Origin of the sequence: Methanofollis sp. UBA420 (assembly GCF_002498315.1) — an archaeon.
Classification (GTDB): domain Archaea; phylum Halobacteriota; class Methanomicrobia; order Methanomicrobiales; family Methanofollaceae; genus Methanofollis.
Genome location: NZ_DAGX01000005.1, coordinates 168,741 through 226,411, shown reverse-complemented (window position 1 = coordinate 226,411; position 57,671 = coordinate 168,741). Strand labels below are relative to the sequence as shown.

50 protein-coding genes and 1 pseudogene are annotated in these 57,671 nt (G+C 61.1%); 28 read left to right on the top strand and 23 right to left on the bottom strand.

The genetic code is table 11. The features are described from left to right. The first annotated feature begins 33 nt into the window (after positions 1 to 33). From BP869_RS07290 to BP869_RS07270, 5 genes are all read left to right on the top strand, one after another. Positions 34 to 1,182, top strand: coding sequence for an LL-diaminopimelate aminotransferase (locus tag BP869_RS07290; protein ID WP_342678285.1), 1,149 nt, complete (start codon positions 34 to 36; stop codon positions 1,180 to 1,182). Then, positions 1,179 to 2,471, top strand: coding sequence for a diaminopimelate decarboxylase (lysA, locus tag BP869_RS07285; RefSeq protein WP_342678283.1), 1,293 nt, complete (start codon positions 1,179 to 1,181; stop codon positions 2,469 to 2,471). The genes BP869_RS07290 and lysA overlap by 4 nt, the downstream gene beginning before the upstream one ends. A 10-nt stretch (positions 2,472 to 2,481) precedes the next feature. Next, positions 2,482 to 3,771 carry a hypothetical protein gene (locus tag BP869_RS07280; protein ID WP_342678281.1) on the top strand — a complete coding sequence of 430 codons (1,290 nt, stop codon included), beginning with the start codon at positions 2,482 to 2,484 and terminating at the stop codon, positions 3,769 to 3,771. A 158-nt stretch (positions 3,772 to 3,929) separates the two neighbouring features. Then, the gene (gene radA, locus BP869_RS07275; RefSeq protein WP_067049625.1) at positions 3,930 to 4,910 is read left to right on the top strand and encodes a DNA repair and recombination protein RadA; all 981 of its coding nucleotides are present in this window, start codon (positions 3,930 to 3,932) and stop codon (positions 4,908 to 4,910) included. 13 nt (positions 4,911 to 4,923) lie between these two features. Next, positions 4,924 to 5,616: a phosphoglycolate phosphatase gene (locus tag BP869_RS07270; protein WP_342678278.1), complete on the top strand. Its 693-nt coding sequence runs from the start codon at positions 4,924 to 4,926 to the stop codon at positions 5,614 to 5,616. Here BP869_RS07270 and BP869_RS07265 read toward each other — a convergent pair whose 3' ends face one another. The 3 genes from BP869_RS07265 to BP869_RS07255 all read right to left on the bottom strand — a co-directional run bounded on the left by BP869_RS07265 (position 5,617) and on the right by BP869_RS07255 (position 7,170). Then, complete coding sequence (locus tag BP869_RS07265; protein ID WP_067049632.1) at positions 5,617 to 5,868, bottom strand: PRC-barrel domain-containing protein; 252 nt, start codon at positions 5,866 to 5,868, stop codon at positions 5,617 to 5,619. Between the two features lie 81 nt (positions 5,869 to 5,949). Beyond that, positions 5,950 to 6,159 (bottom strand): histone family protein, encoded by a 210-nt coding sequence (locus tag BP869_RS07260; RefSeq protein WP_067049635.1) that lies wholly within the window; start codon positions 6,157 to 6,159, stop codon positions 5,950 to 5,952. A gap of 132 nt (positions 6,160 to 6,291) precedes the next feature. Then, positions 6,292 to 7,170 (bottom strand): CBS domain-containing protein, encoded by an 879-nt coding sequence (locus tag BP869_RS07255; RefSeq protein ID WP_342678273.1) that lies wholly within the window; start codon positions 7,168 to 7,170, stop codon positions 6,292 to 6,294. A gap of 40 nt (positions 7,171 to 7,210) precedes the next feature. Between BP869_RS07255 and BP869_RS07250 the strand changes: the two are divergent. Further along, a pseudogene (locus BP869_RS07250) lies at positions 7,211 to 8,053 on the top strand (NOG1 family protein); the annotation flags it as partial. Between the two features lie 84 nt (positions 8,054 to 8,137). Here BP869_RS07250 and BP869_RS07245 read toward each other — a convergent pair. Then, a complete protein-coding gene (locus BP869_RS07245) occupies positions 8,138 to 9,046 on the bottom strand; it encodes a presenilin family intramembrane aspartyl protease PSH (RefSeq protein WP_342678272.1) in 909 nt (302 codons plus the stop codon). Between the two features lie 56 nt (positions 9,047 to 9,102). On the opposite strand from BP869_RS07245, the gene BP869_RS07240 reads away from it, so the two are divergent. The 3 genes from BP869_RS07240 (at position 9,103) to BP869_RS07230 (ending at position 11,728) form a co-directional block, all read left to right on the top strand. Continuing rightward, on the top strand, positions 9,103 to 9,417 hold the full coding sequence (locus BP869_RS07240) for a hypothetical protein (protein WP_342678270.1): 315 nt from the start codon (positions 9,103 to 9,105) through the stop codon (positions 9,415 to 9,417). 21 nt (positions 9,418 to 9,438) lie between these two features. After that, on the top strand, positions 9,439 to 10,440 hold the full coding sequence (fen, locus tag BP869_RS07235; RefSeq protein WP_342678268.1) for a flap endonuclease-1: 1,002 nt from the start codon (positions 9,439 to 9,441) through the stop codon (positions 10,438 to 10,440). Between the two features lie 85 nt (positions 10,441 to 10,525). Beyond that, positions 10,526 to 11,728 (top strand): hypothetical protein, encoded by a 1,203-nt coding sequence (locus BP869_RS07230; protein ID WP_342678266.1) that lies wholly within the window; start codon positions 10,526 to 10,528, stop codon positions 11,726 to 11,728. A gap of 718 nt (positions 11,729 to 12,446) precedes the next feature. Here the strand turns inward: BP869_RS07230 and BP869_RS07225 are convergent. The 7 genes from BP869_RS07225 to BP869_RS07195 all read right to left on the bottom strand — a co-directional run bounded on the left by BP869_RS07225 (position 12,447) and on the right by BP869_RS07195 (position 18,847). After that, positions 12,447 to 13,040, bottom strand: a complete 594-nt coding sequence (locus BP869_RS07225; protein WP_342678264.1) for a CDP-alcohol phosphatidyltransferase family protein — start codon at positions 13,038 to 13,040, stop codon at positions 12,447 to 12,449. Then, positions 13,037 to 13,549 carry an adenylate kinase family protein gene (locus tag BP869_RS07220; RefSeq protein WP_342678262.1) on the bottom strand — a complete coding sequence of 171 codons (513 nt, stop codon included), beginning with the start codon at positions 13,547 to 13,549 and terminating at the stop codon, positions 13,037 to 13,039. Before BP869_RS07220 ends, BP869_RS07225 begins: the two co-directional genes overlap by 4 nt. Further along, positions 13,546 to 14,604 carry a histidinol-phosphate transaminase gene (gene hisC, locus BP869_RS07215; protein ID WP_342678260.1) on the bottom strand — a complete coding sequence of 353 codons (1,059 nt, stop codon included), beginning with the start codon at positions 14,602 to 14,604 and terminating at the stop codon, positions 13,546 to 13,548. Before hisC ends, BP869_RS07220 begins: the two co-directional genes overlap by 4 nt. Continuing rightward, positions 14,588 to 15,724: an acetylornithine/succinylornithine family transaminase gene (locus BP869_RS07210; RefSeq protein ID WP_342679112.1), complete on the bottom strand. Its 1,137-nt coding sequence runs from the start codon at positions 15,722 to 15,724 to the stop codon at positions 14,588 to 14,590. The genes hisC and BP869_RS07210 overlap by 17 nt, the downstream gene beginning before the upstream one ends. Before the next feature lie 15 nt (positions 15,725 to 15,739). Continuing rightward, a complete protein-coding gene (gene guaA / locus BP869_RS07205) occupies positions 15,740 to 16,657 on the bottom strand; it encodes a glutamine-hydrolyzing GMP synthase (protein ID WP_342678258.1) in 918 nt (305 codons plus the stop codon). A gap of 10 nt (positions 16,658 to 16,667) precedes the next feature. Further along, complete coding sequence (locus BP869_RS07200) at positions 16,668 to 18,251, bottom strand: CTP synthase (RefSeq protein WP_342678256.1); 1,584 nt, start codon at positions 18,249 to 18,251, stop codon at positions 16,668 to 16,670. Between the two features lie 155 nt (positions 18,252 to 18,406). Continuing rightward, a complete protein-coding gene (locus BP869_RS07195) occupies positions 18,407 to 18,847 on the bottom strand; it encodes a PaaI family thioesterase (protein WP_342678254.1) in 441 nt (146 codons plus the stop codon). 54 nt (positions 18,848 to 18,901) lie between these two features. On the opposite strand from BP869_RS07195, the gene BP869_RS07190 reads away from it, so the two are divergent. From BP869_RS07190 to BP869_RS07160, 7 genes are all read left to right on the top strand, one after another. Next, complete coding sequence (locus BP869_RS07190) at positions 18,902 to 19,129, top strand: hypothetical protein (protein WP_342678252.1); 228 nt, start codon at positions 18,902 to 18,904, stop codon at positions 19,127 to 19,129. A gap of 124 nt (positions 19,130 to 19,253) precedes the next feature. Continuing rightward, on the top strand, positions 19,254 to 19,769 hold the full coding sequence (locus BP869_RS07185; protein WP_342678250.1) for a DJ-1/PfpI family protein: 516 nt from the start codon (positions 19,254 to 19,256) through the stop codon (positions 19,767 to 19,769). Between the two features lie 205 nt (positions 19,770 to 19,974). Continuing rightward, on the top strand, positions 19,975 to 24,183 hold the full coding sequence (locus BP869_RS07180; protein WP_342678248.1) for a PAS domain S-box protein: 4,209 nt from the start codon (positions 19,975 to 19,977) through the stop codon (positions 24,181 to 24,183). A 20-nt stretch (positions 24,184 to 24,203) separates the two neighbouring features. Beyond that, on the top strand, positions 24,204 to 25,157 hold the full coding sequence (locus BP869_RS07175; RefSeq protein WP_342678246.1) for an ATP-binding protein: 954 nt from the start codon (positions 24,204 to 24,206) through the stop codon (positions 25,155 to 25,157). 75 nt (positions 25,158 to 25,232) lie between these two features. Next, positions 25,233 to 27,062, top strand: coding sequence for a hypothetical protein (locus tag BP869_RS07170; protein ID WP_342678244.1), 1,830 nt, complete (start codon positions 25,233 to 25,235; stop codon positions 27,060 to 27,062). 4 nt (positions 27,063 to 27,066) lie between these two features. Next, on the top strand, positions 27,067 to 28,344 hold the full coding sequence (gene brxD, locus BP869_RS07165; protein ID WP_342678242.1) for a BREX system ATP-binding protein BrxD: 1,278 nt from the start codon (positions 27,067 to 27,069) through the stop codon (positions 28,342 to 28,344). Beyond that, positions 28,344 to 29,294, top strand: coding sequence for an HD domain-containing protein (locus BP869_RS07160; protein WP_342678240.1), 951 nt, complete (start codon positions 28,344 to 28,346; stop codon positions 29,292 to 29,294). The genes brxD and BP869_RS07160 overlap by 1 nt, the downstream gene beginning before the upstream one ends. 169 nt (positions 29,295 to 29,463) lie before the next feature. Here the strand turns inward: BP869_RS07160 and BP869_RS07155 are convergent, their stop codons facing one another. Both BP869_RS07155 and hisD read right to left on the bottom strand, forming a co-directional pair. Then, the gene (locus BP869_RS07155) at positions 29,464 to 29,721 is read right to left on the bottom strand and encodes a hypothetical protein (RefSeq protein WP_342678238.1); all 258 of its coding nucleotides are present in this window, start codon (positions 29,719 to 29,721) and stop codon (positions 29,464 to 29,466) included. Positions 29,722 to 30,273: 552 nt separating this feature from the next. Further along, positions 30,274 to 31,530, bottom strand: coding sequence for a histidinol dehydrogenase (gene hisD, locus BP869_RS07150; protein ID WP_342678236.1), 1,257 nt, complete (start codon positions 31,528 to 31,530; stop codon positions 30,274 to 30,276). Positions 31,531 to 31,659: 129 nt separating this feature from the next. Here hisD and wtpA point away from each other — a divergent pair, with 129 nt between their 5' ends. From wtpA to BP869_RS07130, 4 genes are all read left to right on the top strand, one after another. Next, the gene (gene wtpA / locus BP869_RS07145; protein WP_342678234.1) at positions 31,660 to 32,733 is read left to right on the top strand and encodes a tungstate ABC transporter substrate-binding protein WtpA; all 1,074 of its coding nucleotides are present in this window, start codon (positions 31,660 to 31,662) and stop codon (positions 32,731 to 32,733) included. Between the two features lie 18 nt (positions 32,734 to 32,751). Beyond that, the gene (locus BP869_RS07140) at positions 32,752 to 33,564 is read left to right on the top strand and encodes an ABC transporter permease (RefSeq protein ID WP_342678232.1); all 813 of its coding nucleotides are present in this window, start codon (positions 32,752 to 32,754) and stop codon (positions 33,562 to 33,564) included. Continuing rightward, positions 33,551 to 34,618, top strand: coding sequence for an ABC transporter ATP-binding protein (locus BP869_RS07135; RefSeq protein WP_342678230.1), 1,068 nt, complete (start codon positions 33,551 to 33,553; stop codon positions 34,616 to 34,618). The genes BP869_RS07140 and BP869_RS07135 overlap by 14 nt, the downstream gene beginning before the upstream one ends. 87 nt (positions 34,619 to 34,705) lie before the next feature. Then, positions 34,706 to 35,116 (top strand): acylphosphatase, encoded by a 411-nt coding sequence (locus tag BP869_RS07130; protein WP_342678228.1) that lies wholly within the window; start codon positions 34,706 to 34,708, stop codon positions 35,114 to 35,116. 10 nt (positions 35,117 to 35,126) lie between these two features. On the opposite strand, the gene BP869_RS07125 is transcribed toward BP869_RS07130, so the two are convergent. After that, positions 35,127 to 35,333, bottom strand: coding sequence for a hypothetical protein (locus BP869_RS07125; RefSeq protein WP_342678226.1), 207 nt, complete (start codon positions 35,331 to 35,333; stop codon positions 35,127 to 35,129). A gap of 114 nt (positions 35,334 to 35,447) precedes the next feature. Continuing rightward, positions 35,448 to 35,633, bottom strand: coding sequence for a hypothetical protein (locus BP869_RS07120; protein ID WP_342678224.1), 186 nt, complete (start codon positions 35,631 to 35,633; stop codon positions 35,448 to 35,450). Positions 35,634 to 35,793: 160 nt separating this feature from the next. Between BP869_RS07120 and BP869_RS07115 the strand changes: the two genes are divergently transcribed. Further along, positions 35,794 to 36,366: a flavin reductase family protein gene (locus BP869_RS07115; RefSeq protein ID WP_342678222.1), complete on the top strand. Its 573-nt coding sequence runs from the start codon at positions 35,794 to 35,796 to the stop codon at positions 36,364 to 36,366. 8 nt (positions 36,367 to 36,374) lie between these two features. Then, positions 36,375 to 37,040, top strand: a complete 666-nt coding sequence (locus BP869_RS07110) for a class I SAM-dependent methyltransferase (protein ID WP_342678220.1) — start codon at positions 36,375 to 36,377, stop codon at positions 37,038 to 37,040. 321 nt (positions 37,041 to 37,361) lie between these two features. On the opposite strand, the gene BP869_RS07105 is transcribed toward BP869_RS07110, so the two are convergent. Then, a complete protein-coding gene (locus BP869_RS07105; protein ID WP_342678218.1) occupies positions 37,362 to 38,603 on the bottom strand; it encodes a Coenzyme F420 hydrogenase/dehydrogenase, beta subunit C-terminal domain in 1,242 nt (413 codons plus the stop codon). Positions 38,604 to 38,605: 2 nt separating this feature from the next. Next, positions 38,606 to 40,675, bottom strand: a complete 2,070-nt coding sequence (fdhF, locus tag BP869_RS07100; protein WP_342678216.1) for a formate dehydrogenase subunit alpha — start codon at positions 40,673 to 40,675, stop codon at positions 38,606 to 38,608. A 198-nt stretch (positions 40,676 to 40,873) separates the two neighbouring features. On the opposite strand from fdhF, the gene BP869_RS07095 reads away from it, so the two are divergent. Beyond that, positions 40,874 to 41,587: a hypothetical protein gene (locus tag BP869_RS07095; protein WP_342678214.1), complete on the top strand. Its 714-nt coding sequence runs from the start codon at positions 40,874 to 40,876 to the stop codon at positions 41,585 to 41,587. Here BP869_RS07095 and BP869_RS07090 read toward each other — a convergent pair. Next, on the bottom strand, positions 41,545 to 42,477 hold the full coding sequence (locus tag BP869_RS07090; protein WP_342678212.1) for a hydantoinase/oxoprolinase family protein: 933 nt from the start codon (positions 42,475 to 42,477) through the stop codon (positions 41,545 to 41,547). The genes BP869_RS07095 and BP869_RS07090 overlap by 43 nt on opposite strands. Then, positions 42,474 to 43,358: an ATP-grasp domain-containing protein gene (locus tag BP869_RS07085; protein ID WP_342678209.1), complete on the bottom strand. Its 885-nt coding sequence runs from the start codon at positions 43,356 to 43,358 to the stop codon at positions 42,474 to 42,476. Before BP869_RS07085 ends, BP869_RS07090 begins: the two co-directional genes overlap by 4 nt. An 84-nt stretch (positions 43,359 to 43,442) precedes the next feature. On the opposite strand from BP869_RS07085, the gene surE reads away from it, so the two are divergent. Together surE and rpiA are read left to right on the top strand one after the other, a co-directional pair. Further along, positions 43,443 to 44,222: a 5'/3'-nucleotidase SurE gene (surE, locus tag BP869_RS07080; RefSeq protein ID WP_342678207.1), complete on the top strand. Its 780-nt coding sequence runs from the start codon at positions 43,443 to 43,445 to the stop codon at positions 44,220 to 44,222. A gap of 435 nt (positions 44,223 to 44,657) precedes the next feature. After that, positions 44,658 to 45,356 carry a ribose-5-phosphate isomerase RpiA gene (rpiA, locus tag BP869_RS07075; protein ID WP_342678205.1) on the top strand — a complete coding sequence of 233 codons (699 nt, stop codon included), beginning with the start codon at positions 44,658 to 44,660 and terminating at the stop codon, positions 45,354 to 45,356. Here the strand turns inward: rpiA and BP869_RS07070 are convergent. From BP869_RS07070 to acs, 3 genes are all read right to left on the bottom strand, one after another. After that, a complete protein-coding gene (locus BP869_RS07070) occupies positions 45,343 to 45,720 on the bottom strand; it encodes an ArsR family transcriptional regulator (protein WP_067049738.1) in 378 nt (125 codons plus the stop codon). The two genes, rpiA and BP869_RS07070, sit on opposite strands and share 14 nt — an antisense overlap. Positions 45,721 to 45,928: 208 nt before the next feature. Then, a complete protein-coding gene (locus tag BP869_RS07065; RefSeq protein WP_342678203.1) occupies positions 45,929 to 46,489 on the bottom strand; it encodes a TATA-box-binding protein in 561 nt (186 codons plus the stop codon). A 41-nt stretch (positions 46,490 to 46,530) separates the two neighbouring features. Further along, positions 46,531 to 48,426, bottom strand: a complete 1,896-nt coding sequence (acs, locus tag BP869_RS07060; RefSeq protein WP_342678201.1) for an acetate--CoA ligase — start codon at positions 48,424 to 48,426, stop codon at positions 46,531 to 46,533. Between the two features lie 487 nt (positions 48,427 to 48,913). Between acs and BP869_RS07055 the strand changes: the two genes are divergently transcribed. Then, on the top strand, positions 48,914 to 50,977 hold the full coding sequence (locus BP869_RS07055; RefSeq protein WP_342678199.1) for an acetate--CoA ligase family protein: 2,064 nt from the start codon (positions 48,914 to 48,916) through the stop codon (positions 50,975 to 50,977). Between the two features lie 546 nt (positions 50,978 to 51,523). Beyond that, on the top strand, positions 51,524 to 51,784 hold the full coding sequence (locus tag BP869_RS07050; protein ID WP_067049749.1) for an RNA recognition motif domain-containing protein: 261 nt from the start codon (positions 51,524 to 51,526) through the stop codon (positions 51,782 to 51,784). A 38-nt stretch (positions 51,785 to 51,822) separates the two neighbouring features. Here BP869_RS07050 and BP869_RS07045 read toward each other — a convergent pair whose 3' ends face one another. Further along, positions 51,823 to 52,491 carry a DUF2121 domain-containing protein gene (locus BP869_RS07045; protein ID WP_342678197.1) on the bottom strand — a complete coding sequence of 223 codons (669 nt, stop codon included), beginning with the start codon at positions 52,489 to 52,491 and terminating at the stop codon, positions 51,823 to 51,825. Between the two features lie 111 nt (positions 52,492 to 52,602). On the opposite strand from BP869_RS07045, the gene BP869_RS07040 reads away from it, so the two are divergent. Continuing rightward, complete coding sequence (locus BP869_RS07040) at positions 52,603 to 57,231, top strand: PAS domain S-box protein (RefSeq protein ID WP_342678195.1); 4,629 nt, start codon at positions 52,603 to 52,605, stop codon at positions 57,229 to 57,231. Positions 57,232 to 57,671 lie beyond the last annotated feature (440 nt).

Here is a 57,671-nt window from a genome sequence, read left to right as displayed (position 1 = left end):
AATTAATTATTCTAGCCCTGCAATAGTAGAGCGATGTACTCGCAGAGACTGGAAAACCTGCCGCCATACCTTTTCGCCCGTATCGACGCAATGAAGGCCCAGAAGAGGAAAGAAGGAGTCGACATCATCGACCTCGGTGTCGGCGACCCTGACCTCCCGACGCCGGCGCATATCGTCGAGGCGATGGTCAGGGCGGTGAAGGAACCAAAGAACCACCACTACCCTGCCTACGAGGGAATGGCCGCGTACCGCCGGGCTGTTGCGGAATGGTACGAAACGCGTTTTTCCGTTTCCCTCGATGCGGACAGGGAAGTCCTTGCCCTGATGGGCTCGAAGGACGGCATCGCCCACATCCCCGAGGCCTTCGTCAATCCCGGCGACTATGTCCTCGTCCCCGACCCGGGCTACCCGGTCTACAAGACCTCGACGCTCTTTGCCGAGGGCAGGACTCACCTCATGCCTCTCACCGCGGAGAATAACTTCCTCCCTGTCCTCGACGACATCCCGAGGGACGTGCTGAAGAAGGCGAAACTGCTCTTCTTCAACTACCCGAACAACCCGACCGCGGCGATCGCCCCGAAGGCGTTCTTCGAGGAGGTCGTGGAGTTCGCCCGCGACAACGACCTCGTCGTCGTCCACGACAACGCCTACTCGGAGATCACCTTCGACGGCTACAAAGCCCCTTCCTTCCTCGAAACCGACGGGGCAAAGGAGGTCGGCGTGGAGATGCACTCCCTTTCCAAGACCTACAACATGACAGGCTGGAGAGTCGGCATGGCTGTCGGCAACCCCGAGATCCTGGCGGGACTCGGCCGGGTAAAGTCGAACGTGGACTCCGGCGTCTTCGACGCCGTGCAGGAGGCGGGAGTCGCCGCGCTAACCGGTTCGCAGCAGTGCGTCGCGGACGCCTGCGCCGTGTACCAGGAGCGCCGCGACGTCCTCGTAAAGGGCCTCAACGAACTCGGCTTTGACGTCCGTGCACCGAAGGCGACCTTCTATGTCTGGATGCCGGTCGAAGACTGCATGAAGACGGCGGCGCAGTTCCTCAACGAGGCCGGCATCGTCGTGACCCCGGGCGTCGGTTTCGGCGAGAGCGGGGACGGATATGTGCGTTTCGCCATCACCCGTTCGGTCGAACGGATCGAGGAGGCGCTCGAACGCATCAGGAGGATTGCACCATGAAGCTCCCGTCACACCTGACAGTCAGGGACAGCCGCCTCCATCTCGGCGGCGTCGACTGCGTCTCTCTTGCGGAAGAGTATGGCACGCCCCTGTACGTCACTGACATCGACCGGATCGCCGGCAACTTCAGGCGTTTCCACGCGGCCCTCGCCGCCCACTACCCTGACGTGCAGGTGCTCTTCGCGGCGAAGGCGAACGGCAACCTTGCGGTGATCCGGGCTCTCGCCGCTGAAGGGGCTGGTGCAGACGTCTTCTCCCCGGGAGAACTCGAACTGGCGCTCCGTGCCGGGATGAAATCCGAACGCCTCCTCTTCAACGGGAGTTCCAAGAGCCGCGCAGACCTCGCCCTCGCCGTCGAGAAAGGAGTGCGGGTCTCGGTCGATTGCCTGGACGAACTCCACCAGCTCGACGCCGTTGCCGGGGAGGCCGGGAAGACCGCGGAGATCGCCTTCAGGGTGAACCCGGCCCTCGAAGTTCCGACCCACCCGAAGATCGCCACCGGGCTTGCGACGAGCAAGTTCGGCATCCCGGCGCAGGAGATCATCGCCGCATACAGGGAGGCCGTTGCCTGCGAACATGTCGAGCCTGTCGGCATCCACTGCCACATCGGCTCCCAGATTCTGGAGGTCGAACCCTTCGCCCGCTCTGCCGAGGTGATGGTGCGGGTCGCAAAGGAGGTCACAGACCTTGGCGTCCACCTCGAATTCCTCGACATCGGCGGCGGCCTCGGCATCCCGTACCACCACGACACCGACCCGGCGCCGACGCCCGCGGACTATGCGGCCGCCGTGATGCCTGTCTTCCTGAAGGGGATCAGGGAATGCGGGATCGACCCGGCCCTCTGGGTGGAGCCCGGCCGCTGGCTCGTCGGCGACTCCTCGGTCCTCCTCACCCGCGTGAACTCGGTGAAGAAGGCCCACAAGACCTTCGTGAACGTGGACGCCGGGTTCAACCTGCTCGTCCGCCCGGCGATGTACGACTCCTACCACGAGGTGCTCGTCGCGGACCGCGCCGATCTCCCGGCCGACGGCACCTATACGGTGGCAGGCCCGATCTGCGAGACCGGCGACATCCTGGCCCATGACCGCACCCTCCCGGCCCCGAAGGCCGGCGACGTCATCGCCGTCCTCGACGCGGGCGCCTACGGCTATGCGATGTCCTCGCAGTACAACAGCAGGCCGCGCTGCGCCGAGGTGGCGGTGAGCAACGGGAAGCACGCCCTGATGCGCCGGGCCGAGACCCTCGACGACGTCACCGCCGCCATGGAGACTCCGGCCTGGAAGGAGTGAACGGACAACCGTGAACTTTCACTACGCACTCGTCGACGACCTGATCAGCCGCGAGGAGTTTGAAAAGCGGGTCGGCGAACGGATGAAGGCGGCGAGCGGTCTCCTCGACGAGAACGCCGCTTCGCTCCTCGTCGTCACCGACTGCGGCCGCCACCACCAGCGGATCGCCGGCATCGCCCCCGGCCCCTCGATCGTTTCCTTCTTCGGGAAGGTGCTCTCTGCCGGCGAACCCGAGGAGTTCGCCAGGAAGGACGGGGAGACCGGAGTGCGCGCCACCCTTCTCCTCGGCGACGCGTCCGGACGGATCGAGGTGACTCTCTGGGACGAGAAGGCCGGGGCGGTCGCCGAGATCGAGCCCGGCGAGGTACTCGAGGTGATCGGGAGGCTTGCGCCGCGGGGTGGGAGCGTCACGGCCCTCGCCCTGCGGAAGTCCACGGCGCTCATCGACTGCCCGATGGAGACCGAACGCACCTGCGCCTCCCCGGTCGGCACCGGCGACCTTGTGGTGCGCATCCTCGGCATCGGAGAGCAGCGGGAGTTCACGCGGGGAGACGGGACAGGCGGGGCGATGGTCACGGCCGTCATCGGCGACGGAAGCGGGACGGCACGCCTCGTCTGCTGGGACCCGGCGGTGCTCGCGGCCTCTGCTGCCGGGGACGTGGTGTGCATCAGAGGAGCGCGGGGGGCCGTGAAGGCCGGGGGACCCGAGTTCTCCCTCGACGACCGGGGCAGCGTCACCCCCTCCCATGAGGAGGTCGAGGTCCGGACCACCCCGGCCGCAGAGGTGAAGGCCGGGGAATGCGTCTCCCTGGAAGGGCGGGTGGCGGCGGTCCAACCACCGCGGAGTTTCCAGACCCGCACCGGAGAGCGGTCCTATGTGCAGAATATCGACCTCTCCGATGACTCGGGGACGGTGCACCTTGTCCTCTGGGGCGACCGCGCCCTCCTCGGCCTTGCGACCGGCGACGACCTCCGTGTCTACCATGCGAGGGCAAAGGAGGGGCGAAGCGGCGGGACCGAAGTCTCTGTCGGGAGGGGGAGCATGCTCCTCGGGGCCGGTGAAGAGGACGACGAAGAGGTGGTATTCCAGGGGACGACCGTACCCTCGGCCCTTGGCATGACCATCGACAACGGCACCGAGGCCTACCTCCTCTCTGGCGACATCCTCCCCGGCCAGGAAGTGACGGTGACCGGGACGCGGCGGGGACCACGGATCATCCCGCAGGCCGTCGAACCGGCAGAGGTAGACAGGCAGGCCCTTGAAAGGCGCCTTGCGGCACTCCTCGACGAGACATGCTGAGAACATTTCACTTTCACCCCGCACACGGAGAGGGAAGTATATGTCAGGTGCGAAAGTGATATGTGTGCCCGGAGACCACGATCAACCGGGTGTTTCCGGGCCTTCCGCACCTTTTCTGCTGGTGTGCGGCCAAAATATCTGAAGGAGTGAGGGAAAACATGCCAAACGTATCCATGGACCTCGAAGACCTCCCCGGCGTCGGGCCGACAACGGCGGACAAGCTTCGGGAGGCAGGCTATGCAACTGTTGAGGGCATTGCCACAGCTTCGCCGGCCGACCTCGCCGAGGCGGCAGAGATCGGAGAGTCGAGCGCAAAGAAGATTATTAAGGCAGCCCGAGAACTCGCCGATATCGGCGGGTTCAAGACCGGCGTCGCCGTCCTCGAAGACAGGAAAGAAGTGAAAAAACTTCAGACCCTTGTCCCCGAATTCGACGCCCTCCTCGACGGCGGGCTGGAGACAAAATCCATCTCGGAATTTTACGGTGAGTTCGGGTCGGGCAAGAGCCAGATCGCCCATCAGATGGCGGTCAACGCCCAGCTCCCCGAGGAGTTCGGCGGGCTGCACGGATCCTGCGTCTACATCGACACCGAGAACACCTTCCGCCCCGAACGTATCGAGCAGATGGTGGCCGGGCTTGAGATCCCGGGCTACGATACACCTCCGCTCATGGAGTTCCTCGAACGGATCCATGTTGCAAAGGGCTACACCTCCGACCACCAGATGCTCCTCGTCGACAGTGCCCGCGACCTTGCAAATGAGATGAAGGACAGTGACTATCCCGTACGGCTGATCATCATCGACTCGTTGACCGCCCACTTCAGGGCAGAATATGCCGGCAGGGGCACCCTGTCGGTGCGGCAGCAGAAGTTGAACAGGCACATGTACGACCTTGCAAAAATCGCCGAGGAGTACAATGCCGTCGCACTCGTCACCAACCAGGTCCAGTCGAACCCCGGCGTCTTCTTCGGCGACCCCACGAAACCGATAGGCGGCAACATCGTCGGACATGCTGCGAAGTTCAGGCTCTACCTCAGGAAGAGCAAGGGCGGCCGGCGGATCGCAAAACTCGTCGACAGCCCGAACCTGCCCGAAGGCGAGGCGGCGTTCGTCGTCGAGACATCAGGCCTCAAGCCCTGAAGGTGGTCGGCCAGTGCTGAAGGCGGTCGTCACCGACCTCGACGGGACCCTGACCGATGCACGGCGGCGGATCTCCACCGCCGCCATCGAGACGATCCGGGACCTTGTCGATACCGGCATCCCTGTGGTCATCGCAAGCGGGAATACCATCTGCTCCCTGGACATACTGTGCAAGATGATCGGGACCGACGGGACGATCATCGGCGAGAACGGCGGGGTGTACCGCCTCCACTTCGACGGCCAGGTCCATGTGGCAGGCCGCCAGTCGGTCTGCTGGGACGCGTACCACAGGATCGAGGAACATTTTGCCGCGGAGGGAAAGACCCTCACCCTGTACTCCCCGGACAACCGCTTTGCCGACATCGCATTTGCCCGGACCGTCGAACCCGCCGAAGTGGCCGGAGTGATCGCCGGCATGCCGGTCAGGGCGATCGACACCGGCTTTGCCATTCATCTCCAGTACCAGGGCATCTCGAAGGGGACGGCCCTCTCTGACCTCGCCCTTCTGATGGGCCTTTCCCCCGCAGATTTTCTTGCTATCGGTGACTCGGATAACGATACGGAGATGATCGACCATGCCGGCATCGGGGCCACCGTGGACAATGCGACGCCGGGAACGAAGGCAACAGCCGATTATGTCTCTGAAAAGAGATATGGCGAGGGGTTTGTTGAAATTATCCGGAAATATCAGAAATTATTCGGGTAATTATTTTTTCGAGAGGTACCGGTCGACCACGATGTAGTCGCGTGCGTCCTTGACCGCCTCAAAGGCGATGAGCATGTGTTCCCCGTCCATCCTGTATCCCGCCGTGTCAAAGGAGGCATCAGGTTTGACGATCAGGTCGATTACCTCGCCGGTATCAAGGTCGACCATGAGGTTCTTGATCTGGCCGATGATCATCCCGTCATTGCTCATCACTTTTTTGCGTGCAAGGCCCCGTGAAAAGATCGTACTCATAGTTTCTGGGTGGGTTTCGGGGATATATAAATTGTTTGAAAAGAAGGAGAATTTAGTATCCCGCCGTTTTCCGCCGGGTGTTCACTTGAGAATCTCGGAGGCCATCTTGATGTCCACGGACTTGACGGTCTTTCTTCCCGCATGACGGGTGAGTTTGATCGCTTCCCGCGCGAGAACCGTGCCGTAGTCTTCCATCAAAGCGGCCAGAGCCTCGCTCCCGTCGGCACTGACACGCTCAGCACCGGCATTCTTGATGATCCTTCCGACTGGTGCAATTGGCAGTTCGCTCATCTGTTTTCACCTCGCTCCTCAACCCCGTCCCCCAGAGGGAAGAGTGGGTTGAAATAACACACCCCTTGATGTGAATACCCATATTTATAGTTGTGGGTTGCCAGATCAGTGTACCGCCAATTATTGCTCCCCTTACAGTGCGGGGAAGACACCTATGATGTCCGACTGGGTGATGATCCCGATGGGCTTTCCGCCCTCTACAACGATGAGACGCCCGATCTCACGCTCTTTAAAGCGCCGGATCACCTCGTAGAGATGGGTGTCGGCATCGGCTTCGACGACATCCGAGGTCATCACCGCGGTGACCGGTGTGGCAAGGTCAAGTCCCTGGTCCAGTCCGTCGGCAAGGTCGGTCAGGGTGACGATCCCGGCGAGCCTCTCACCGTCCATCACCGGCGCCCCATGGATGCGGTGCTGTGCAAAAAAGGACGCCGCGGATTTGAGGGTGTCGTCGGAGGAGAGGGCGAGGATCGGGGCGCTCATATAATGCCTGACCGATTTTTTCGGGAGGGAGATCATCTCGATGATGGAAATGAGGAGTGAACTTTTTACCTCGTCTTTTCCGAATATTTCCCCCCTAACAAGGAGTTTGTTCACCGGGGTCGGGCCGATGGTGATCTGGTCCCCGATATCGAAGACCTTCACGCTCCCGAGGATCCGGATCAGCGCGTGGCAGATGTCAGGGTGGCAGAGGGTGGTGAAGTCGATCTCCGCCACATTGGCTCCCTCGACTTCGGTGCCGTTCCTGGCGATCGGGACATGCGACTCCTGGTCATAGTTCGTGAGATTGAGCTCGCGGTAGGCCTGTGCCGAGGGGTTGTACCCTCCCTTCGGGCCGGGGACGCCGTCGACGAGGCTGAGAGCCTTGAGAGACTGCATCTGGTTCCTGACCGTCCCGGGGTTGCGTTTGAGCACGTCGGCGATCTCCTCCCCCTTGATCGCGCGGGAATGTCGGTGGTACAGGGTGATGAGGGTGATGAGTATCTCTTTCTGTATGAGCGATAAATCCATACACAGAGTTTGGTCTCACTGAGCATCAATATTTTTGGTTGTGGGTGTCGTGGATTTTGAGAGAATACCGACCGTACCGACGGCGGACGAAGTGCTTGACCGGAGTTTCCGGCGAGCCGCCGCAAAGATGCGGACAAAGACGAACAAAGACCGTGCGAATGAAGATTTTGTCAGGGCGGTTTCAAGCGCTGTTCATGACAAACTGGTCCATGTCATCCAGTCGTTTCCGGTCTTCGAGGACCAGCCGCCCTTTTACCGCGATACCGTCGAGGCGCTCTTCGGTATTGAAAGGCTGAAGATGGCCCTCGGAAATGTGGGGTGGGCAGCGATGCACACGAAGAGGATGGGCTTTGAACACGGCGGAAGGCGGATCAGGAGGGCCGAGGATACCGCAGCAGTGCGGAAGCGGGCGGTGGCGCGGATCGCCTCGATCGTCCACCAGATCAACAAAGACCTTCTCTTCCTGAATGTGGCGAGAAATGTCCTGCGCAAACTCCCTGACGTCAAGGACAACGAGTTTACCGTGGTGATCGCGGGCTACCCGAATGTGGGCAAGTCCTCCTTTATCAGGCTGGTCTCGTCGGCCGAGCCGGAGATCGCTTCATACCCCTTCACCACGAAGGGTGTGATCCTGGGCCACCATTATGATGGGCGCCACAGGATCCAGTTCCTCGACACCCCCGGCCTTCTCAACAGGCCCGAGGAAGAGAGGAATGCCGTCGAAGAGCAGGCGATCGCCGCGATCGTGAACTCCGCTCACCTGATCCTCTTCATTCTTGACCCGAGCGAGTACTGCGGCTACCCGATAGAGGACCAGCACAATCTCCTTGAGGCGATCAGAGTACTGGCCGATGTGCCGATTCTCGTCGTCGCCAACAAGGCTGATATCCGTGCGGGAGAGGAAGGCATGCTCTCCATGTCCACCGCCACCAGAGAGGGCGTGGACACGGTGCTCGCCGAGATCCTCTCACACTATCATGAGCCAGCCCCAGCTCCCGCTCAGGGCGCAGCCGAGGAGGAATCCGAGGATGGCACCGCCGTTGAGGGGCGGGAGTCCGGCCTGTGGACGGCCGGAGAGGACGAACTTGAGGAGGACGGCCATACCGACGACTGACCCGGCCATTGCTCCGAGCGCCGGGACCGAGATGAACCAGAGGGCCGGTGTCGGGACGAAGACCTGGGCCGAGACGACGAGGATGGACGGCATGATCAGGTCGCCCATCCCCATGATAAATGCCCCGCGCTCTTCTTTTTCCTGCTGAAGGTTCATCCCTTCTTTTCTGAACGAAAAATCCCTCTTCTTTGGTATGACGAAGAGGATGGGCGTCTTGAGGTCGATGATACCCTCGGCAAGGGCGATCATGTGCTTTGTCCTGTACACCGAGAGGGCGTCATAGACGGCAAGGAGAGAGAGAAGGAGGATCACCGGCAGGACGGCAAGGGAGATCCCGAAGATGGAGGCGACGCCCCCGGCGATGAGGATGCCGAGGGTGTCGATGACGTACCACTCGGGGTACAGGAAAAGGACGGCCGTGGCCGCACCGGCGGCCGCGATGGGGAGGATGAACGCGGCAGAGGAGACGCCGAGTACGACGGCCGAGAGAGTCCAGAAGATGTAGTAGAAAGTCAGGAATATAGAGAGCGCAACAAGTCCGAGGATCACTTTCTTCCCGCCGATCTTTATCAGACCGAGCATGAGGAGGGTGAAGGCCAGGAGGAGGCCGAGAAATATAAAGGGGTTTGCGACAGATGTGGGGTCTTCAAAGGCCGCAACGCCGGCCGCCTGCATTGGCAGGGCAAGGAGGATGCCGAGCACCTCGACCACGATCAGCATCGCCGGCATCACCATCAGGGGCATGTTATTCCGAATATCCATTTCTGACCTCTTCTGATATCGTTAGATTAATTAATAGTTCCTTATCATCTAAAAGCATGGAGATCCGAGAAGCCCTCGTTGACATTGCCCTCACCATCGTCCTTGTCCTGTCCACCCTCACCCTGGTCTGGCGGGTCTGGCAGGACCTGACCATGGCTGTGGCGACAACTCTGATGATGCTCTCCCTTGGCGGTCTCTTTCTCTCGCTCGGGTACAAGATCCAGCAACTCGAGGCAAGCATCATTGCGCGCGAGCGGACGATGCGGGTGAACCTGGAAGAGCTCTCCACCACAATGGCACAGAAATATGACACTACCGTGAGGCATATCGACGATACGGTGAGCGATATCACCCGCAGGATGTATAGATAAACCCTTTTTGCGAGATTATCCATGGGCGTTGCATTACGTGATATACTCGGCGAGTTCTGTCAGGAGATGGAGCTTGACGACGTGCGGGGCGCGGTTGGCATCGATGCCTTCAACGCGCTGTACCAGTTCCTGACCATCATCAGGCAACCTGACGGCACTCCCCTGATGGACGCGGAAGGGCGTGTCACCTCCCACCTTTCAGGGTTGTTTTTCCGGAATATCAACTTCCTGGAGAAAGGGATACGCCCGGTCTATGTCTTTGACGGCGCACCCCCGGAACTGAAGAGCACGACGGTCGAGAAGCGCCGGGAAGTGCGTGAGGCCGCGGGTGTCAGGTGGCAGGAGGCCATTGCATGCGGCGACACCGCGGAAGCCTACAAGCAGGCGCGCGCCTCGACACGGATCGATGACGCGATGATCGCGTCCGGTCGGCGTCTCCTTGAGTTCATGGGCATACCCTGGGTCCAGGCGCCGAGCGAGGGCGAGGCCCAGGCGGCCTACATGGCGCAGAAGGGCGACGTCTCGACGGCGGCCTCGCAGGACTACGACTCACTCCTCTTCGGGGCGCCGCACCTCCTGCGGAACCTGACGATCTCGGGGAAGAGGAAGATGCGGGGGAGGCAGGTGACGGTGCGCCCGGAGTCGGTCTCCCTTGCGGCGGTGCTCGGCGGTCTCGGCCTCACGCGCGAGGAACTGGTGGAGGTCGGGATCCTGGTGGGGACCGACTTCAACCCCGGCATCAGGGGCGTGGGGGCGAAGACGGCCCTGAAGATCGTGAAGAAGGGCGGTTTCGCGGAGACGATCCGGGAGAAGACCCCGGACTTCGACCCCGAGCCGGTGCGCTCGTTCTTCCTGGATCCCCCCATCACCGACGACTACCATCTCGCCTGGAAGAGTCCGGACAGGGAGGGGATCGTCGCCATGCTCTGCGGCGAATATTCCTTCTCCGAAGAACGGGTCGAGGCGGCCCTCGACCGTCTCGGGAAGACGGCGGGACAGAAGACACTCGACGCGTGGTTCTGAGGATCTGACCGCTCCTTTTTTCAGAATGAATGATAAAGAGCTTCAAATCCATCTGTTTTATTTATCGTCATTACAGAGAACGTCTATGCGCCCGATCGTTTCATTCATCCTTTTGACACTTTTTCTCGCATCGATCTGTCCCCTGGCCAGTGCGATCTCTGTCCAGGCCGGCCTGACCCTCTCCTCCCCGATATCTCTCCTGAACCTGGGGGAGAGGGCGCCATCGGGTACAGGCGACCTCATCCCGATCGCCCTCCTTCCGGCAGAGGACGGGGGCTATCTCCTGGTCGTCGACGCAGTCACCTACCTGCCGGAGGAGGATACCTCTGAGGCCCTCCTCATCAGGGCCGGGCCGGGTGGTTCTACCCTCTGGACGGCCTCCGCAGATGCCAGTCCCCGTGCCGCCGTCTCCGCTCCTGACGGCGGGTGGGTCGTCGCCGGCAGCAAACAGAGGAAAGCATGGGCCGCGGAATTCGCCGACGACGGCACCCTCCGGTGGGAGATGCAGAGCACATTGGAGGAGGACTCAGGTGTCCTGAAGATCGCCCCCGCCTCTGACAGGGGATTTTTCCTCGCCGGGCACCGGGACACCGTGAGCACCGTCGATAATTACACGGTCGAGAACCGGCGCGAGACCTCTCTCTGGCGCCTCGACACAGGCGGCGCCCCCCTCCTCGAGACCTCCTTTGTCGTCTCCAGCAGCGATGCCGGAGGCGACGTGACCGGGATTGCAGATACAGGGGACACGGTCTTCATCACCACCAGCCATTCGCTCGTCAGGGCCGGTCAGAACGGCACCGTCCTTTCTGCAGAGGCCTGGCCGGGGGAGATCTCAGCCCTTTTGCCGGTGGATGACGGTTTTGTCGTTGCCGGCACCGTGCGGCACACGGAGGGTCAGGTTCCGGCCCTGACAAAGATGAGCCCTGAGGGCTCCATCATCTGGGAACGGCAGTACGAAGAGAGGGGAGCGGCAACCTTCGAGACCCTCCTTGATGGGCCAGACGGCGAGATCGTCGCCGTCGGGATCCTCTCGTACGATATCGAGTGCCCGCCCTTCACGACATATGCCACCGACACCCTCATCGCAGCGTTCGGCCGGGACGGTGAGCTCCGCTGGCAGAAGACCACCGGCTATCCGGGGATGGACTGGGGCTCAGGGGCAATCGCCACAGACGATGGTTACCTCGTCCTGACGAAGTATGTCACCCCTCTCGAAGAACCTGATGAGCGCTATTTACGATATTTCACCACAGGCACCGCCCTCGTCCCGGTCTCATGCCGCCGGTGAACTGCAGGCGGGGGAAACCGGATCCCCACATATGATTGGCCCCAGGAAGAATGAACAGGAGAACCAGAGGAGGGAGATTGCCGTAGCCCTGTCTCTCTCGATCAGGGACGACCGGAGGGAGTCGAGAAACCGAAGGTTTCGCGGTCCAGGGATTGCGGGCGTCAGCGAGCTTGAGAAGACCTTTAGGTCGTCGGCCCCGGTACCGCCGGGGGAAAGGTAGCGGATCCACGCGGCCTGTCACAGGATTATGGGGAGATACATCTCCCCTGGCATGGGTGTCTCTACAGAGCCCAGAACCCCTGTAGTTACTTCGCGCCAGGTTTATACTTCGCGCCGGGTTTGCACCCGGGAAAGAAGTTACAGAAAACCGCAGATATGGAAATAAAGTCGTTCAAGCCCAAAAATTCCCGTCGTTTGCACCACCCCGGATTTCACAGCATGACACACACGCCGCGGCCGACCGTGCCGGGTGTTCTCCGGATCGTGTGCAAATTATCCGGGGTATCTGTACACACTTCTCTCTCTGTACTCCTGTACACACATAGCCGTCGGATATGGCTCCCCTCCGCGGCCGCCATGTTTGCACCACCCGGTGTAAACCAGGCGCGAGGGTGGAAAGGTCGGCCGCGTTTCACATGGCCGCGTGTCGCCGTCCGTCCCCAATCATGAGAAATGAGGAGAGACCGGCTTCCTCTCCTCATCCGCCAGAAAAAAAGTTTCAGATCCGCTTCCAGATATACGCAATCCTCTGGATGGCGGTGTAGTGGCCGAAGATCCCGAAGAAGACCAGGAGCCAGCCGAGGTACGGGAGGCCATAGACCGTCGTCCCGAGGAAGAGGTCGAGGACGCCGGCGATCATGAGGAGGACAAGCCTGTCTGCACGCCCGAGGACACCGCCGTAATAGCGGCCGACACCGAGGGCCTGCGCCTGCGTGCCCATGTACGAGGACATCAGCACGCCCGTGAGGGCAAAGACCCCGATCTCCCACGAGGCCGCACCTCCGGCAAAGATGCCGGTGATGATGACGATGTCTGCGTAGCGGTCTGAGACATGGTCGATGAAGTCGCCGCGCAGGCTTGCGATGGCAAGTTCCCGGGCGAGGGCGCCGTCCAGCGCGTCAAAGATGGCATTGACCGCCACAAGGACGATGGCGGCGGCGAGCATCCCTTCATAGAAGGCGAGGCCGGCCGCAAAGGCGGCGAGGAGAGCGCCGACGGAGAAGAAGTTCGGCGTCAGGCGGAGGGCCCTGGCCGCGGCGATCGCCGGGGTCAGGAGGCCTGCGACATAGGGGCGGAAGCGGTCGAGGGTCATAGACCCTCCAGCAGGTACGCCGACCAGTCGAACGAGCCCGAGGACGGGGGCACAGTCCCGGCGGCAAAGCCCGCGATGAGATCGGCGGCCTCCTCAGGGCCGGTCGTCGTCGTGTCGATCTCAAGCACCACATTCCTTTCAAAGTTTTCCAGAGTCTCGACAAGGATCACGTCGAGTGCCTCGGCCTCGGCATTCTCGCGCACCTTTGCCTCAGCATAGCCGCGGGCCACAAGGCGCGTTTCCAGCACATCGGGCCGGCACCTGAGGACGACGATACGGTCGCAGGGGAGGATGTGGGCGAGGTGTCCCTCGACAAAACCGTCTACCGGGGTGAACGCCGCCGCCCATGCCTCCTCGTCCACGATTTTCGTATCGCGTGCAGGGTCGTCGCCGAGGACAAACGGCCCGACTGTCTCGCCGGCCCTGACGACCACATGGCCGCGGCTCTCCAGGATCCCGGCGATGGTGCTCTTTCCCGTGCCCGGCGTACCGGTGATGCCAATCATCATAGTTCTGCAATCCCGCGTAGAAACAGCTCGTTCTCCCAGTCCGCCCCGATGCTGACCCTGATATAGCGGTCTTCAAGGCCGGGGAAGCTCCGGCACGACCGAACAATCACACCGCGGGCGGCGAGGCGCTCCATCGCCTCATCACCGGTGAGAGGTGCGACGTCGACGAGGATAAAGTTCGCGTCGGACGGCGTCACCGGCAGGGGGATCTCTGCTATGAACCGCTCTCTCCACGCCCGGACATGCGCGACGGCCTCCCTGATGTGCGCCTGATCGGCCAGGGCCGCACCGGCCGCCGCAAGGGCGACGGTGTTCACGGCAAAGGGCGTGGACGCACTGTCCAGGTGGGGGAGGAGGCGGTCGGGGATAAAAGCGTACCCGAAGCGCAGACCCGCAAGGGAATAGGCCTTTGACATGGTCCGCCCCTCGATGAGAGTGTCGTACTCTTTCATCAGGGGGCGGTAGTCGATATCGGAGAACTCGATGTAGGCGTTGTCCAGGAAGAGGAGGCAGTCGATCCCGTCGAGGATCTCCCGCACCGTCTCGACGGGGACGGCATTCCCTGTCGGGTTGTTCGGCGTGCAGAGGAAAGCGAGTTTCGCGCCGCGGCACGCCTCGATGAAGCGTCCGGCATCGACCGAGAAGTCGGGTTCCCGCGGCACGTTCACGACTTCGGCACCCTGCGCCGCCGCCGCAAGACCGTAGAAGGAGAATGTCGGGGTGGAGACGACGACGCGGTCGCCGGGGTCGACCACCGTCCGCACGACCGTCTCGATCACGCCGTCCATCCCATTCCCGATGATGAAGGCGTGATCGCCGTGAACCGCCTTCAGCGCCCTGAGGATCGCATCGGGGTGGCCGGCAGGATACCGGTTCCCCTCCTTCAGGGCGGCGAGGCCGGCGGCGACCACCACATCAGACGGTGGGAAAGGGTTCTCGTTGCTGGCCAGGCGGGCGACGCGGTCAAGCGCGTTCTCGCGGGCGATCTCCTCCGCGCTCTTCGCAAAGACGTAGCCGCCGGGTGCGGCGTACTGCTGTCTAACGAAGCGCTGCATTGATGACCCCGACAGCCGTGTCGATCTCCTCGTCCGAGATCACCAGGGGCGGGACCAGGCGGATGTTCCCGTCTGCCGCACAGTTGATCAGGACGCCGTGCTCGGCACAGTACGCCTGCACGGCAGGACAGCGCTCGCCAAGGGTGAAACCGATCATGAGGCCGTGCACCCGGGGGTTGTGGGCGGCAAGGCCGCGGGCAAAGCGCCCGGCCTTCTCCGGTATCGACGGGAGAAGCCCTTCGATGACACCGATCGTCGCCCTGGCCGCTGCGCAGGCGAGGGGGCCGCCTGCAAAGGTGCTGCCGTGCTCGCTCTTCTTGAACTCAAGGCCCTCGCGGGCGACAAGCGCGCCCATGGGGAAACCGCTCGCAATACCCTTCGCGATCGTGACGATGTCCGGCACCGCCTTCGTGTGCTGGAAGGCGAACCACTTTCCGGTCCTGCCCATCCCGGTCTGGACCTCGTCGACGATCACCAGGGCGCCCTTCCTGTCGCAGACATCCCTGATACCCTCAAGGAAACCTTCAGGGGCGGAAATGACGCCGGCTTCACCCTGGATCACCTCGACGATCACGCCTGCGGTGTCGGTGTCCACGGCCTTCTCCAGGGCATCGAGGTCGCCGTATTCGACGAAGGTGCAGCCCGGTTCAAGGGGCTCGAAGGGCTCGCGGATATTCGGCTTGAAGGTGACGGCAAGCGACCCCATCGTCCGCCCGTGGAAACTGTGGGTGAAAGAGACGAACTTCTTCCTGCCGGTGGCAAGGCGGGCGAGTTTCAGTGCGCCCTCGTTCGCCTCGGCCCCGGAGTTCGAGAAGAAGGCCTTGCCGTTCTTGAAGCCCGAGATCTCAACGATCTTCTCGGCAAGTTCGGCCTGGTGCGGCACATAGTAGAGGTTCGAGCAGTGGATCAGGTCATGCGCCTGCGAACAGATCGCCTCCACCACCGCGGGGTGGCAGTGGCCCGTGCTGCAGACGGCAATCCCGGCCACGCAGTCGATATACTCCTTCCCGTCCGCGTCCCAGACATGCGCTCCCTGCCCGCGCACGATCTCGATCGTGCGCGAGAAGGCGGGCATGTAATAGCGAGCATCCAGTTCCCGGTAATTCCGTGATAACTCCATCATAATACTGTCGCCTCACTCGTATTCGATGGTCGCAGGGGGCTTGGGGGTGATGTCGTAGACGACCCTGGAGACCTCGGCGATCTCCGAGGTGATCCGTCCGGCAATTGCAGTGAGCACCGGGAACGGCACTTCCAGCGGGTCGGCAGTCATGCCGTCGCGGGAGTTCACCGCCCTGATGGCGACGACCCAGCCGAAGCACCTGATGTCGCCCTTGACGCCGGTCCCCCGGCCGAGGAGGGCGGCGAAGCACTGCCACGGCTGGTAACGCTCCACCAGTTCCTCCTCGACGATGGCGTTCGCCTCGCGGGCGACCGCGATCTTCTCGGGCGTGACCTCGCCGAGGACGCGGACCGCAAGGCCCGGGCCAGGGAAGGGCATCCTGTGCTGGATCTCGGCCGGCAGGCCGACGGCACCGGCAACGTCCCGCACCTCGTCCTTGTACAGGTCGCGGAGGGGCTCGATGACCTTTTTGAAGAGCATGTCGATAGGCATGCCGCCGACATTGTGGTGGCTCTTGATCCCGCCCTCGCTCTCGATCCTGTCAGGGTAGATCGTCCCCTGCAGGAGGTACTTCGCACCCGTCGCCTTTGCCTCGCGCTCGAAGATCCTGACAAACTTCTCGCCGATGGCCTTTCTCTTCTCTTCGGGGTCGGTGATCCCCTTCAGCGCCGCGAAGAACTCGTCCGCTGCATTGACCCTCTTCAGCCCGAGGTCGCAGAAGAGTTCGCAGATCCGCTCGCTCTCGCCCTTCCTCATCAGCCCGGTGTCCACATAGATGGGGATCAGGTTCTTCCCGATGGCGCGGCTTGCGAGCATCGCGCATACCGATGAATCGACACCGCCGGAGAGGGCGACGACAACCTTCTCGTCCCCGGCCTCCTTCTTGATCTCCTCGATCGCGGTCTCGACAAACTTCTCTACCTTCACCATTGCACTTCCTCTACTGTTTTATCTCTTTATTTTCCTTGCACGCGTTCACAAAGCCGAGGTACGGCGGCGACGGCCGTGTCGGCCTCGACCTGAATTCAGGATGGAACTGGGTCGCAAAGAAGAACGGGTGGCCAGGCAGTTCCAGGATCTCCATCCTGTTCCCGTTCTTGCCGGAGAAGACCAGCCCCGCCTTTGTGATCTCCTCGATATAGTCGGGGTTCACCTCGTACCGGTGGCGGTGGCGCTCGATGATCCCGGTCTTCCCATAGAGGTCCCAGGCCGTCGTGCCGGTCGCCACATCGACCTGGCAGTTGCCAAGGCGCATTGTCCCGCCGAGGTCTTTCACCTCTTCCTGCTCGGGCAGGAGAGCGATGACATGCGTACCAGGCCCGAACTCCTCGGAGATAGCGTCTTTGTAGCCGAGCACGTCACGGGCGAACTCGACGACCGCCATCTGGAAACCGAGGCAGATCCCCAGGAAGGGGATCTGGTGCTCCCGGGCATACTGGATGGCGCGGATCTTGCCGGGGACGCCCCGCGAACCGAACCCACCCGGTACAAGGATGCCGTCGAGTTCGGCAAGGTCATGGTCGTCGAAGGTCTCGGCGTCCAGCCACCGGATCCGCACCTCTGTCGAGAGGGCGCGGCCGGCATGCTTCAGCGCCTCCTTGATCGAGAGATAGACGTCCTCGATCCCGTACTTGGTCACGATCCCGATCGTCGCCCTGTTCGTGTACTCGGCCGTCACCGTGTGATACCACTCGGAGTCCACGCCGCGCTTCTCCAGGCCGAGGGTGTCGAGGATGACGTTTGCGACCCCCTCTTTCTCAAGCTCCATCGGCACCTGGTAGATGTCGGGTGCGTCCGCGGCGCTGATGACAGCGCTGATCGGGACATCGCAGAAGTCGGAGATCTTCCGCCTGGAATGGCCGGGCAGGACGCGGTCGCTCCTGCAGACGATGATGTCGGGCCGCAGACCAAGTTCGCGCAGCGCCTTGACCGAGTGCTGGGTCGGTTTGGTCTTGAGGTCGCCCATCGTGTCTGCCGGGACCAGGGTCACGTGGACGAGTGCGGTGTCCTGTGCCGGGAGTTCGCCGCGCATCTGCCGCACCGCTTCCAGGAATGGCATGCTCTCGATATCGCCGACAGTCCCGCCGACCTCGACGAGGCAGACCTCGGCCTTGTGACCGTGGTTTTCAAAGGCCTCGGCAGTCTTTGCGATGTGGCCCTTGATCTCGTCGGTGATGTGCGGGATGATCTGGACTGTGCTGCCGAGGAAGTCGCCGTGACGCTCTTTCTCGATAACAGTCTTGTAAATCTTCCCGGTCGTGATGTTGTGGGGCCGCGTCAGTTCGATGTCGAGAAACCGCTCGTAGTTGCCGAGGTCGAGGTCGACTTCGCCGCCGTCGCTGAGCACGAAGACCTCGCCGTGCTGGGCGGGGTTCATCGTGCCTGCATCGATGTTCAGGTAGGGATCGATCTTGATGGCCGTGACCTGGTAACCCCGGTTCTTGAGGATCCTCCCGATCGATGCCGCAGTAATGCCTTTGCCAAGGCCGCTCATTACGCCGCCAGTAACGAATATATACTTCAAAACAAATTCCCCGCGGATCTCGTCGTACCCCATTATATCTCACCGGAGGATTATAGTTCTAGTGGAGGGGGAGAGGAGAAGCCCGGCCCGGGCTGAACCGCATTTCTCCGGAGATCATGAAATGTCACGATATTTTCCTCTTCTGTCAGCCTCGCTCAGGACTTTTGTCCCATGACCGCAAAGGAGGCGGTCGTCCGCGCGAGCAGGGTGCCGTCGGTGCCTGTGATCTCGCCCCCGGCAAAGGCGACGGCATGACCTTTTCTGACGACCCGACCCATTGCCCTGACGGTGCCGTCCCGCACCCCCTTGAAATACTGCGTCGTCTCGGAGATCGTGGCGATATGCTCGCCTTCGTCGAGGAGGGTGGTGAGGGCAAGTGCCATCGCCTCGTCGGAAAGGGCGGTGTAGATGCCGCCCTGCAACCAGCCTGCACCGTTGTGCATCTCGGGCCGCACTGTCATCGAGAGCACGGCCTCGCCTCCACCGAAAGATACGACTTCGATGCCCATCAGAACAAAAAACGGATTTGCCATCCGCCCTTTTGCCGCGATCTCCTGGAGATAACTCATGATCAGGACTGGGACCGTCTCCGGCATAATCATTCCCGGAACCCTGAAAAGCCCATAAAGGAGCAGGCCCCATACCCCTTCATGGATCCATCCGAGAAAGAGATGCTCAAAGACCTCATCTGGCTCAACGCCGTGATCGCAACAGAACTGATCCAGATCACGGAGAACACCTCCCAGATACTCAGGAAAGAGGCGCCACCGGCACGTTGCCTGACCGACCACCAGGCCCTCCGCGAGACCGCTCTTGCAATGGCGGAGAAGTACAGGCCCGGCACCGCCCTCCCCGGCCACCTCCGAGGCCACCGGTGATCTCCACTTTTTCCGACCGATAGATGCACCGGCGGGTACGCGCGCCCTCACCGAAGGAATGAAGGCGCGCCAACCGTCTGTCTACAAAGATAGAGTTATTGGGAAAAATCTCCCATTGAGTGGTATGAAACTCATACTCGCCATTGCACCGGATAGATTCCGCGACGAAGAACTCTTCGTCCCGCAGAAGGCATGCGCCGAGGCCGGCGTGGAGACCGTGATCGCCTCGACGAAGACCGGCACCTGTGAGGGGATGCTCGGCGGTGCGGCCGAAGCGACGGTGACTTTTGCAGAGGTCGCACCTGAGGCGTATGACGGGATCGTCATCGCCGGCGGCATCGGGTCTCAGGACTTTCTCTGGGGCAACAATGATCTTATCAGGCTCGTGCAGGCCTTCGCCGCCGAGGGCAAGGTCGTCGCCGCGATCTGCCTCTCCCCGGTCGTCCTCGCCCGTGCAGGCGTTCTGAAGGGCAAGAAAGCGACCGTCTTCAACAGCCCGAGATCGGTCAGCGAGATCAGGCGGGGCGGCGCGACGCTCACGGACGATGCCGTCGTCGTGGACGGGCAGGTCGTCACGGCAAACGGGCCCTTTGCCTCGGAGGCCTTCGCCGCCGCAGTCCTTTCCCTTCTCTCCCCCTGAAGTCCTCTTTTTTTAATTTCGCACGCCGCATCCGAAAGACTAAAGCGCGTGAAAGACTGTTTCCGGCAGAGATCCCTGAAGAGAAACGGCGCAACAGTGGATACTCTCTGCAATAAAGATAGGGGTGGCGGCAAATGGAAAATACATAACCATTATAAGTGCTGATGGCTACCTCGTCCATAAGGGACGTGGGAGCGGATATACTGTGGAGAGTTCGAATATCGACCGTCTGGAGTCAGGTATCTCCCACCTGCTCCTGACAATGGACCGATCGGGGGACGGCATCCTCATCAGCGGTCAGGAGAGGACGATCATCTATGCCAACGAGACTTTCGGCCGTATTTTTGGTCTCTCTCCCGGAGAAATCGTCGGGAGAGACGTCATGGAGGTCATGGAATCCGAACTTTCCCCCCTCTTCGAAGATCCGGAATCCTTCAGGGTCAGGATCGAAGCGGTCTACCGGAAGGCCCGAGAGTGCCGGGAGCCTGAGTTGCCCTTGCGCGGTGTCGGGTCACGGTGGATCACCTACTCCAGCCATGTCGTCTCCGGGAGTGCACTGCAGGGCCTGAGACTCGACATCTTCCGCGAGATCACCGGGATCAAACAGGCCGAGGAGACACTCCTCCAGAACGAGAAGAGGCTGAAAAACCTGACCAAAGCCTGCGGCATCTGTACCTGCACGACCGGGCCCGACCTCGCGGTCGTCACGGCCGACGAGACATTCTGTGAGATGACAGGCACCAGAAAGGAGGCTATCCGCGGGAAAGATATAAGGGAACTCCTGCCCGGCATGGCGGCATCGGAGGTGGACGCACGCCTCGGCAGACTCTCCGCGACGCAACCGGCGGCCGTGATCCCCTCGCCGGGCGGTGCATGGAGGATCTGCGGCACCTTCTTCCCGGACGGCTCGCTCTCGGAGGTTCAGTGGGCATGGTGCAGGGAGAGAGAGATGTCCCGTGCCGCAGGTACGGACGCGTGGCCATCCTGCCTCTCCGCTCTTGCCGCCCTCTGTACCGACGGGATGCGGGAGGCCGGAGACGTCCTTGCAGGGGCCGCGCGCCTGGTGCTGGAGGCGGCCCCCTGGTGTTCCTGGATCGGGATAGAGGCCCCGGGCATACCCTCTGCCGAGGCAGGGCGCCGAAAAAAGAAAGATACAGAAACGATCATTCCCATCCCTCCCGGCGAGGAAGGAGGGAAACTCCGCATCAGGCACGCGGCAGAAGAGGCAGTGCCCTCAGGCGGGGACGCCTTCCTCCACGCCGTCACCGGAGTGATCGGGGTGTACCTCGGGGAGCAGACGGCGCTGGAGGCGGCGCAGCAGTCAGAGGTCACCTACCAGACACTCCTTGAGACCACCGGAACCGCTACCTTCCTTCTCGACAACGAGGGGACTATCGTCAGGATGAACGCCGAGTTCGAGCGCCTCTTCGGGTATAATGCCAACGATCTCAGGAACGGCTTCATGTGGACCTCCTGCGTCGACGAGGAAGACCGCCAGATGGTCAGACACTTCCACGAACTCAGGCGCGCCGGGGCCGGGGACATACCGAAGTCCTACGAATGCAGGACATATGCAAAAGACGGCACCCCGAGAGATATGATCGTCAATGTCTCCCTCATCCCGGGGACCACATACTCCATCATCTCTCTCATCGACATCACGGAGCAGAACGAGACCGAGGTCGAACTCCGGGAGAGCGAGCACCGCTATCGGCTGATCGCCGAGAACGCCACTGACGTTATCTTCACCCTTGACCCTGACCTCAGGTTCACCTATGTGAGCCCGTCGACCGAACGTCTCCTTGGCTGGCCTGCCGCAGGGCTGGTTGACCGCCCGGTGACCGACTGCTTCGCCGCGGGCGACGGCGACGTCTTTTCCGGGGCCGCATGCGAGATCCTGACAGTCGCAGACGACGGGGAACCCCTCTCGCGCGTCATGGAACTGGAGGCACACCGTCCCAACGGCAGTCAGGTCTGGGTGGAGGTGCGGATCAATCCCCTGCGTGCAGGTGACGGGTCACCGATCGGGGTCATGGGCGTCATTCGCGATATCAGTGAACGTAAACACGCCGAAGAAAGGGAAATCCAGTATGTCAGAGAACTCTCATTCCTTTCCAGTGCGGCCATGGGATTCGTCGAATTGCCGCCTGAGGAGGAGATCTACCGCTATATCGCGGACCGCCTCTGCAGTCTCCTCGAGGGGTCACTCGCCATAGTCTCCCGGTACGACGACCTGGACACGACCCTCACCGTGCGGGCGATTTCCGGTATCGACGAAGACCAGTCCCCCCGCCTCTACTCCCTGGCACGCAGTTGCAGGGGCATGACCGTCTCTATCCCGGCCGACCTCATCGAAGACCTCGGCAGGGGTGTGGTCCTGCCGCTGGAAGGAAGAGGGAAGTCTGGACTCCTCGCCGGGCCGATCAGGACGATTGTCGATACCTTCGCAAAAGGCACCAGCAGGAAAGAATATGTCATGGGGATTGCACGGGGCGACGAACTCTTCGGCTGTGTGGTCGTCGTTCTCAGGGACGAGGTTTGTCTGGAATCGGTCTCGACGATCGAGACCTTTGCCCACCTCTCCTCGGTGGCGCTCCAGCGGCGGCGTCTCGAAGTCGAACTCGAATCGACAAAGTCGCGTCTCCAGCACATCCTCTCCTCAAGCCCGGTGGCGATCTTCTCGGCAGAACCCTCGACCACCGGACGCGGGATGGGCCCGATCACCTTTGTGACCGAGAACATCACCGGCCTCATCGGCTTCGAACCGCAGGAGATCCTCTTCGACTCCACATTCTGGTCCACCTACATCCACCCTGCGGACCGTCCGCGCGTCCAGGGCGAGGAATATACCGCACTCATCGAGGAGGGCAGGCGGACCTTCGAGTACAGGATCAGGCACAAGGACGGGAAGTACCGCTGGGTCCACTCTGAAGTACGGGTAATCCGAAACGAAGAAGGGAAGGCAGTCGAACTCATCGGGTCGGCGATCGACATATCGGAGAGGAAGAGGATCGAAGAGGCCCTCAGGGTCATGGACAGCGCTGTCACCTCCTCGATCAACCCGATCATCATCACCGATCTCGAGGGCGACCTCGTCTTTGCAAATCACTCAGCCCTGAAACAATGGGGCTACGAGGATATTCAGAAAGTGGTGGGAAAGCCGCTTGACCGGTTCTGGGTGCAGAAAAAGCAGATCGCCGCGATCCTCGACCGCATCGACAGGGACGGGGGATGGATGGGAGATCTGGTCGGGAAGAAGAAGGGAGGAAAACGTTTCCATGCCAGCGTATCGGCAAACATGGTGACAGATGAGGAGAACGAACCTCTCTGCATCATGCTCTCCTTCGCCGACATCACCGAGCGGATCGAGATCGAGGAGGAACTTGCGAAGTACCGTACGCACCTCGAAGAACTCGTCCTCGAAAGGACCGAGAAACTGACACGGGCAAACGAACTCCTTGGCCTGGAGATATCGGAACGCAAACGCGCGGAAGAGCATGTCCGGGCACTCAGTTCGTTCAGGGAGAGTGTCATTGAGAATGCCATGATGCTCCTCACCGTCATCGACGAGGAAGGGGACGTGAGCGTCTGGAACAAGGCGGCGGCCGAGATCACAGGGTTCGACCGGGACGAGATGGTCGGAAAGCCGGTTGGCATGGTCTGGGATCTCCTCATCCCTGACACCGTTTCCAGAGACGCCATCATGCACGACATCCGTGAGAGGATCTCCTCCTCTGGACGGATCGAGAACATGGAACTCCCGATCCTGGCGAAAAACGGTGAAACAAAGATCCTCGTCTGGAATGCCAGGCCGCTCGCGGACAGCAGGAAGAGGGGGCTTGTCGCCCTCGCCGAGGACATCACGGTGCGCAAGCAGATGGAGGAGGAGATCCGGGCGAGCGAGGCGCGCTACCGCGGCGTGGTCGAGGACCAGACCGAATGGATCTGCCGGTTCGGGTCCGACCTGCACCTCTCCTTCGTGAACGAGGCGTGCTGCCGCTCCTTCGGCCGCAGCAGGGACGAGATACTCGGGTCTTCTGTCGCCGCACTCCTCCCTGATGGCTGTGAGGATCTCCTTACTTCCCTTGCCGGGCGTTTTGCGGGTGGCCGGCAGAGCATCACCCTTGAAGGCGCCGCCCGGCACCCTGACGGGGATGTGCGGTGGCACCAGTGGACGCTACGGGCCATCTTCACCCCTGACGGTGACGTCTCGGAGTATCAGGCTGTCGGCCGCGATATCACCGAGGTGAAAAAAGCCGAGGAGGAGTTTGTCAGGACAGAGAAACTCCTCTCCCTCTCTGAACTTGCCGGTGGGATTGCTCACGACTTTAACAACATTCTCACTTCGATCATGGGCAATCTCAACCTTGCCCGGATGAAGCTCTCACCGACGATTTCGTTTACCACCGCCTGACCGAGGCCGAGGCGGCGACGATGCGGGCGGGGGAGATCACGCGGCAACTCTTCAGTTTCTCCGATAGGACAGAACCCCGGAAAGACACGCTGGATGTCGCCGACATCATCCATGAAGCGGCAAATTACGCACTCCGCGGCTCGAAGAGCACCTGCAGGCTCGACCTCGGGCCCGGGCCGATGCCGGTGGACGCCGACCCTGCCCAGATCCTCCAGGTGCTCCAGGCACTGATCATCAATGCCGACCAGGCGATGCCCGGCGGCGGTGAAGTGACTATCGGGGCACAGGTCGTGGAGGTGTCAGGGAACGATCCTGTCCCTCTTCCGATAGGTTCGTACGTGCGGATCACGGTGAGGGACGATGGCGTCGGCATCCAGAAGGAGCATCTGGGGCGGATCTTCGACCCCTATTTCACGACCAAAAAGCATGGTTCCGGCCTCGGCCTTGCGGTCGCCCTTCCCATCATCAAGAATCATGGAGGATGGATGGATGTGGCGTCTGAAACCGGTGCCGGGACAATCTTCTCCCTTTATCTGCCATCATCTGCACATAATGTACATGCAGAGATGAAGCCCGAGGTCATAACGTCAGGCAGGATCGGGTCGATCCTGCTGATGGACGACGAAGCAGGTATTCTCGAAACCACCAGCGACATTCTCCGGCATCTCGGCTACACGGTGACCACGGCACAGGACGGCGAAGAAGCGGTGACGCGCTTTGAAGAGGCGCTGAAAGAGGGGAAGCCCTTCGACGGTGTCATCCTTGACCTGACCGTGCCGGGCAGGATGGGCGGTGAGGAGACCTTCACCCGTCTCCGCGAACTCGACCCGGCGGTGAAGGTGGTGGTGTCGAGCGGCTACCTGAACGACCCTGTTGTCAGGAACCCGAAGACGTTCGGGCTCTTCGGGAGTATCGGGAAGCCGTATCGGATCGATGAACTCTCCCGCATGCTGCAGGAACTCCTCAACGCCTGAGTGCCTGGTGCCGGGAGAGTCAGACTTTTTTCACTACCCTTATTGGGGCGTGCGGTGAAGTACTCGCAACCACGCATGACCGATCAACCACCAGCCGATGCCGGGAAGGAAGCCTTCGCCCTCTATGAAGCAGGGAAGTACAGGGAGTCGATCGACCTGTGCACGCGCCTCCTGAACGGCTCAGACGATACCTCCCTTGCGATACTCGTCGCCACAAACCTCTTTGCCCTCGCGGAATACAACGAGGCGGAGGCACACCTCAGGGATCTCCTCAGGAAGATGCCCGATTCCTCGTACCTTCACAGTTTTCTTGGCCGGGTGCTCTCGGCGCGGGGGGACGGGAGGGCGGTCTCCGCCTATGCCCGGGCAGTCCAGCTCGACCCGGCAAACGAAGAGGCTCTCAGGGCCTACGCGGCATATTTCTCCGGGAAGCGCGACCAGATGTCGGCTATTCCGATCCTCTCCGCCCTTGCCCGGGTCTCGGGAAAGAAGGATGATGCTCGCGCCCTGATCCGCGCCCTCATCGAGTGTGGCAGGGGGGAGGAGGCGCTCTCGGCCTATCAGGAACTCCTTGGCGGGACCGATGCCGATGCCGAGTACATCGACGCCCTGATGGTCGCCGGGCGGCACCGGGACGCCGCGGCGGCATCGGTCGAGACCTTCAGGAGGACGGCAAACCCGGCGTTTCTGCGGCAGTACCTCGCCGCCCTCTCTGCCTTCGACCGGCCTGCGGCCCTGAAGATCTTTCCCCGGTATCTCGGGGAGACTCCTGACGACGACCTCCTCTTTGACTATGTCCTCCTGCTCAAGTCTGAGGGGAGGTGCCGCGAGGCCCTGGAGGCCTGCGAACGCCTCCTCGCCCGGAGCCCTCACCCGATCCACCAGCTCGTCGCCTGTGAACTCATCGCGGCGACCGGGCAGACCGAGCTTGCGAGGGAGTGCTACGAGGCGTTGATCAGGGATGGGATCAGCGGGATGGACGATCCCGAGACCCTGGAGATGGCCGTCGCCGCCTATGAACAGTTTCTCAGGAAGGCGTACGCCCCGGAGACAGTGCCGGCGTGCTACCTTGAGACCGTCTCCCGTGATCCGAACGTCGTCAGCCTTACGAGGACGGGCCTGTTCTATGCCTCTTTCGGGGACATGGAGACGGCGCGGGACTGGCTGTACCGGGCGTACAGGCTCGACTTCCTCAACGGCGGGATCGAGTACGCCCGGTTTCTGGCGCGGCAGGGCGAGACGCGGGAGTGTGAGAAGATCCTCATCCATATTCTCACGAACACGCAGCGGACCGCCGACCTCGTGAAGGTGGCCGAGGCCGTCATCGGCGGTGACGAGGGAGGCGCAGGGAGGAAGAGGCTTCTCGACGCGCTCGTCAGGAGGTTCTCGACCGAGACCGGCCACCTCGGCCCTGAGGGGACCGAGGTCTTCGCGCGGGTCTGCCTCCGAGCGGCCGTGGAGGCGCTGGACGCAGGCGATTATGTGCGCTGCAAGGAGTACTGCCTCCACGGGCTGGACCTATCCCGCACCTGCACGGACGCCTTCTTCGATGTCGTCAGGCGGTGCAAGGAGGCGACGGTCGCCGAACTTCCGGTCTTTCCCTTTGAAGGCAGAGGCGGTGGGGTGGCTGCAGGTGCCAGTGCCGGCACAGCAGGAACCGACCTGAGCAAAAACGATGCCGAAGAGCCGGACCTCGGTCTCGACGAACGCGAAAAGGCGCTGGTCGCCTTTTTACGCCAGCACCGCGAGACCAATGAGGAGGAACTCCGCAAGGTGCTCGATACCCGCCGGGTGAGCGGCGTGGTGAACCGCCTGATCAAAAAAGCGAACGACGCCGGCGTCCCCCTGATCGAAAAACAGGGCATGGGCGAGCACGGCGAGATATATGTCTACTGCGGGAAGTGAGTTGATGGACGGGAGAAAAACAGAGAGTATCGGGATCATCAATGCGCTCAGGCGCGGGACTGTGCCTGCATCGGGGCTGGAACGTCTTGCCGTTGGCCTGTCGGTGGAAGAAGAGGTGATCGGCAGACAACTTGACTTCGCCGCATCGGGAGGGGCCGACATCAAATTCGTCTGCGGGGATTACGGGAGCGGGAAGACTTTTCTGGTGGCGCGGGCCCTGGAAATCGCACGGGAAAAGACGTTTGTCACCGCGCACGTGATGATCTCGGCAGACACCCCTCTCCACAAGGAGAGCGCGCTGTATTACCGGATCCTCTCGTCTCTCAGGACTGCGGAGCACGAGAACGCCCTCAAAGAGATCGTGGACGACTGGATCTTCGCGATCGAGGAGAGGATCATCGAGGTCGAAGGGGTCTCGGAGGAGGACGAGGCCCTGAAGACCGGGACGGTGGAGAGGATCGAGGCGGCCCTTGCCGACATCTCGGCAGTGAACCCCGCACTCGCCGCGGCGCTCCGGGTCTACTACACGGCGAACTGCGCCGGGGACTTCCCTCTCGCCCAGGCGGCGCTCGGCTGGCTCTCGGGCGAACCCCATGTGGGGCGGAAGTTCAGGCAGGCGGCCGGCGTGAAGGGCGAGGTGGACGAGGTCTCGGCGCTCGTCTTTCTGCGGGGCTTTATGCGGATCATCAGGGCGGCCGGGTATGCCGGGCTTGCAGTGGCGGTGGACGAGGTCGAGACGGTGCAGGCCCTGCCCTCGAACCTCCGGGCAAAGGGCTACGGTAACCTCCGCCAGATCGTCGACGCCGTCGACAGGGGGGAGATGTCGCACTGCTACTTCCTCTTCACCGGCACGCCGGCCTTCTTCGAGGGGTCGAAGGGGATACGCTCTCTGCCGCCCCTGTACGACCGCCTGAAGATCGTGGGCGCTGACGACTATGCCAACCCCCTCCAGGCCCAGATCCGTCTCCGCCCCTTCGACCTGCAGAAACTGGAAGAGGCGGCCCTGAAGGTCTGCGAGGTCTATGCCGACGCCGCCGCGCCGGTGGACAGGAACCGCGTCTCCCACCGCTTTATGCAGGGGATGATCGACCGTGTCACGACGGGGTTCGGCGGGAGGGTGGACGTCATCCCCCGCATTTTCCTCCGCGAATTCGTGGATGTGCTGGACAAGTGCGGGCTGTACCCGGAGTACAACCCCGCGGCCGCCTATGCCTTCGACAGGGAGAAGGTGAAGGGTGACCTGAAGGAGGAGGAAGAGGCGGTGCTTGAGGTGGAGTTCTGATGGCCAACCGGAAGGAAACCTTTGTCGGGGATATCGCCGATGGGGAGGAGGTCGACGGGATCTTTCTCCTCAGGTCTGCCGAAGTGAAGCAGAAGAGGGACGGGAGTCCCTATATCCTGGCGCAGGTCGCCGACAGGACCGGGTCTCTCGCCTGCAACATCTGGGGCGTGCAGGGGTACGGCGAGGCCGTTTCTACGGCGGCAGAAAAACTGAAGGTCGGGGCTGTCTACCGTATCCGGGGCTTTGCAAAGGCCTACAACGGCGCGGTGCAGGTATCGGTGAACGAAGGGATCGCCGACCTCGCAGAGGTGCCGCCCGACGAGGTCTCTGCGGCGGACTTCGTCTGTGCGCCGGTGAACGAGGCCGAACTGAAGGGTGGTGTGCTGGCGATGGCCGGCGATATCGCCGACGGCGCACTGCGAGATCTGGTGCTCGAAGCGATTGCCGGCGCGGACGGGTTCTTCATGAAACCTGCCGCGAAGTCGCGGCACCACGAGTACCGCGGCGGCCTTGCCGGACACACCCTGGAGACGGCCAGGATCGCGGCAGCGTCCTGCGATGCCGCCTGCATCCCGATGGACCGCGACCTCGTCGTCGCGGGGGCGCTCCTCCACGATATCGGGAAGGCATTCTGCTTCGACGAGGCCGGGCTTGCCTTCACGGCGAGACCCGAGTATGACCTCGTCGGCCATGTCACCATTGGCGTCTCCTATCTTGCCCGGTTCCGCGGCCGCATCCCGGAGGAAAGATTTTCTCACCTGCTCCATATTGTCCAGGCCCACCACGGCCCCCACGGCGAGGTGCCCTGCCACACGCCGGAGGCATGGGCCGTCCACCTGGCGGACCTGACGAGCGCCACCCTGCGCGAGGCGGCCGACGACCAGAAGGAGGCCGAACCCGGCACCCGGAAGAACGGGTGGCGGAGCGGCGGCCCTGTCTGGCGGTTCTGAAAGGTTTCTATCTGACCCTTCCGAACGTGAAGGGTTCGAGAGGACGACAAAAGGGAGTCGAGAAAAAGGGAAAATCAAACAGGCCGCACCCGCCACCTGTGCTCTGGACCGGGAGTTCTCCAGAGCCATCCCCTTTTTTTCCGGGCCCTGTGAGGGCCTGCCCCAGGGATCACTCTGTGACCGAAGGAGGGAACACAAACCCACGCCATGGCAGGTGACAGACCTCGGGGTCGGCGATCCTGGTCCCTCTCCCGACGAATGCCACCTGTGATGTGGCCGGGACGGCATGGATCTCGGCCGCGTAGCCGATCTCCTCCTGCCAGGCCTGACAGGCCTCTTCATAGGAGGGGGTGATGCAGAGGGTCTTTCGGCTTTCCCTGTCGACAACGATGTAGCGCACCGCTCCCGGTGCAGGGGGGTTGTTCATGATTATTCCTGTACAATGCCAGGAATGTAAATGAACAAGTTAAACTAACCCGAAAAAATAAGTTCTGGAGACGCCCCCGGCCCTATTCCGGGGGGTTCCCACTCGTCAATGTCCACGCTGGAATGAACGACGAACGGCTCTTTTGAAACCCTCAATTCCTCTTCTCCTGGCCTTGAGGGTGCCGGGAACCGGGCACTTCGCCGCCCCTCGGCTATCTTCGCCGTGGGGGGTCCGGGGTTTCTCCCCCCGGCGAGAGAGAGCAGGGTAAAGTTTCTCGTTCTTCTGTTGGGGACGGCCCGTCTGATCGACATGCCTTCCCACACGCTCGCGCCGGGGGCGCTATCGAAGATCAAAGATCTTCTCAAGCTCACTCTGGTCGTTCCCCCGGAATCCCCGGGATTGCGATAGGGGCGGGAAGGCGGCCGCTGATTGTTCAGAGGGGGTTCCCGTCCTCTGCCGATCCATCACGTAGGGGCAAGGGTGTGAGCACCCCCTCATGTTCACTCCAGAAGAGGAATGCAACAGAGTCCGATGAGCCGAAAAAAAGAGGGTTCAGGCGTCCTTCCGCCTGCGGATCTTGACAGAGTTTGCATGGGCGTGGAGGCCCTCGGCAGAGGCGAGGTTCTCCACGATACCGCCGAGCCACTCAAGACCCTCCCTGCTGATCATCTGGACAGAGGAGGTCTTGCAGAAGTGGTGGATGTCGAGTCCGGAGTAGACCTTCGCATACCCCGCGGTCGGCAGCACATGATTGGTGCCTGAGGCGTAGTCGCCGAAGGCGACAGCGGTGTACGGCCCGACAAAGATGGAACCCGCGTTCCGCACCGCGGTGAGGGCCGCCATCGGGTCGGCGACCTGGATGGAGAGGTGCTCCGGGGCGATGTCGTCCATCGCGGCGATCGCCTCGTCAAGGTCGCGGACGACCACATAGCCCGAGTGATCGAGGGCCTTCTCGATGATGGCGCGCCTCTCCGCCGTGGCCATCTGCCTCTTGATCTCCGCGCCGACCTTCGCCGGGAGGGAGGGGTCGGTGGTCACCAGGATGCACCCGGCATGGGGGTCGTGCTCGGCCTGGGCAAGGACGTCGGCCGCGACGAACGCGGGCTTCGCCGTCGCGTCGGCAAGGATACCGATCTCCGAGGGGCCGGCCGGGAAGTCGATCTCGGCCTCTTCACGCAGCATCATCTTCGCCGCCGTCACAAAGACATTCCCTGGCCCGACGATCTTCTGGACCGGGTCGATGGTTTCCGTGCCGAGAGCCATCGCCGCGATCGCCTGTGCGCCGCCGACGCGGTAACACTCGTCCACACCGGCGATATCGAGGGCCACCAGGGTGAGGGGATGGATCGGGGGCGGGGAGCAGACGCAGATCTCCGCGACCCCAGCCACCTGCGCCGGGACCGTCGTCATCAGGGCGGTCGACGGATACGCGGCCCTGCCGCCCGGCACGTAGGCGCCGATGCGGTCGAGGGGCGTCGTCTTCACGCCCAGGATCACCCCGGGTTCCACCTCGTCGAGCCAGAGCGAGCGGTTGCGCTGCAGTTCGTGGAAACGCCTGATGTGTGCCTCGGCCTCGGCAAGGCTCTCGACCAGGGCGTCGTCCACCTCCTCGTACGCACCCTCGAACTCCTCGGGGGCGACGGCAAGGTCCTCAAGGTCGATGTGGTCGAACTTCTTCGTGAGCGCGTAGAGCGCCTCGTCACCGTCCTTCCGCACCGCATCGACGATACCGGCGACGGCGTCCTTCGCCCCTGCAAGGTCGGACCGCCGCTGGTTCTTCCATTCCTCTATGTCCAGCGCCTTCCACATAGTACGGAAAGGTTCGGCGCAAGGAGGGTTAAGACTTGCCGTGGCCGTGCAGAGGGCCCGATTAATAACGTTTCATTAATCCGGCACAGATAAAAAGAGTTATCTGGAATAATAGCGACTTTATATCGTATGAATAGTAAAATTACGGCATTATCTGTGGTTTTGCTCCTCTGCGCCGCCATATTCCTCTGCGGCTGCACGACCACCCAGCAGACCGACGGTGGCAACCAGACACCTGCGGAGACCACCGCACCGGTAGAGACGACGGCCGCCGCGGCCGGTCAGATTATCACCGTTTACCATGCAGGCAGCCTCGCCGCCCCCTTCGAAGAACTTGAAAAGCAGTACGAGACAGCGCATCCGGGTGTCGATGTCAGGCTCGTCCCCGGCGGCTCGACCAAGCTTGTCAAGGACATCACCGACCTCGGCAAGAGCGCCGACGTCTTTGCGTCGGCTGACTACACCCTCATCCCGCAGCTGATGATGCCGGGCTCGGCCGACTGGTACGTGACCTTCGCGAAGAACCAGATCGTGCTCTGCTACACCAACCAGAGCAAGTACGCCGACGAGATCAGCGCCGACACCTGGTATACCATCCTGGAGAAGCCCGACGTTCAGTGGGCATGCTCCGACCCGAACCTCGACCCCTGCGGTTACCGCTCCCTGATGGCGATCCAGCTCGCGGAGCAGCACTATGGCAACGACACCCTCTTCGACAGAGTCGTCTCCGAGCACTCGAACATCACGGTGACTGAAGAGAACGGCACGTACACGATCCTCGCTACCTCCCCCGAGCCGAAGGACACCTTCCAGATCAGGCCGAAGTCGGTCGAACTTGTCCAGATGCTCCAGAATGGCGGCATCGACTATGCCTGGGAATACCGCTCGGTCGCCTCCCAGAACAATCTCAACTTCGTCGAACTCCCTGAGGCGATCGACCTCTCCTCGGTGACGTACGCCGACGACTATGCAAAGGTGACGATAGAGACTGCCGGCGGCCTCATGACCGCAAAGCCGATCGTCTACGGCGCGACCGTGCCGAAGAACGCGGAGAACCCTGAGGGCGGCATCGCATTCGTCCAGATGCTCATCGGTGACAAAGGGCAGGCTGTCATGGACGCACAGGGCCAGCCCCCGATCGTCCCGGCAGGTGGTTTCGGCACTGTCCCGGCCGAACTGAAGGCCCTCACCGCATCCCCCTGAACTCTCCTTTTTTTGACCATGGCCCAGACCTCAGTACTCCGTGACCGCTGCCTGGTCTCCTTCTCTCTCATCGGCGGCGTGATCCTCGGCCTCACCGTCCTCTCCCTCCTCTCGATGACCGTGAAGGAACTCTCCGATATCCCTCACCTCCTGAGAGTCGCCTCTGACGCGAAGGTGGTCGACTCCGTCGTCCTGACGATGGGAGCAGGGCTGAACGCCGTCCTCATCCTCCTCATTCTCGGCATCCCCCTCGCGTATGTCCTCGCACGGACCGACTTCCGCGGCAAGGGGGTCGTGGAGAGCATCGTCGATATCCCCCTCATCCTCCCGCACACCGTGGCGGGCATCCTCGTCTACCTGTTGTTCATGCGCCGCGGCCTCATCGGCGCCCCATTTTATGCAGTCGGCATCTCGTTCGAGGACGCCTACCTCGGCATCGTCGTCGCCATGGTCTTCGTGGCCTCGCCGTACTTCGTGAACGCGGTGCGAGAGGGCTTTGAGAAGGTGCCTGTCCACCTCGAAAACGTGGCCCGGACTCTCGGGGCCTCGCGGTTCACGGCCTTTCGCACCGTTGTCCTCCCTCTTGCAGCCCGAGACATCTTCAACGGGAGTATCCTTGCCTGGGGGAGGGCGATCGGGGAGTTCGCCGCGATCATCATGATCGCCTACTATCCGATGGTCATCTCCACGCTCATCTACTACCGGTTCACGACGAGCGGGATCAAGGAGAGCAGCACCGTCGCTTTCGTGATGATCCTCGCCTGTTTCACCGTCTTTATCATCCTGCGGACAGCAAGCCGCTTTATCGGGAGGAAATATGATCGAGTTTAGGCATGTCTCTCTCGCCCTTGGCGACTTTTCCCTGAAGGACGTTTCCCTCTCCATCGAGAAAGGGGACTACTACTTCATCATCGGACCGTCGGGAGCGGGAAAGACCGTGGTCCTGGAGGCGATCGCGGGCCTCCATCTCCCTGACGCGGGAGAAGTGCTCATCCGCGGCGAGGACGTCTCGGCCGTGCTGCCGGAGAAACGGCGGATCGCTCTCGTCTACCAGGACTACTCCCTCTTCCCCCACATGACCGTGCGGGAGAACATCGCCTTCGGTCCGAAGATGCAGAAACTCACGAAGGAGGAGGTCGCCAGCCGGACGGAGAGGCTGCTCGTGTCCTTCGGGATCGAACGCCTTGCCGACCGCTATCCTGGAACGATGAGCGGCGGCGAGCAGCAGAGGGTGGCGATCGCCCGCGCCCTTGCCGTGGAGCCCGAGATCCTCCTCCTCGACGAACCCTTCTCCGCGCTGGACCCGCTGACGCGGGAACGGCTGATGATCGATATCGGGCGCATCCACCGGGAAAGGGGCCTCACCATCGTACAGGTGACCCATGCACGGGAGGAGGCTCTGCGTCTTGCCACACGCGCGGCGGTGGTCATCGATGGCAGTCTGGCGCAGGAGGGGCCTGTGCGGGAGGTCTTCGAAGACCCGCAGTCGGTTGAAGTGGCCCGCTTCGTCGGCATGGAGAACATCCTCGACGGAACTGTGACAGAGAACGCGGGCGGCCTTGCCGGGGTGCGGGTCGGTGATGTCGACATCTCTGCCATCTCAGACTCCTCTGCCGGAGAGAGGGTGGCGGTGGTCGTCGGGGCGGCCGACGTCGCGATCGCACGCCCCGGCGAGGGCACAGGCATGGCCCGGAACAGGTTCGAGGCGACGGTCACCGGCATCGTGCCCCTCGGCGGGGCGCTCGTCCGTCTCCACCTTGACTGCGGTTTCCCGCTCACGGCGCTCGTTACCAGGCGCTCTGCCGATGAAGAAGGCCTTGCCGCGGGTATGGTCGTCATCGCCTCCTTCAAGGCAAGCGCCGCCCGCACCCTGCCGGCAGACTGACCGATATCCCCATAAACATCTTTTTTCATACTACCTCCCATGCAGGAGAGAGGGAACCCCCTTGCCGGGAGAACAGGCAGACTGCGTGTGCATGCTGTCGTACGCGGCCGGGTGCAGGGTGTTGGCTACAGGAGTTATGTCGGTGGGTGTGCGGGCAGGAGCGGCGTCGCGGGATATGTGAGAAACCTTCCCGACGGCACGGTCGAGATGGTGGCCGAGGGGGATGCCGACGACCTTGCAACCTTTCTCGAAGAGGTGTGGGCGCGGGGCGAACCGGTGATCGCGGTCGAGGACCTGACGGTCGAAGTTTCAGAACCCACCGGCGAGTTCACTGGCTTCGAGGCACGTTTCGGCGACAGGAAAGAGGAACTCTTCAAGAGGAGCATGCTCGCCCTCGACCTGATGAAGGCGCTCCTGAAGACAGAACAGGAGATGATTGCCGAGCAGAGGAGGACGAACGCACTCCTCGAAGAACTTGTCGGGGCCGGCAGAAAATGAAAAAAATATCCTACTCCTCCGACCAGAACCAGAGGATATGACCGCAGTGCTCGCAGATGTAATTGACCGCGCTCCGGTTCGCCCAATCGAGGCCGAAGAGGGTCGCCCCGGCCGTGTTCATCAGGGTCGTGTGCGTCCAGAAGCGATTCCTGCCGCAGATCGGACAGACAAGGGGGATGCCCTTCACTTCGTATTCTCGTGACTCGTGGATTGCCATCTGATGCTCCGCAGGAGGAGAGATCTGGCATACGCGTCAGATATACTTATGCCGGGGTTTCACCCTGGCCGTGCTGGCCATACATCCACCGTTGGCTGTCTCTTGAGGAGGTACTCAGTCGATGAGATCCTCCTCATCATAGGTTCCGGTGGCGATGAGGTCCTCGTCGATGTCGTCCGGGTACGTGAGTTCGACCACTTCGGCCCCGTCGGGCAGGATGTCGCCGATTGCAAAGAACATCGTCTCCGGGTAATCGCGTTCTTCCAGTTTCCCGGTGACCAGCCGCACAACCACGATCATATTCACATTTTCCTCTGCTGATCACTATATAATCGCCGCGATCTGTGTGCGGGATATGCACTATTCCTCCCACTCTCTGCGGACCCCCCCGCCCGGATGCCCATACATTGCAGAATATTTTTTGGAAATTGTATTAACAAAATACAACAATGTATGAAACATGGAACTACAGCCACACAGACGGGAGGGTGTCCTCCCGCTACCGGTCGTCCTCATCTCGACCATCTCCCCTGAGGGCGTCCTCAATGCCGCTCCCTGGGGGAACATCACCCCGATCCTGCGGCCTCTCGACGAGATCGTCCTTGCTTCCTGGGTGAAGCGGGACACTCTGGACAATATCAGGGCGACCGGCGAGTTCGTCGTCAATGTCCCGACCGCCGACATGAGCCGCGAGGTCATGGTCTGCGCCCGCACCTATCCTCCTGAGATCAACGAGTTCGCCGAGGCGCACCTCACACCCCACCCCTCGAAAACCGTGCGCCCGCCCGGCATCGAGGGGTGCATCGCATGGATGGAGTGCAGACTTGTCGAGGAGATCTGCAGGGAAAAATATGTGCTCGTCATCGGGAAGGTCGAGCACCTCGAAGGCAATGACTGCTTCTTCACCCCGGACGGAGAGATGGACCCTGCCGCTCGGCCGCTCTGCATGATCTGCGGAAACAAAGGGATGCAGTTTACCTATCCTGAACCAACCGGGCACTTTGCCACATATGCCGAGATGTTTCTCAAATAGGAGAGGACATGAAGAGCGAGGAGCACTTCCATGACTGTGCCGATGCCTACGATGACCTTATCGTTGGAATTGTCCCTGATGCCCCGGCCTTTTTCGGCACGGTCGTCTCCTCCCTTCCCGACGGTGAAACCTCTGTCCTTGAACTCGGGAGCGGCACCGGCTATGTGACCGAAATGGTGCTCCGCGCCAGCACGGCGGCGTCAGTCACCTGCATTGACATGGACCCGGCCATGCTCGCCGTGGCGCGGAGAAAAGAAACCCTTCGGGGAGTCTCGTTTCTCGAAGGCGACTTCAGGGACATCTGGCCCGAGGAGCAGTTCGATATCGTCCTCACCTCCCTCTGCCTCCACCATCTTTCTGACCAGGATCGTGCCGCCGTCGTCAGGCGCATCCACACAACCCTGCGGCCGGGAGGGATCTTTGTCAACGGCGACGTCTTCCGGGGAGTGACATCGGAGGAGGAGGAGAGAGACTGCCGTCTCTGGCAGCAGGCAATGGCGGAAAACGGTCTCCCCGTCGAAGAAATAGAAGCGATGCTCGCACGGCGGGAGAAGAACGCCGCCTGCCTGAACACCCTCCCCGGTTACCTGCAGAAGATGAAGGACGCCGGCTTCAGGCAGATCACGTGCTCATACCGTCACAGCATCTATGCCGTCGTCACCTGCACCCGGTGACTATGACCGGTGTGCTCTCGAATTCACGTGAACTCGCACCCCCTTCACCGACTCTCACAAACAGAATTTCTTCAGAACCGATCTTTCGGCTCTGTTAAATCCCTCTTTGTGTGTGAGGCAGTCCTCCGACCCCCTGGTCTGTGGAAGGCAATTGGACCTGAGCGTCTCTCACAGGACCGGGGGAGGAATCGATCAGATCATGAGGGTTTTGACAAAGCCCGGCTTTTCACTCTTATCTTGGGTATAATTCCGTTCCGGTTCTGCCAAAAATCATGGGAAAAGAGGCTGGTGCGCCCCACAGAAAAAAAGGAAAAGAAGGATTTACTCCTTCTGGAAGATGTTGAAGATCTGGTCGGTGCCCGTACCGGTAAGGCGGGCCCTCTCTTCGTTCTCCTCGACCAGTGCAAGCACCGGGAGGGTCATGTCGACGCCCGGCACAAAGCCGAACATCTCCTGGAGATCGACCTGGAGGGCGTGCATGAAGAGCGCGTTCGGAATGTCCATCGCGCAGAGTTCCTGGCACTGCCCGCAGTTGATGCAGGAGTCGGAGATGTGGGCGAACCTGATCAGGTGGAACATGAAGTTCGGCGGAACCTCGCCGGGCTTGACCAGGTACGGCTTCTTGGTGGAGCACTCGACACAGTAGCAGATCGGGCAGTTCTCGATGCACTGGTAGCACTTGATGCACCGGGAGGTTTCCGTCACGATCTTCTTCAGGCGGTCGCTGCCCTCACCGAGGCTTGCGAAGTCCTTCGCACGCCAGGAGTCGCCGAGCTTGAGCATGGCGCTCTCGACCTTGCCGCGGATCTCGATACCCTTCGGGTTCGGTGCCTCGGTGGCAAGCTTGCCCGCCTTCGCGGCGGCGTCGAGGAGCTGTGCGCCCTTCTCGGAGCAAACTTCAACGAAGGTTGCCTTCCCGGCCTTGTCGCCGATGACGCCCCAGTTACCGCAGGCGAGGTCTGCCTGGCGGGGGACCTTCATCTTGCACCGGCGGCAGTTGGCACGCCGGCCATAGCCCTCTTCCTCGAGCTCGTCCATCTTGATGCCCTTGTGGCCTTCGGCAGTCTCGATGATGAACTGGCCCTTGTCGATCTCTTCCTTGATGACGGTGTCGGGGTCGACGCCGAACTTCTCGGCGATCATCTTCCGTGCGGCGACCGGGCTCACAGACCCGCCGCAGTTCAGACCGATCATGACGACATTGTCGAGGTTGATCTGCTGCCTCTTGGCAAGCTCGTACATGCCCATCACGTCACAACCCTTGAGGGTGACCGCGATCTTCATGTCCTTGGCGCCGTTGAGGTACTTCTTGAAGAGCTTGGAGAGGAGGAGCGTCCCGCAGTGGAGGGAGCCGGCCGTCTCTGCGATCTCTTCGGGGTTGGTGATGAGGGCCGGGACTGCATCGTAGATGTCCGCACCCTTCTTCACGGCAAGGACCGCGTCGACCATCTTGCTCTCAAGAGCGAACTTGAGGAGCGAGGAGACGGCACCGCCGCACTCGCCCTTTGCAAGGAGGTCCGCATCGGTAGACCATGCGTAATACATATCGCCTTTTGCTGACATTTTCAGGCCTCCTGAATCTTCTCAACCTTCACAGCACATGCCTTGAACTCCGGGATCTTGGCGATCGGGTCGAGGACATTGTTGGTGAGAACGTTTGCTGCGCACTCGGCGAAGTGGAACGGCATGAAGGTGACGCCCTTCATGATGTCCTTCGTGACCTTTGCGGGGACATTGACGGTGCCGCGGCGTGAGGTCGCCTTGACCATCTCGCCATCGACGATACCGAGGGCCTTGGCGTCCTCGGGGTTGAGCTCGATCCAGCCGGTCGGAACCTCGGCGTCGAGGTGCGCGGAGCGGCGGGTCATGGAGCCGGTGTGCCAGTGCCAGATGCACCTGCCGGTGGTGAGGATGAGCGGATACTCCGCGTCCGGAACCTCTGCGGGCGGTTTCCACTCGATGGCGTGCATGACGCCCATGCCATCGGGGTGGGAGCACTTGCCGATGTGCAGGATCGGGGTACCGGGGTGCGTCTCGGTGGGGCAGGGCCAGTGAAGCGCTTCGGGCCGCTCGAGCCGCTCGTAGGTCATCCCTGCATAGGACGGGGTGAGTGAGCGCATCTCGTTGAAGACATCCTCTGACGTCTTCCAGGCGAACTGCTCGGCATAGCCCATCTTTGCAGCGACCTCGGCGATGATCTGCCAGTCGAGCTTGGCCTGGCCGGGTGCCTCCTGGGCCTTGTGCCACATCTGGACACGGCGCTCGGTGGAGGTCTGCGTGCCGGTCTTCTCTGCATAGCAGGTGGCCGGGAGCACGACATCGGCGAGAGCAGCGGTCTCGGTCAGGAAGATATCCTGCACGACCATGAAGTCGAGGCTCTTGAGAGCGTGCTCGACGTGGGTGATGTCAGGGTCGGAGAGCATCGGGTTCTCGCCCATGATGTACATCGCCTTGAGCTCGCCAGGGTTGTCGGTGAGGACGTCCATCATGACGGTGACTTCGTAGCCGTTCTTGGACTCGCAGATACCGTCGGGGAAGCCCCATCCGTCGGCAAACTTCTTGTGGACGGCCGGGTCGATGACCTTCTGGTAGGCGGTGAAGACGACCGGGAGCGCACCCATGTCACAGGCGCCCTGCACATTGTTCTGGCCACGGAGTGCGTTCACACCGCCTCCGCGCTTCCCGATGTTGCCGGTGAGCATCTGGAGGTTTGCCGTGGACTTGACGTTGTCGACACCGACCGTGTGCTGGGTGATACCCATCGAGTAGAGAAGGGCGGACGATTCAGCGGTTCCAATCCACTCTGCAGCGGTCTTGAGCTGCTCTGCCGGGATGCCGGAGATCTTCTCGACATTCTCGGGCAGGTAGTCGTCCTTCAGAACGACTGCTTTCAGCTCTTCATAGCCCTTTGCACGGTTCTGTACCCATTCCTTGTCTTCCCAGCCATTGCGGATGATCTCACCCATGAGACAGTTCAGGATGGCGACATCGGAGCCAGAGCGGAACTGCATGTACAGGTCAGCCTGCTTGCCGGTGGCGGTGAGACGCGGGTCGGCGTAGATGATCTTCGCGCCGTTCATCTTGGCCTGGGCGATCTTGCGTCCGATGAGCGGGTGCTGCTCAAAGGTGTTGGACCCGATGATAAAGACGCACTTCGATTCCGCAATATCGAGAATCGAGTTGGTCATTGCACCGGAGCCGAAGGAGGCGGCAAGCCCTGCGACGGTCGAAGCGTGGCAGAGACGGGCGCAGTGGTCGATGTGGCGGGTCTTGAGAGCGCCGCGGGCGAACTTCATCAGAGCGTAGTTGTCCTCGTTGGAGGTACGGGCCGATGAGAGGCAGGCAATTTCGTCGGGCTTGTAAGACTTGAGCTTCTTGGCGATGAGGTCGTAGGCCTCGTCCCAGGTCGCCTCGACGAACTTTCCGTCCTTCTTGATCAGGGGCGTGGTGAGGCGGTCCTCACGGTTCACAAACTCCCATGCATAGGTGCCCTTGGGGCAGACCTTTCCCTCGTTGACCGGGGAGCGGTGGTACGGCTGGACGCCGCAAACCTTTCCGTCCTTGACAACGAGGTTGAAGGAACACCCTGTACCGCAGTACGGGCATGTCGTACGGACATACTTCATGTTCTCCATGGAATAACCTCGGATATCTACAAGGTCGAGGTTGGATTATATAAGCATAGTGCCGGATCAGATAATTTTTGATGAATAGTGGTGGAAGGAGCAGATGTAGCCTGCGGTTTGATCTCCGGAGACTGTTTAACCGGCAATAGTACTGGTTTACCACTCGCAGTTGATACCCTCAAATAGGGAGGGCGCGCAGGTCTTTACATGCAGGTGCGTGTTCCCCCGATGCTTGCCGACCTGGTTGTCGCGGCGATATCTGCCGCAGACGGTGTCGAATTCTCGAAACACGCCCGGTGCCATCTTTGCGGCGGCAAGGTGCGGGCCCACGACATGAAGAAACGCCTTTTCGCCAGGATACGGGGCAGGCGGGGGGAAAAAGAGGTCGTGATCTGGGTGAAACGCTTCCGGTGTACAGGGTGCGGCACCCTCTGTACCGCAGACGCACCCTTCTATCCTGACACGCGGGTGGGGTCCCCGGTCGTCGACCTCTGCCTCGTCCTCACCGAGGAACATACTGTCAACCATGCCGCCCGTCTCCTCTCTGAGATGGGTGTCGTCCTGGACAGGGGATCGGTGCGGAACTATGCCGCACGCCGGGCAGGCCCGGTGCCGTCCACCCTCCTCTACGGCCTGCGTCTGCCGAACTCACTTCTCTCTCTCATCCCGGTCGCGGTTGGCAGGTACGAGGGCGGTGCCGTCCCCGGGACAGAAGTTCTCAGGGCCTGCGGTTTCCCATCCGCAGACAGGACACCTCTTCACCCTCTGCGGCGAAAGGAAGGGGACGAGCGGGATGAAGAGGAAGAGAAAGAAAAACGGGAGACCGAGAAGGTAACAGACCGCGGTCACGAGGACCGATCCCAGGAGGACGAGGAGGCTCAGGGTGAGCCGTCGCGTGACGCCACCTCCCGGACCGCATAGGCGGGAAGGGCGTCGGCCATCCCGCCGAGTTCCCTGTTGAGGTCGGTCCCGCCAAAGATCTTCGTGAAGAGGGCCGACCCGATCCCTGCGCAGAGGACGGCGCCATTGCCCCGGGTCGCCGCACATTCGGAGACGGCCCTGAGGATCATCCCTGACTGCGCCGTCCAGAACTGCCTGGCGATGCCATATATCGCCTCGTCCCCGATCTCTCCAGGATCGGCGCAGACGACACGCGCCAGACGTCTCATCGCGGCCTGGACAGTCACCGGCCCGCCGTCAGGCGTCGCCGAGGTGTACATCTCAGGGGAGATCTGGCCGAGGACGAGGTGAGCGTCGCCGCTGCACGCGAAGTATTCTGTCGAGACAGGGGTGAAGACGCCGTTGACCTCGACGGCGTGGAGGAGCGTCGCCACATTTGTCCGGAGCATCCCTGTATAGACGAGGTAGCCCTGCTGGAGGCGGAGGAGATCGGTGAGGCCGCGGAGGGCGTCGAAACGCCCGAGAGGAATGATGTCCGCGGTGGTGCTCCCCACGTCCAGGAGGACGGCGCCCGGATACCGACCCCGCAGGTAGTCGGCAGAAGCAAGCCAGTTTGCGGCGGCAAGTTCGGGGACGGCGCCGTCGTGGAACTCCCCGTCTGTCCCGTAGAAGATGGCGTCAGGGAAGGTCTCCTTCACTGCATCGACGATGAACCTGATCCCCCCGGCCTTGTCCTCGAAACTGTCGGCAAGTTCGCCGCTCATGACGACAGCCGCGTTCTCCCCTGACGCGGCATAGCCCCTGAGCATCTCCGCGAGGGGCGCCTCCGTCCAGAGGGGGCAGTAATGGATATGGGCGCCGTCCTTATCGACGACCTTCAGGTTCGCGCCGCCGACGTCGATCCCGATCATAGCCTCTCCACCTTCCCTTCGCGGTCGAAACGGACGCGGCCGGTGAGGCTGACCGTCTCGGGCGCCATGCCGCGGGAGGCGTCGACAAGCACCTGCGCGATCTCCTCCTTCATGCAGGCGGCGATGCCGACGAGACTTGTCGTCGGCCTTGGATTGGCCTCCAGGACATAGGGCCTGTCCGCGACGACGAGATCGACGCCGGCATATCCCTGGCAGCCGAGGACGGATGCCGCCTTCACCGCTGTTTCGATAATCTCCTCCTTCATCGGGTGGTCGATCGGCGTCTCCCCGCCCAGGTAGGTAAAGACACCATCTTTCAGGGGGATATGCTGCCTGTTGAGGGAGAGGACGAGGGGGGGTCGTCCGGTATAGAAGAGGCAGGCTTCGCCGACATAGCGGTTGACGACCAGGCTGACGGAGACAGGCTCGCCCTCGATGTACTCCTGACCCATCTCGCCCTCGCCCGGGGCTTCCTCGGTGAGACGGGTGTTGAAGGTGTCGCAGGAGTACACCGGCTTGACCACCTTCAACCCCTCTGTCCGCTCCCCCGGGACGGGGATGCCGTGGGCGGCGAGGACCTTCAGGGAACGCTTTTTATTGGCGCACAGGGCGACGTTCAGCGAGTTGCACCCGAGGTTCTCGGTGCAGTCCTCGACCTTCTTCGTGAGGGGCGCAAGGAGGTGGTCGGGGGCGATCACAAGACCGACGTCGCAGTCGGGCGCGAGGTCCTCGATCTCGGCCATCAGGTCGCCGCCGCGAGGGGTGACAACGTCGTACCCGCACCGCGAGAAACTCCCGCTGAGCACTGCCATCATGGCCTTCCCCTCGGCCGCCAGTGCCGGGTCGTGGAAGACCGTATATTCTGCAAGAAATGCCCTCATTCCCTAGAGGATTGTCACCGGCCGGACTTGTAGATATTGATCGCAAACGACTATCTGCCAGGCGGCCCTATCCCTTCAACAACGATGCGACCGAAAATCCTCCTCACCAACGATGACGGTGTCTATTCCAACGGCATATGGGCGGCGTACAGGGCACTCTCTGAAATTGCCGATGTGACGGTCGTCGCCCCGGCAACCCAGCAGAGCGCGGTCGGACGTTCCATCTCGATCTTCGAGCCGATCCGGGCGACAGAGATCACGGTGGACGGCGTCCGCGCCTATGCGGTCGGCGGCAAACCGACTGACGCCGTGATCATCGGTCTCTTTGCCCTGAAACTCCAGCCCGATCTCGTGGTCAGCGGGATCAATATCGGGGAGAACCTCAGCTACGAGTCGATCATGACCTCGGGAACAGTCGGGGCGGCGATGGAGGCATCGAACCAGGGCGTGTCCTCGGTCGCCTTCTCCCTCCAGGTCTGGGACCAGGGGGACAAGTTCGACGACCCCCGCCATGTGGGGAACAGTTTCAACGACTCTGAACGGGTTGTCAGGGACGTCTGCGAGAAGATCCTTGCCCGCGGCTTCCCTGAGGGGACAGACGTCATCAACGTGAACATCCCCTCCCAGGTCAGGGGGGGCTATGAGGTGACGCACCTTGCGCGCAAACTTTTCCACACCGGGGTGGAACGGCGCCTCGACCCGAGGGGCAGGCCGTACTTCTGGATCAACGGGCCCCTTGTGGAGGACGCGGAGGAGGGGACCGACGTCCACGCGATCAGAAAGGGAAACGTCTCCATCACGCCGATCACCCTCGACTGCACGGCGGCAGAGGGCGGAGACAGCGTCCGCGATCTCTTTGGATAGAGGGCATCACGAACTATTTTTCATTTTTCTTATTGAGGTCATCCCAAAACTCTCATTCATTCTCCCTATCCCTGCATTTGGGGCTCTGAAGAAAATCTCCTGTTCTGGTTGAGATCTCCCCAGATCCCAGGCGAAAGGTGCGAACCCACCGCCTTCCCACTACTCTCGGCCGGGGGACTGCGCCGAAAATCAAGATTCACGGAAGATCGAAGATCTTCCTTCACCGGGAGTCTTCAATTCCCTGTGTTCTCGAACTCGCTATCGCTCGTTGCCCCGAACCCCTGATTTAGGATAGGATCAGGGAAGTGAGAAGAGGATATCCCGAGGGTGGAGATGCCATCCACCCTCTATCCCAATGAAGGGGGACTGGGGGGCTTTGCCCCCCGGAGGAGGCTGGCGGTACACCTTATCTTCCCCTGTGTCCATACTTTTCTGATGACAAAACAGGACAACCTGGAAGTGAAACGGGTCGCCGGCCTCGCCGCCGCGGAAGAGGTGGAGGACGGCATGGTGGTCGGCCTCGGTACCGGTTCGACGGCGAACTATGCGATCCAGAGGATAGGAGAACGGATCAGGGACGAAGGGATCTCTGTCGTCGGCGTGCCGACCTCGTACCAGTCGGCGTTTCGGGCACGGGCCGCCGGCATCAGGGTGGCAGACCTCACCGACTGCCCCGAGATCGACCTCACCATCGACGGCGCCGACCAGGTGGACGCCGCCTTCAACTTGATCAAGGGCGGCGGCGCAGCGCACACACGGGAGAAGTGCGTCGCCGACGCCTCTAAGCGCATTCTTATCGTCGTCGACGGGTCAAAACTCGCGGAGCGCCTCTCCGTGCCGGTGCCGGTGGAGGTCGTTCCGTACGCGTCGGCCCTTGTCGCGCAGCATGTCAGGGCCCTGGGCGGCGTCCCTGTCCTGAGGGAGGGAGTGAAAAAAGACGGCCCGGTCATCACGGACAACGGAAACTTTGTCATCGACTGCGCATTCGGAATAATCGGGGACCCGGCAGGGCTTGGTACCCGCCTGAACACGGTCCCCGGCGTCCTGACCTGCGGGTTGTTCACCGAATACCAGGAAAAGATATCGGTTCTGGTCGGTGAAGCAGGGGGATGCAGGATTCTTACGAGGAGATAAGCCCTCTTGCCTTTTCTATCAGGGCAAGCTGGGTATCAACTTCTTTTTTCTTGGTCTTCTCGATGACGTCGATGATCTCGTTGATTGGCTTTGCAAGAGTATAGATTTTGACAGGCCGCCCTTTGCTCTCCGCCTTGCTTTCGCGGGAGTTGATCCACTTCTTCTCCTTGAGATAGCGCATGGCGATGCTGACCTCGGGTTGGCGGAGGTCGGTGCCGCGCTCGATCTCACGAGAGGTGGCCTCATCGGTGTTGGCGAGGTACACCAGAACCTTGGAGACATTGCGCTTGATCCCGATATCGATGAGGAGGGTGGCGAACTCTTCTTCTCTCTGCGTAAAGTACAGGACTTCTTCTGCTCTCATTGTGTTCACCCAATTGCCTATATTATGTTATTATTTGTAATATATGAATATTAGCCATAGATATAATTTTTATTTCATGACGGGACACCGAAAAACAATCCCTGAACCACTCGGGGTGTCGGTCATGAAGAAAGAGTCGGAAGACCGCGCCACACTGGGGAAGTACCTACCCTATTATATTGGGCAGGTAATTAAAAAAGGTTATAGTTTAGAGGAGACCGAGGTTGGAGAGATCGGCGATAATTTTCTGCACCGCGAGCCGTGCATCCTCGGGCTGCTTGCCACCGGTAATGATCAGTTTACCGGACCCGAAGAGGAGAACGACAACCTTCGGATCTTCCAGACGGTAAACAAGGCCGGGGAACTGCTCGGGCTCGTATTCGATGCGGTCGAGGTTGAAGCCGATAGCGATCTTGTTCAGGTTGATGGGCTTTCCAAGGTCGGCAGAGGTGACAATGTTCTGGATAGTGTAGGTGAGGTGCTCGTCGATCGCAATCCCGAGGTCACGGAGTTTGCCGCCGAGGATCTCAAGCCCCCGGGTGAGGCTGTCCACGCTCTTTGCACCGGTCAGGACAACCTTGCCGGATCCAAAGACCAGAGCCGCGATCTTCGGGTCCTGCATCCTGATGACCACACCAGGAAAACGTTTCTTGTTGTAGTCTGCCCCGGGGATCTGGGATGAGATGACTGGGAGGTCAAGGGAATCGGTTACTTTGGCAGAGGCAACGATATTTTCTATTTTCAGGGATTCCTCTGGGGTACCGTGCATGTTATAAATGACGTAAAAAAGCTATATAAAGAGTTGGGTACTCAGTCCTCCAGTGTCGAGACATCCCCGAGGTCCATGCCAAGTTCCTTTGCCCTGAGTACCCGCCGCATGATCTTGCCGCTCCGCGTCTTCGGGAGGGAGTCGACGAACTCGATCTCAGAGGGCATCGCGATCGGGCCGACGGTCATCCGCACATGGTAGCGGAGGTCGGCCTTGAGGCGGTCGCTGCCGGCATGCCCCTCTATGAGGATGACGAAGGCCTTGATCTGGTTCCCTTTCACCGGGTCGGGGATGCCGATCACCGCCGCCTCGGCGACCGCGTCGTGGGAGACGAGTGCCGACTCCACCTCGGCGGTGCCGATGTTGTGTCCAGCGACGATGATCAGGTCGTCGGCACGGCCGATGACCATGATGTTGCCGTCGTGCCCCTTCACCGCAAGGTCAGTGGCTGTATAGACCCGGTTAATGGTCGTCCAGTACTTCCGGTAGCGCTCGTCATTGTTGTAGACCGTCCTGAGCATTGCGGGCCAGGGCTCCAGGAGGACGAGGTAGCCGCCGTTGCCGGGTTCGACCGGGTTGCCGTCCCTGTCGACGACATCGGCGACGACACCCGGGATTGGCCGTCCTGCAAAGCCCGGCCGCATCGATTCGCCGACCATCGTCGTGATCATGTGCATGCCCGTCTCGGTCTGCCACCAGGTGTCCACGATCGGGCAGCGGTCCCTCCCTATGTGGTGGTAGAACCACTCGAAGGCCTCGGGATTGAGAGGTTCTCCGACCGAGGCGAGGATACGGAGGGAACTGAGGTCGTACCTGTCGGACCACTGTTCGCCGACCCGCATGAACATCCTGATCGCGGTTGGTGCCGTATAAAAGACCGTGATGCCGTAGTTCTGGATGATCTTCCACCAGATGCCGGGGTCGGGATAGTCGGGCGTCGTCTCGGTGACAAATACCGTGGACCCGTTCAGGAGGGGGCCGTAGACGACGTAACTGTGGCCGGTGATCCAGCCGGGATCGGCGGTGCACCAGTAGACGTCGTCCTCCTTGAGGTCGAGGACGTACTTCGTCGTGTACTGGGTGCCGACCGCGTAGCCGCCGCAGGCATGGATGATCCCCTTCGGGGTTCCTGTCGTCCCGCTCGTGTACAGGAGGAAGAGCGGGTCTTCGGCGTCCATCACCTCGGGCTCGCAGACTGCAGGCTCATTCTCCATCAGTTCGTCGAAGTCGAGTTCCATCTCCGAGTGGAGTTCGACCTTCGGGCGGTCGCGCCGGAGGACGACGACAGCCTCGACGCTCGGGGCATTGACGACAGCCTCCTCGACGATGGACTTGAGCTGGATCGCCTTGCCCCGCCGCATGGAGACGTCGGCCGTGACCACGACCTTCGAGCCCGAGTCGCGGATCCGCTGGTTGAGGGCGCCGACGCCGAACCCCCCGAAGACAACAGAGTGGACGGCCCCTATCCGTGCACAGGCGAGCATGGCGACGATCTGTTCGGGGACGACGGGCATGTAGATGCAGACCCGGTCCCCTTTCCTGACGCCGATCTTTTTTAAAGCGTTGGCAAAGCGGCAGACCGCCCGGAGGAGCTGGCTGTAGGTGTACACCTTCTCCTCGCCCTCTTCTCCTCTCCAGAAGACGGCGACCTTGTTGGCCCGCCCGTCCCGCACATGGCGGTCGAGGCAGTTGTGGGTTATGTTAAGCTTCCCGCTCAGGAACCACTTCGCATAGGGGAAGTCCCAGTCCATGATGCGGTCGAACGGCTCGAACCATTCGATCTCTGCTGCGCGAGTCCTCCAGAACTCCTCGGGGTTCTCAAGATACTTCTGGTACGCCGCCCGGTAATCTCCGATCCATGATCTCTCCCTGTACGAGGGGTCAGGTTCATAATATCGCGGCGCCTCCAGGGGCACAGCAAAATCCTGCTCTGTCATGCTCACCTCCGATTTTACATGATCGAATGTGATGGTTTTATTAAATATTTTGTGGTTCAAAGAATTTTTCGGTTTTTCAAGAAATGGAGTTAGATACATGGAATTGGAGCGCGCCGGGGAAACTACATGATCATCAGTGATGGATCGCGCATCGCCCCTATGAGACACGTTTTTTAAAAAAATTCCCGGAATTGCACGAAATCTCCCCTGCATGCACCACGAACCCCTGCTCAGGCATGCCAAATCATCGACGATCGCCGACACGCGCTTCCACAAATTCAAAAAGGTCTTAAAGGGGAGACTCCGACACTATGGTATCAACCCAATACATATTTCACACCTGCGCATGAACGGAATATGAACGAGTTCAGAACCGCTAATCCCCCATCTGGAACAGTATATGCATTATCAGGATCATGGAGGAGCGTGCGGTTCGGACACAATTCCCGCTGTCAGGAACAATTCCCACCCAGGAGAGAGGAAGTTTATGGCAAAAAGAATGCTCAGCGAGGCAGAGGGGTACGAACTCCTCCAGAAGTACGGCGTTCCGACCCCCCGCTTCAAGATTGTAACCAGTCCTGAAGAGGCCTCAAAAGCGGCGTCGGCCTGTGGATATCCGGTCGTCATGAAGATCATCTCCCCCCAGATCGTGCACAAGAGCGATGCGGGCGGCGTGGTTGTGGGGATCTCGTGTGCAGACGAAGCAAAGAAGGCCTTTACGAAGATCGTCGAGTCGGCGAAAGAATATAACCCTGACGCCGAGATCAAGGGTGTCATCGTCGAAGAGATGGCAAAGCCTGGCCTCGAACTGATCCTCGGCGGCAAGACCGACCCGGCCTTCGGCAAGGTGATCACCTTCGGCATGGGCGGGACTCTCGTCGAACTCATGAAGGACGTCACCCTCCGCATCATCCCTGTTCAGGAGTGTGAGATCAGGTCGATGGTCCATGAGATCAAGGCCTATCCCCTCATCAGTGGGTACCGCGGCATGAAACCGAAGGACGAGGAGACCCTGGTGACGATCATCAGCGGCGTCGCACGGTTCTTCGAGGAGAACCCGCAGGTAGTGGAGTTCGACATCAACCCCCTGAGACTCTACGAGTCAGGCGCCTGCGCCGTGGACGCCCGGGTCATCATCGATGACGAGTACCGCCCGCCGGTGAGGAAGGAACGCACGCACGTCCCGCCCGAATACTTCACTCCCCGCTCGGTTGCGGTCATCGGCGCCTCCTCTGACCCGACGAAGATGGGCTTTGCCGTCCTCCACAATCTCCTCCACTTCCCCGGTCAGATCTATCCGGTGAACAACAAACGCACCGAGGTGCAGGGTCTCAAGTCCTACCCGACAGTGACCTCGATCCCGAACCCGGTTGATCTTGCCGTGATCACCGTCCCGGCCGTGCAGGTGCCGAAGGTGATGCAGGAGTGCGGCGAGAAGGGTATCCCCCTCGTCGTGGTCATCACTGCCGGTTTCAAGGAGACCGGCGCGGAGGGCAAGGTGCTCGAAGACCGGATGCTCGAAATTGCACGTTCGTACAATATCAGGATCATCGGACCGAACTGCCTCGGCATGATCGTCCCACCGCGTGGCCTGGACACAACCTATGTGCACGAGTCGCCGAATCCGGGTTCAATCGCCTTCGTCTCGCAGTCCGGCGCCATCATCAACACCGTCGTGGACTGGAGCCTCAAGCAGGACATAGGTTTTTCGGCTGTCTTCTCGGTGGGCAACCAGGCCGACCTCGACTTCCTCGACTACCTGACCTTTGTCGGGCAGGACAAGAGCACCCGTGCGATCATCCTCTATATCGAGCAGCTCACCGACGGGAGAGAGTTCATGGAGATCGTGCGCGAGGTAGCGAAGAAGAAGCCGGTCGTCGCGATCAAGTCGGGCTCCTCGCAGAAGGGGCAGAAGGCGGCGTCTTCCCACACCGGTTCGCTCTCGGGCTCGTATGAAGTGTACATGGAGGCCTTCAGAGAGGCCGGTGTCATCCCGGTCAGGGCGCTGCGGGGTGCCTTCGAAGTTGCCGAACTCTGTGCCTCTCCGAGCGGCTACCCTAAGGGACGGCGGGCGATCGTCATCACCAATGCCGGCGGTTTTGCCGTCCTCTCCTCGGACTATGCCGAGATGTACGGCGTCGACCTCATCGACCTGCCGCCCGAGATCCTTGAAGAACTCAACCAGATCCTCCCGGACTACTGGAGCCACGCGAACCCCCTCGACCTCCTCGGCGACGCCTCGGAGAAGCGTTTCGAGCAGGTTTTCGACATCCTTGCGCGGCACTCCGACCTCTGGGACATCGCCTTCGTCGTCGGTTTCCCGAACCTGGTCCTGGACTCGGCCGACTTCGCGAAGCAGATTATCACCTTCACCGAAAAGACAAACAACCTCGTCGTCGGCACCCTCCTTGGCGGCGAGTGCATGGACGCGGGCAAGAAGATCCTGAAGGAACACAACGTCCCGAACTTCGACGAACTTGAGCAGACCTTCAAGGTCGTCGGCCGCGTCGTCTGGCAGCGCTGCCGGGCACGGTCGATCGGTCTGCCGTAATATTTTCTTTTCTGGAAAGGTAGCGGGTCGCATCCCTCCACCGGGGGGCTGCCACTCGAAAAACTACGCTTTTCTCACGGTCACTGTCGTTCCCTCCCCCCAGACCCTCGAAAGCCAAAAGTTTTCTCAAGCTCGCACCCTGCCATCAGGATAGGGATGGATGGTGGTCACCCTTCTCAGGATCTCATGTTCGCTCTTCCGGTCAATTACTCAGTGGGGGTCCTACTCTGGCTCTGGAGAGTCCCTTATGATCAGATCAATATCTCCTCTGTGATCGCAGAGAATCGGTGCGGACCCCCGGTGAACTGTAGGGGGAAGGCAGCGGATCAGCATCCCCCGGCGAACACCCGGAGGAAGACAGCAGGTCCACGCATCACCCCGCACGGTACAGAGTATCCATCGACCGGAGTACGAGAGTCTCTCCCGCCCATCCTCCCCCCTTTTTTCCGCGACCTCTCGCCTGGGTACCGTTCAGAAGATGACCACCCCGGCACGGGGAGCACATACTATTATCACCGCGAAGGATCATGTAGCGGCGGGATAGAAATGGAAAGCAGCAGGTTGTATGTCGGAAACCTGACATATTCGGTAACCGAAGAAGATTTGAAAGACCTCTTCTCCAGCTACGGAGATGTAAAAAGCGTTAAAATTATCGGGGACAAGGGGTTCGGGTTCGTCGAGATGAGTACGAAGGAGGAGGCCGAGAAGGCAAGAGACGCCACGAATGGAACCGAATTCGTCGGACGCACATTACGGGTGGAAGAAGCACAACCGCCACGCCCCAGAAGGGAATACCCGAGATACTAGGGTTTTTCCCTCAGACCCCTTTTGAACGGGAAGACTATTCAGGCATTTTTACGAAAAATACCGGAGGTGTTTTTCATGGCGACCTCTCCTTCTCCGAGGTCCCGGGCAAGGAGAGTATCGAGATCAGCCCCGGCCTCCGTCCTGATCAGGACAAATCGATTGCTCACCGATGCAGTTGCCGCCGCCGCCTTCTTCATCGCGAGGATAATCACCCTGACCGCGTCCTCCGTACCGCCGTCCTTCCACCCCTCCCTGATGGAGGCGAGGGCAATATCCTGTGCGATCCTGTTCCCGAGGACGACAAAGGTGCTGCCCGTACCTTTCCCGGTCAGTCTGCCGCACGATCCTTCGAACTCGGCGAGGGCGTATCGCCCTGCCGTGGCATAGAGCCTCCGTGCCCTGACTGTCCTGCCCACTGTATCTCTCACCTCGCCGACAAGGACACCGTCCTGCTCTCTCACCTTCTCCCGACCGTCCCTGACGACGACGCCCACGCCGAGAGCCTCGGCCCGCCTGTAAAGGTCGTTGTCGGTTACGAGGCCGCCGCCGTACAGTTCCTTTTCCAGGGCCTGGACGGCGGTCTCGTCGTCCCAGAAAAAGATCTCCCGCATGTCGCCTGCTATCACGGCGCCTTTCGACCCGACAAAAGCAATCACAAGACTCATCCCGCCAACCCCGCCGACAGGTGCTGATCCTTCAGGCATCATGAAACTATCCTGGACAGAGACCAGAACAGAGTCCGCAGAGGCGGGCGCCGTCATCGGCAGACTGATATAGGGGACTGGAGATAGTGACCGCCGGACACAAACCAGGCACACATGTATTCTGTTCTCTACGTTGACGACGAACCGGCGCTCCTTGATATTGGTAGACTCTTCCTTGAGCAGTCGGGACATCTCTCCGTCGACACCGCACTCTCGGCAGCGGATGCGATCACACGGATGCAGGCCGGTAAATATGACGGTGTCATTGCTGACTATCAGATGCCGGGAATGGACGGCATTGAACTCCTCAAACATATACGCGCCCATTTCGGCGAACTCCCTTTCATCCTCTTCACCGGCAGGGGCAGGGAAGAGGTGGTGATCGAGGCCCTGAACAGCGGGGCAGATTTTTATCTCCAGAAAGGGGGGGATCCGGTCTCCCAGTTCGCCGAATTGGAGCACAAGATCAAACTGGCCATCGAGCGGAAACAGACGCGGGACGAACTCGCCGAGTCCAGACGGCGGATGGCCGACGTGATCAATTTCCTCCCGGATGCCACCTTCGCCATCGACCTCGAAGGGACGGTGATCGCCTGGAACAGGGCGATGGAGGAGATGACCGGCGTACGGAGTGAAGAGATCCTTGGGAAGGGAGACTTCGAGTACGGCATCCCCTTTTACGGGGAGAGACGGCCCATCCTGATCGACCTTGTCCTGAAGGAAGACGAGGAGATCGAGAAGAAATATCCCCATGTCGTACAGAGTGGCACCAGACTTGTCTCTGAATTTTTCATCCCCCATCTCTATGACGGGAGAGGGGCCTATCTCTGGTTCATTGCGTCCCCGCTGTACGATACAAAGGGGAACGTCACAGGTGCGATCGAGTCTATCAGGGATGTCACCGAGCGGAAAAAAGCGGAAGGGGAAACAGAGACGGCACACCAGAAACTCCTCGATATCATCGACTTTCTCCCTGACGCCACCTTTGTCATCGACCGCGGCGGCAGGGTCATCGCATGGAACCGCGCCATCGAAGAGATGACCGGGGCACAGAAGGAGGAGATGCTCGGGAAAGGGGACCACGCATATGCCGTCCCTTTCTACGGGAAAGCGATGCCAGTCCTGATCGACCTGGTCATGACACCGGACGCCGAACCGGAGGCGGAGTACGAGATGTTCAGGCGCGAAGGCGACACGGTTGTTGCCGAGATGTCCATCTCATCTCTTAACACGGGACGCAGGGCATCTCTGTGGGGGAAGGCCTCCCCCCTCTATGACAGTCGGGGAGAGATCATCGGGGCGATCGAGTCACTCAGGGACATTACCGGATACAGACAGGCAGAGTCCGCCCGCCTCCATGCGATCGCACAGGGATCCCCGATCCCCCAGTTCGCGATCGACAGAAACCACCGCGTCGTGTACTGGAACGGGGCGCTGGAAGCGTACAGCGGTATCAAGACCGGAGATATTGTCGGCACGAACGAGCACTGGAGGGCATTTTACCCGAGAGAACGGCCGTGCCTCGCGGACCTGCTTATCGACGGCTCGGGGGACGAGAGCCTGATCGCTCGCTGGTATAAGGGGAAGTACGCACCGTCAGGTCTGGTCAGAGGCGCCTACGAGGCGACCGACTTCTTCCCCACCCTGGGCAAGGACGGGACATGGCTGTACTTCACCGCGGCCCTGATCCGGGATGAAGAGGGGGACGTGATCGGTGCGGTGGAGACTCTCGAAGACATCACCGATCGGAAACAGGCAGAAGAACAGATCCGGATATTCCAGCGTTTTGCCGAAGCGTCAGGGCAGGGTTTCGGGATGGCGACGCGGGAAGGCACCATCACCTATGTCAATCCCACGATCTGCCGGATGCTTGGAAAGGCGAAACCGGTGGAGATCCAGGGCACGTCGGTCTTCAGGTATTATCCCCCGGCGATCTCGGAGAGGCTGGAAAAAGAGATCATCCCCGCCGTTCTCGAAGAGGGGCAGTGGATGGGCGAACTCATCCTCGTCAACGCGCAGGGAGACCATATCCCGACTATTGAAAACTTCTTTGTGATACCCGATGATTTCGGAAGGCCTCTCTATCTTGCCGACGTCATCACGGACATCTCCAGGCTCAAGAAGGTCGAGGAAGCACTGAAGGCATCGGAGGACAGGTACCGGACACTTTTCGAGAACAGCGGGAGCCCCCTGATCATCGTCGAGGAGGACACCACGATCTCCCTCGTCAACAGGGAGTTCGAGAAGATCAGCGGCTGTACGAAGGAAGACGTGGAAGGCAGGATGAGCTGGACGGACTTTGTCGCGGACCCGGCAGAGTTGGAGTGGATGATGGAGTATCACCATCTGCGCTGGACTGCGTCTGAGTCCACTCCCCGGGTCTTCGGGTGTCATTTCAGGGACAGGCATGGGAATGTCAGGAACGTCCTCGTCACCGTTGCGATGATGCCGGGGGTACGCCAGACCATTGTGGCTATCGTGGATATTACCGAGCGGAAAAAGGCCGAGGAGGCACGTCATCTTGCCGACCTGATCCATTCCATGCCGGATGCGATCTTCGCCGTCGACCGTGAAGGGAAGGTGATTGCCTGGAACAGGGCGATCGAGGAGATGACAGGCGTTGCGGCCGCCAAGATCATCGGGAAGGGGGAGTATGCATATGCTGTCCCGTTCTACGGGGACAGGAGGCCCTTCCTCCTCGACCTCGTCTCTGCTTCCCCGGAGGAGATGGAGAGGTGGGGGTATAGGCGAGTCACGCGACGCGACGGTTTCCTCATTGCTGAGAGCACCGAGGCACGGCCACAGGGACGGGAGATGATCCTGCAGGCATTTGCCGCCCCCCTGTACGACGATTCGGGGGAAATTGTCGGTGCAATCGAGGGGATCCACGACATCACGGATTTCAGGCATGCGGAACAGGCACTGCAGGAGAGCGAGGTCAAGTACAGGTCGCTCTTCGAATATGCCTATGACGCGATCTTTCTCATGCATGACGGCCTGATCACCGACTGCAACCCACGGGCCTTGGAGATGTTCGGGTGTACGCGGGACGAGTTTGTCGGCAGCAGCCTCTCTGTTTTTTCACCGCCGGTTCAGCCAGACGGCTCCGACTCGGAGGAGAAGGTCGCCGGGAAGATCAGGGGGGCGCTCTCCGGGGAGGCGCAGTTCTTTGAGTGCAGCTGCCGCACCCGCGAGAGGCGGCCGTTTTACGCGGAGGTGAGCCTGAACAGGATCCAGCTGGGAGAGGATATATTCGTGCAGGCGATCGTCCGCGACATAACCGCACGCAGGGACGCCGAAGAGGCGCTGAAGAAAAAGACGTACGACCTGAACGAACGGGTCAAAGAACTGAAATGCCTGTACACGATCTCGAAGATCCTGGGCAAATCCGAGACAGGGTTCGATGCACAGATGCAGAAGGTCGTGGACGTCATACCCGACGCATGGCAATATCCGGATGTGACGGCCGCCAGGATCACCCTGGACGGGAGGGTGTACCAGACCGCCAGCTTCAGAAAAACCCGGTGGATGCGGTGCCAGAAAGTTCTTGTCAACAGCAGAGAGGCGGGGACAATAGAGGTCGGGTACCTGGAAGAACGGCCTGAGCGTGACGAGGGGCCGTTTTTAAAAGAAGAGCGGAGCCTTATCACCAGTATCGCCCAGCGGATAGGGGGGTACATCGAGCGCAAGCAGGCTGAGGAGGCGCTCAGCGCTTCGGAAACTGAGTTAAGAGCGGTGTTGTCGGGCATGACCGACATCGTCGTCGTCCTCGATGCGGAGGGGCGCTGTCTGAAGGTCGCACCGACGAACCCGCCCCCTTTCCTCAGGCCGGCCGGCGAGGTGTGCGGAAAGACGCTTGACCAGGTGTTCCCATCCATGCAGGCAGAAGCGGTCCCCGGCGCTATCCTGCAGGCGCTGGAGACAGGGGAGCCGGTTGCGATCGAGTATGGTATGCGGGTCAGGAACCGGGAGGTCTGGTTTGCCGCCGTCATCTCCCCGATGACGGAAGACTCGGTGGTCCTCGTGGCGCGGGACATCACAGAGCGCAAGCAGGCGGAGACGGCGGTCCAGACGGCGAACAAAAAGCTCAACCTACTCTCCAGCATCACGCGGCACGACATCCTCAACCAGATCACGGTGCTGCGGGGGTACATCGAACTCGCCAGGATGGAGACGACAGACCCGACGCTGCTCAACTATGTCGCCAGGGAGGAGACGGCCACCTGGGCGATACAGCGCCAGATCGAGTTCACCCGCGATTACCAGAATATCGGCGTCACCTCGCCGCAATGGCAGGACGTGCACCGGGTCATCGCCCGCGCCGTCCGCGGCCTCGACCTCGGCGGGGTCGAGTTCTCGATCGAGTTCGACGAGGTCGAGGTCTATGCCGATCCCCTTCTCGAAAAGGTCTTTTTCAACCTGGTGGACAACGCCCTCAGGTACGGTGAAAAACTCACAAAGATCCGGTTCTCCGGTCGTGAGGGGGAGGAGGGGTTCACCCTCGTCTGCGAGGACGACGGCGTCGGCATCCCCGCAAAGGTGAAGGAGGCGATTTTCCGGCGGGAGTACTACAAGAACACGGGCCTTGGCCTCTACCTCTCCCGGGAGATCCTGGCCATCACCGGCCTCACGATCACGGAGACCGGCGAGCACGGGAGGGGAGCACGCTTCGAGGTCTTCGCGCCGCGCGGGGTGTACCGCTCTCTCACAAAGAAAGAGAGGCTGGTGCCGCCGACGGGGTAAGGGGTCGTCCCGACCAAAACCCGATAGACTGTATGGGGAAGGCGGGGATACGCGCTCCTCTCAGGGATAAGGTGGATCTATCGACATGAGCATGAAGGTTTACCATGAATGCCGCCTGAAACTCCGTTTCGTGCCCGATTCTACAATGTCCGGCCCTGGAGAAATCCCGCAGATCCTATCCTGTGGTGCCCGCATGTTAGAACATGGGGGTGGTCCCGTGGGACATGGCCCGGGTCAAATACGCCCGCATATGCCCTAGATCCGAGGATCGCGCCTCCGATTCAGGACCATATCGGGGAGATCCAGAGATCCGGGCATATCGGGGTCCGTGCTCGATACAGGATGAAATCCGACAGGAACCAACGCCCTCAGGTCGTCGTTATGATTACAGGTAATGTCTCCCTCTCCCGGCCCCCCTGCTGCCGGGGAGGGGGAGGGAG

Excerpts from the sequence above, each read along its gene's own strand:
- BP869_RS07170 (WP_342678244.1), top strand. The coding sequence starts at position 25,233 with ATGACCGATCAACCACCAGCCGATGCCGGGAAGGAAGCCTTCGCCCTC.
- BP869_RS07070 (WP_067049738.1), bottom strand. The coding sequence starts at position 45,720 with ATGAGAGCAGAAGAAGTCCTGTACTTTACGCAGAGAGAAGAAGAGTTC.
- guaA (WP_342678258.1), bottom strand. The coding sequence starts at position 16,657 with ATGGTGAAGGTAGAGAAGTTTGTCGAGACCGCGATCGAGGAGATCAAG.
- BP869_RS07065 (WP_342678203.1), bottom strand. The coding sequence starts at position 46,489 with ATGCACGGTACCCCAGAGGAATCCCTGAAAATAGAAAATATCGTTGCC.
- lysA (WP_342678283.1), top strand. The coding sequence starts at position 1,179 with ATGAAGCTCCCGTCACACCTGACAGTCAGGGACAGCCGCCTCCATCTC.
- BP869_RS07255 (WP_342678273.1), bottom strand. The coding sequence starts at position 7,170 with ATGGATTTATCGCTCATACAGAAAGAGATACTCATCACCCTCATCACC.
- BP869_RS07260 (WP_067049635.1), bottom strand. The coding sequence starts at position 6,159 with ATGAGCGAACTGCCAATTGCACCAGTCGGAAGGATCATCAAGAATGCC.
- BP869_RS07115 (WP_342678222.1), top strand. The coding sequence starts at position 35,794 with ATGGAACTACAGCCACACAGACGGGAGGGTGTCCTCCCGCTACCGGTC.
- BP869_RS07160 (WP_342678240.1), top strand. The coding sequence starts at position 28,344 with ATGGCCAACCGGAAGGAAACCTTTGTCGGGGATATCGCCGATGGGGAG.
- BP869_RS07135 (WP_342678230.1), top strand. The coding sequence starts at position 33,551 with ATGATCGAGTTTAGGCATGTCTCTCTCGCCCTTGGCGACTTTTCCCTG.
- BP869_RS07190 (WP_342678252.1), top strand. The coding sequence starts at position 18,902 with ATGGATCCATCCGAGAAAGAGATGCTCAAAGACCTCATCTGGCTCAAC.
- BP869_RS07045 (WP_342678197.1), bottom strand. The coding sequence starts at position 52,491 with ATGATGCCTGAAGGATCAGCACCTGTCGGCGGGGTTGGCGGGATGAGT.
- BP869_RS07050 (WP_067049749.1), top strand. The coding sequence starts at position 51,524 with ATGGAAAGCAGCAGGTTGTATGTCGGAAACCTGACATATTCGGTAACC.
- BP869_RS07125 (WP_342678226.1), bottom strand. The coding sequence starts at position 35,333 with ATGGCAATCCACGAGTCACGAGAATACGAAGTGAAGGGCATCCCCCTT.
- BP869_RS07040 (WP_342678195.1), top strand. The coding sequence starts at position 52,603 with ATGTATTCTGTTCTCTACGTTGACGACGAACCGGCGCTCCTTGATATT.
- hisC (WP_342678260.1), bottom strand. The coding sequence starts at position 14,604 with ATGCAGCGCTTCGTTAGACAGCAGTACGCCGCACCCGGCGGCTACGTC.
- fdhF (WP_342678216.1), bottom strand. The coding sequence starts at position 40,675 with ATGGAGAACATGAAGTATGTCCGTACGACATGCCCGTACTGCGGTACA.
- BP869_RS07110 (WP_342678220.1), top strand. The coding sequence starts at position 36,375 with ATGAAGAGCGAGGAGCACTTCCATGACTGTGCCGATGCCTACGATGAC.
- brxD (WP_342678242.1), top strand. The coding sequence starts at position 27,067 with ATGGACGGGAGAAAAACAGAGAGTATCGGGATCATCAATGCGCTCAGG.
- BP869_RS07225 (WP_342678264.1), bottom strand. The coding sequence starts at position 13,040 with ATGACCCTCGACCGCTTCCGCCCCTATGTCGCAGGCCTCCTGACCCCG.
- BP869_RS07230 (WP_342678266.1), top strand. The coding sequence starts at position 10,526 with ATGCGCCCGATCGTTTCATTCATCCTTTTGACACTTTTTCTCGCATCG.
- BP869_RS07265 (WP_067049632.1), bottom strand. The coding sequence starts at position 5,868 with ATGAGTACGATCTTTTCACGGGGCCTTGCACGCAAAAAAGTGATGAGC.
- BP869_RS07105 (WP_342678218.1), bottom strand. The coding sequence starts at position 38,603 with ATGTCAGCAAAAGGCGATATGTATTACGCATGGTCTACCGATGCGGAC.
- BP869_RS07090 (WP_342678212.1), bottom strand. The coding sequence starts at position 42,477 with ATGATCGGGATCGACGTCGGCGGCGCGAACCTGAAGGTCGTCGATAAG.
- BP869_RS07185 (WP_342678250.1), top strand. The coding sequence starts at position 19,254 with ATGAAACTCATACTCGCCATTGCACCGGATAGATTCCGCGACGAAGAA.
- BP869_RS07210 (WP_342679112.1), bottom strand. The coding sequence starts at position 15,724 with ATGGAGTTATCACGGAATTACCGGGAACTGGATGCTCGCTATTACATG.
- BP869_RS07175 (WP_342678246.1), top strand. The coding sequence starts at position 24,204 with ATGCGGGCGGGGGAGATCACGCGGCAACTCTTCAGTTTCTCCGATAGG.
- wtpA (WP_342678234.1), top strand. The coding sequence starts at position 31,660 with ATGAATAGTAAAATTACGGCATTATCTGTGGTTTTGCTCCTCTGCGCC.
- fen (WP_342678268.1), top strand. The coding sequence starts at position 9,439 with ATGGGCGTTGCATTACGTGATATACTCGGCGAGTTCTGTCAGGAGATG.
- rpiA (WP_342678205.1), top strand. The coding sequence starts at position 44,658 with ATGACAAAACAGGACAACCTGGAAGTGAAACGGGTCGCCGGCCTCGCC.
- BP869_RS07055 (WP_342678199.1), top strand. The coding sequence starts at position 48,914 with ATGGCAAAAAGAATGCTCAGCGAGGCAGAGGGGTACGAACTCCTCCAG.
- surE (WP_342678207.1), top strand. The coding sequence starts at position 43,443 with ATGCGACCGAAAATCCTCCTCACCAACGATGACGGTGTCTATTCCAAC.
- BP869_RS07240 (WP_342678270.1), top strand. The coding sequence starts at position 9,103 with ATGGAGATCCGAGAAGCCCTCGTTGACATTGCCCTCACCATCGTCCTT.
- BP869_RS07155 (WP_342678238.1), bottom strand. The coding sequence starts at position 29,721 with ATGAACAACCCCCCTGCACCGGGAGCGGTGCGCTACATCGTTGTCGAC.
- BP869_RS07085 (WP_342678209.1), bottom strand. The coding sequence starts at position 43,358 with ATGAGGGCATTTCTTGCAGAATATACGGTCTTCCACGACCCGGCACTG.
- BP869_RS07140 (WP_342678232.1), top strand. The coding sequence starts at position 32,752 with ATGGCCCAGACCTCAGTACTCCGTGACCGCTGCCTGGTCTCCTTCTCT.
- BP869_RS07220 (WP_342678262.1), bottom strand. The coding sequence starts at position 13,549 with ATGATGATTGGCATCACCGGTACGCCGGGCACGGGAAAGAGCACCATC.
- acs (WP_342678201.1), bottom strand. The coding sequence starts at position 48,426 with ATGACAGAGCAGGATTTTGCTGTGCCCCTGGAGGCGCCGCGATATTAT.
- radA (WP_067049625.1), top strand. The coding sequence starts at position 3,930 with ATGCCAAACGTATCCATGGACCTCGAAGACCTCCCCGGCGTCGGGCCG.
- BP869_RS07120 (WP_342678224.1), bottom strand. The coding sequence starts at position 35,633 with ATGATCGTGGTTGTGCGGCTGGTCACCGGGAAACTGGAAGAACGCGAT.
- BP869_RS07290 (WP_342678285.1), top strand. The coding sequence starts at position 34 with ATGTACTCGCAGAGACTGGAAAACCTGCCGCCATACCTTTTCGCCCGT.
- BP869_RS07195 (WP_342678254.1), bottom strand. The coding sequence starts at position 18,847 with ATGCCGGAGACGGTCCCAGTCCTGATCATGAGTTATCTCCAGGAGATC.
- BP869_RS07095 (WP_342678214.1), top strand. The coding sequence starts at position 40,874 with ATGCAGGTGCGTGTTCCCCCGATGCTTGCCGACCTGGTTGTCGCGGCG.
- BP869_RS07245 (WP_342678272.1), bottom strand. The coding sequence starts at position 9,046 with ATGGATATTCGGAATAACATGCCCCTGATGGTGATGCCGGCGATGCTG.
- hisD (WP_342678236.1), bottom strand. The coding sequence starts at position 31,530 with ATGTGGAAGGCGCTGGACATAGAGGAATGGAAGAACCAGCGGCGGTCC.